Annotated in this window: 29 protein-coding genes; 13 read left to right on the top strand and 16 right to left on the bottom strand. The window is 44.2% G+C overall.

Translation table 11 applies throughout. From position 1 onward, the window contains the following. Positions 1 to 185: 185 nt before the first annotated feature. Positions 186 to 398 carry a hypothetical protein gene (locus FTO70_RS16155; RefSeq protein WP_255336798.1) on the bottom strand — a complete coding sequence of 71 codons (213 nt, stop codon included), beginning with the start codon at positions 396 to 398 and terminating at the stop codon, positions 186 to 188. A 325-nt stretch (positions 399 to 723) separates the two neighbouring features. Then, positions 724 to 1,161 carry a hypothetical protein gene (locus FTO70_RS16150; RefSeq protein ID WP_255336797.1) on the bottom strand — a complete coding sequence of 146 codons (438 nt, stop codon included), beginning with the start codon at positions 1,159 to 1,161 and terminating at the stop codon, positions 724 to 726. Between the two features lie 422 nt (positions 1,162 to 1,583). Between FTO70_RS16150 and FTO70_RS16145 the strand changes: the two genes are divergently transcribed. Further along, positions 1,584 to 3,566 carry a histidine kinase dimerization/phosphoacceptor domain -containing protein gene (locus FTO70_RS16145; protein WP_255336796.1) on the top strand — a complete coding sequence of 661 codons (1,983 nt, stop codon included), beginning with the start codon at positions 1,584 to 1,586 and terminating at the stop codon, positions 3,564 to 3,566. 212 nt (positions 3,567 to 3,778) lie between these two features. On the opposite strand, the gene FTO70_RS16140 is transcribed toward FTO70_RS16145, so the two are convergent. The 3 genes from FTO70_RS16140 to FTO70_RS16130 all read right to left on the bottom strand — a co-directional run bounded on the left by FTO70_RS16140 (position 3,779) and on the right by FTO70_RS16130 (position 8,723). Then, the gene (locus FTO70_RS16140; protein ID WP_255336795.1) at positions 3,779 to 4,129 is read right to left on the bottom strand and encodes a DUF2173 family protein; all 351 of its coding nucleotides are present in this window, start codon (positions 4,127 to 4,129) and stop codon (positions 3,779 to 3,781) included. A 1,417-nt stretch (positions 4,130 to 5,546) separates the two neighbouring features. Next, a complete protein-coding gene (locus tag FTO70_RS16135; protein ID WP_255336794.1) occupies positions 5,547 to 7,997 on the bottom strand; it encodes a carboxypeptidase-like regulatory domain-containing protein in 2,451 nt (816 codons plus the stop codon). 174 nt (positions 7,998 to 8,171) lie between these two features. Next, positions 8,172 to 8,723: a hypothetical protein gene (locus tag FTO70_RS16130; RefSeq protein WP_255336793.1), complete on the bottom strand. Its 552-nt coding sequence runs from the start codon at positions 8,721 to 8,723 to the stop codon at positions 8,172 to 8,174. A 373-nt stretch (positions 8,724 to 9,096) separates the two neighbouring features. Here FTO70_RS16130 and FTO70_RS16125 point away from each other — a divergent pair, with 373 nt between their 5' ends. The 4 genes from FTO70_RS16125 (at position 9,097) to FTO70_RS16110 (ending at position 13,293) form a co-directional block, all read left to right on the top strand. Beyond that, entirely contained in the window at positions 9,097 to 9,780 is a 684-nt protein-coding gene (locus FTO70_RS16125) for a M23 family metallopeptidase (protein WP_255336792.1), read from the top strand. A gap of 755 nt (positions 9,781 to 10,535) precedes the next feature. Then, positions 10,536 to 10,991 (top strand): DUF3795 domain-containing protein, encoded by a 456-nt coding sequence (locus FTO70_RS16120; RefSeq protein ID WP_255336791.1) that lies wholly within the window; start codon positions 10,536 to 10,538, stop codon positions 10,989 to 10,991. 235 nt (positions 10,992 to 11,226) lie between these two features. Beyond that, positions 11,227 to 11,904 carry a DUF72 domain-containing protein gene (locus FTO70_RS16115; RefSeq protein ID WP_255336790.1) on the top strand — a complete coding sequence of 226 codons (678 nt, stop codon included), beginning with the start codon at positions 11,227 to 11,229 and terminating at the stop codon, positions 11,902 to 11,904. A gap of 306 nt (positions 11,905 to 12,210) precedes the next feature. Further along, positions 12,211 to 13,293: a hypothetical protein gene (locus FTO70_RS16110; protein ID WP_255336789.1), complete on the top strand. Its 1,083-nt coding sequence runs from the start codon at positions 12,211 to 12,213 to the stop codon at positions 13,291 to 13,293. 155 nt (positions 13,294 to 13,448) lie between these two features. On the opposite strand, the gene FTO70_RS16105 is transcribed toward FTO70_RS16110, so the two are convergent. From FTO70_RS16105 to FTO70_RS16075, 7 genes are all read right to left on the bottom strand, one after another. Then, a complete protein-coding gene (locus FTO70_RS16105) occupies positions 13,449 to 15,803 on the bottom strand; it encodes a hypothetical protein (RefSeq protein WP_255336788.1) in 2,355 nt (784 codons plus the stop codon). Between the two features lie 267 nt (positions 15,804 to 16,070). Beyond that, the gene (locus FTO70_RS16100) at positions 16,071 to 18,827 is read right to left on the bottom strand and encodes a response regulator (protein WP_255336787.1); all 2,757 of its coding nucleotides are present in this window, start codon (positions 18,825 to 18,827) and stop codon (positions 16,071 to 16,073) included. Positions 18,828 to 18,884: 57 nt separating this feature from the next. Next, positions 18,885 to 19,247, bottom strand: coding sequence for a response regulator (locus FTO70_RS16095; RefSeq protein ID WP_255336786.1), 363 nt, complete (start codon positions 19,245 to 19,247; stop codon positions 18,885 to 18,887). A 431-nt stretch (positions 19,248 to 19,678) separates the two neighbouring features. Then, positions 19,679 to 20,773 carry an endonuclease/exonuclease/phosphatase family protein gene (locus tag FTO70_RS16090; protein WP_255336785.1) on the bottom strand — a complete coding sequence of 365 codons (1,095 nt, stop codon included), beginning with the start codon at positions 20,771 to 20,773 and terminating at the stop codon, positions 19,679 to 19,681. 324 nt (positions 20,774 to 21,097) lie between these two features. Then, a complete protein-coding gene (locus FTO70_RS16085) occupies positions 21,098 to 21,946 on the bottom strand; it encodes a hypothetical protein (RefSeq protein ID WP_255336784.1) in 849 nt (282 codons plus the stop codon). A gap of 322 nt (positions 21,947 to 22,268) precedes the next feature. Continuing rightward, complete coding sequence (locus FTO70_RS16080) at positions 22,269 to 22,604, bottom strand: tRNA-binding protein (RefSeq protein ID WP_255336783.1); 336 nt, start codon at positions 22,602 to 22,604, stop codon at positions 22,269 to 22,271. A gap of 256 nt (positions 22,605 to 22,860) precedes the next feature. Continuing rightward, positions 22,861 to 23,388 carry a YbaY family lipoprotein gene (locus FTO70_RS16075; protein WP_255336801.1) on the bottom strand — a complete coding sequence of 176 codons (528 nt, stop codon included), beginning with the start codon at positions 23,386 to 23,388 and terminating at the stop codon, positions 22,861 to 22,863. A gap of 585 nt (positions 23,389 to 23,973) precedes the next feature. On the opposite strand from FTO70_RS16075, the gene FTO70_RS16070 reads away from it, so the two are divergent. From FTO70_RS16070 to FTO70_RS16055, 4 genes are all read left to right on the top strand, one after another. Next, positions 23,974 to 25,587 carry a tetratricopeptide repeat protein gene (locus tag FTO70_RS16070; protein WP_255336782.1) on the top strand — a complete coding sequence of 538 codons (1,614 nt, stop codon included), beginning with the start codon at positions 23,974 to 23,976 and terminating at the stop codon, positions 25,585 to 25,587. A 224-nt stretch (positions 25,588 to 25,811) separates the two neighbouring features. Next, entirely contained in the window at positions 25,812 to 30,875 is a 5,064-nt protein-coding gene (locus tag FTO70_RS16065; protein ID WP_255336781.1) for a tetratricopeptide repeat protein, read from the top strand. Between the two features lie 41 nt (positions 30,876 to 30,916). Beyond that, on the top strand, positions 30,917 to 32,665 hold the full coding sequence (locus tag FTO70_RS16060; RefSeq protein ID WP_255336780.1) for a hypothetical protein: 1,749 nt from the start codon (positions 30,917 to 30,919) through the stop codon (positions 32,663 to 32,665). Positions 32,666 to 32,687: 22 nt separating this feature from the next. Further along, entirely contained in the window at positions 32,688 to 34,370 is a 1,683-nt protein-coding gene (locus FTO70_RS16055) for a tetratricopeptide repeat protein (RefSeq protein ID WP_255336779.1), read from the top strand. An 82-nt stretch (positions 34,371 to 34,452) separates the two neighbouring features. Here FTO70_RS16055 and FTO70_RS16050 read toward each other — a convergent pair whose 3' ends face one another. From FTO70_RS16050 to FTO70_RS16040, 3 genes are all read right to left on the bottom strand, one after another. Beyond that, positions 34,453 to 34,890 (bottom strand): CoA-binding protein, encoded by a 438-nt coding sequence (locus FTO70_RS16050; RefSeq protein ID WP_255336778.1) that lies wholly within the window; start codon positions 34,888 to 34,890, stop codon positions 34,453 to 34,455. 137 nt (positions 34,891 to 35,027) lie between these two features. Further along, positions 35,028 to 36,002: a DUF1638 domain-containing protein gene (locus tag FTO70_RS16045; protein WP_369694399.1), complete on the bottom strand. Its 975-nt coding sequence runs from the start codon at positions 36,000 to 36,002 to the stop codon at positions 35,028 to 35,030. Positions 36,003 to 36,138: 136 nt separating this feature from the next. After that, complete coding sequence (locus tag FTO70_RS16040; protein WP_255336777.1) at positions 36,139 to 36,339, bottom strand: hypothetical protein; 201 nt, start codon at positions 36,337 to 36,339, stop codon at positions 36,139 to 36,141. 173 nt (positions 36,340 to 36,512) lie between these two features. Here FTO70_RS16040 and FTO70_RS16035 point away from each other — a divergent pair, with 173 nt between their 5' ends. Beyond that, complete coding sequence (locus tag FTO70_RS16035) at positions 36,513 to 37,277, top strand: winged helix-turn-helix domain-containing protein (protein WP_255336799.1); 765 nt, start codon at positions 36,513 to 36,515, stop codon at positions 37,275 to 37,277. A 206-nt stretch (positions 37,278 to 37,483) separates the two neighbouring features. On the opposite strand, the gene FTO70_RS16030 is transcribed toward FTO70_RS16035, so the two are convergent. Continuing rightward, the gene (locus FTO70_RS16030; protein ID WP_255336776.1) at positions 37,484 to 37,714 is read right to left on the bottom strand and encodes a ferredoxin; all 231 of its coding nucleotides are present in this window, start codon (positions 37,712 to 37,714) and stop codon (positions 37,484 to 37,486) included. A 480-nt stretch (positions 37,715 to 38,194) separates the two neighbouring features. Here FTO70_RS16030 and FTO70_RS16025 point away from each other — a divergent pair, with 480 nt between their 5' ends. The 3 genes from FTO70_RS16025 (at position 38,195) to FTO70_RS16015 (ending at position 40,965) form a co-directional block, all read left to right on the top strand. Then, complete coding sequence (locus tag FTO70_RS16025; protein WP_255336775.1) at positions 38,195 to 40,192, top strand: PAS domain S-box protein; 1,998 nt, start codon at positions 38,195 to 38,197, stop codon at positions 40,190 to 40,192. A 391-nt stretch (positions 40,193 to 40,583) separates the two neighbouring features. Then, positions 40,584 to 40,778 carry a hypothetical protein gene (locus tag FTO70_RS16020; protein WP_255336774.1) on the top strand — a complete coding sequence of 65 codons (195 nt, stop codon included), beginning with the start codon at positions 40,584 to 40,586 and terminating at the stop codon, positions 40,776 to 40,778. Then, positions 40,753 to 40,965 (top strand): hypothetical protein, encoded by a 213-nt coding sequence (locus tag FTO70_RS16015; protein ID WP_255336773.1) that lies wholly within the window; start codon positions 40,753 to 40,755, stop codon positions 40,963 to 40,965. Before FTO70_RS16020 ends, FTO70_RS16015 begins: the two co-directional genes overlap by 26 nt. Positions 40,966 to 41,113 lie beyond the last annotated feature (148 nt).

Here is a 41,113-nt window from a genome sequence, read left to right as displayed (position 1 = left end):
AACGTTATTCAATTCAAACGTTATTCAATTCAAACGTTATTCAATTCAAACGTTATTCAATTCAAACGTTATTCAATTCAAACGTTATTCAATTCAAACGTTATTCAATTCAAACGTTATTCAATTCGGAGCAATCCGAAAATTCTGTTTTAAGAAATTCCTTTACATGACTTTCGAGTAATTTTTTACGGAAGCTTTATCCTGTAACAATCGGAAAGTTCCGGTTCAAGGACCCCTTCATGGACCAGTTTTTCGATCTCGTTTTCTACCTGGCAGTAAGTGAAGGGATGGTCGTGTGATATTGCGGAAATTACATCCGGGCTGGGGCAAAACCTGTTCGGAAATGCTTCGTTGAATATTGATACGTTTTCTACAATCAAGCTTCTAAGTTTTTCCATGTTGTTCTTATACCTCTTTTTGTGTTTTTATTGTATTTTTATTGTATTTTTATTGTATTTTTATGGTGTTTTTAGCAGTATGTTGTTTTCTGCTAATTAATAGTAGTAAATACCTTAATTATATAGATTTCCTCCATAGTGTATATAGGTATTCATTTAATATATAGCCCAAATTAGTAGCTCCTGAATACGGAATTCAACCTCCTGTCAGACTCGGTAGAATATGAGGAGGATATACATGTGAGTGTACAACCGATTCTGTGAACTACCCCTCCCTAAAACCTTTGCCTTGCGGCTCAGGTTTTGAGGAAGGGGTCTTTTCGCCTTAAGAGATAAAGAGAGGGTATTCCGAAGCCTGCACGAGCTCAAGGACAGCCAGCAGGTGCTCCTTTCCTATCGTGGGCTCGCTTCCGGAGATCCGGAGCTTGTTTACCTGTGGGATGCTTTTTCTTAGGCGTTTGTACCGGACAAGGCCTTCTTCGGCAGCCCTGAAAAGCCGGCTTGCAGCCTCTCCGGGAGAATAAAATTCTCCCTGCTTCTCCGGAAAGTCCCCGGACCAGTTCGACCAGCAATAGAAACAGCGCAGACAGCAGCCTGCGGCAAAGCCAGTGGCTACACCTCCGTAAGCCAGGACCGAATAAAAGCCGGTGTACTTTCGCTCCTGGCCTTCCGGCCCCTCCCTGGTCACGATTTTTTCGGTTACCATGGCCAGTTCCAGGAGATCATAAGGTTTGAAATCCGGGGAAAGAAACCGCTGATACATCTCTTTACCCTCCGCTGAATCTGTCCTGAATCCCCTATGGGATTTTAGCGCCTGTACTTACACATCTTTCTCCTGCTAACGCTCTGCTGGCTGTCGGTGAACCCCCGGCAAAGAGGAAACAGGATCTCCAATTTTCAGAATCACCTATTTCCTAAAGTAGAGGTGGGAAAAGGTGTTCAGGCCCCTTATGTGAAAAATTATAATTGTGAAAATATATATAAAAGGAATAGGGATAAGAAGGAAGCCGACAGATTTAAGAAAATAATTTATTCATACTGATTATTAAATTCATACTGATTATTAAGGCAGGGGCGGGTTTGAGGAAAGTTCTTGATTTAAGAATATGGGATTCTGGCCTGCAACCGTTACCCTTAGGGATGTGAGCGGCATTGAAGCGGAAGCAACTTGATGGGGGAGCAAAAATGGAACAGTTTCCGGCAAAGAACCCAAATCCCGTGCTCCGGGCGGAAAAAGACGGAAGGGTAATTTACGCAAACCTGGCAGGTGAACCCCTGCTTCAGACGTGGGGCGCGGATGTAGGGGAAAAACTGCCGGTAGTTATAGGGAACCTTGTGCAGAGAGTTATTTCCCAAAACGTCCCAGAGAAAATGGAACTTAAAGTGGGAAGGAGAGCATATCTGGTCACGTTTCACCCCCTTCCGGAAGAAGGGTACGTAAACATTTACGGATTCGATATAAGCGGGCAAAAAGAGCTGGAAGAAAAGCTCCGCATCAAGGAAAGACAAAATGACGTTTTATACCAGCTGGGAAGAATGGCCCTCGTCTGTGAGGACCTCCAGGTCTTCATGGACGAAACCGTAAAGCTGGTCGCACGGACCCTGAAAATCGAATACTGCAAAATCCTTGAGCTCCTGCCCGATGGAAATTTTCTGCTCAGGGCCGGGGTCGGCTGGAAACCCGGACTTGTGGGAAAAGCCTCTGTGGAGGGAAAAAAGGAATCCCAGGCCGGGTATACCCTGCTTTCAAAGGTCCCCGTAATCGTTGAGGACCTTGAAAAGGAAACACGGTTCAAAGCCCCCGAACTTTTGGAAGAACACGACGTGACAAGCGGGATGAGTGTCCTTATAGGCAGCCTGGAAAAACCCTTCGGGGTACTGGGAGCCCACAGCATAAAGAAAAGGAAGTTTACCGGGGATGATGCCTACTTTCTTAATTCCGTGGCATTTTTACTTGCAGAAAAAATAGAGCGTATACGTGCAGAAGAAGAGTTGAAGCAGCACCGCGAGCACCTTGAAGAGCTTGTCAGGGAAAGGACCTCCGAACTTACGAAAACAAACGAAAGGCTCTCCAGGGAAATTTCCGGGCGCAAGCAGGTTGAGAGGGCTCTTCAAAACAACGTAAATTTCCTGGAAGCATTTCTCGATGCAATCCCTGCTCCCGTATTTTACAGGAACCTGGAATACATCTATCAGGGCTGCAATGAGAAGTTTGCCGGCCACGTCCTCGGCCTTCCGAAAAATAAAGTAATAGGACATTCAATGTACGATTTCAGGGAAGAGTTTTCTGAGGAAATGGTGAAGGCCTCGGAGCATTTTGATAGGATTCTCATAAAAGAAGGAAAAAGCCTGCCCCATGAAGTAAAGATAAGGTGTGCCGAAGACGGCAAAGTCAGGGATTTTCTTATCCACAAGGCCACATATACCAATGTTGCCGGGGACATAATAGGAATAGTAGGCGTACTGCTCGATATCACCGAACGAAAAAAAGCAGAAAAAGCCCTCCTGAAAACCGAGAAAATCCGCAAAAAAGAAATCCACCACAGGATCAAGAACAACCTGCAGGTGATTTCCTCCCTGCTCAGCCTTCAGGCCGAACATTTCAGTGACGAAAAGGTAAAAGAGGCTTTCCAGGACAGCCAGAACCGCGTCATTTCAATGTCCCTGATCCACGAGGAACTGTACAAAAATGAGGGAATTGAAGACGTGGAAGCCCTTGACTTTACAGCCTACCTCCGAAAACTGGCAACGGAACTTCTCCACTCCTATAAAATAGGGCCTGATGACATCCGCTTAAGCCTGGACCTTGAGAAAGTGTTCCTTGGAATGGACACCGCAATCCCCCTCGGGATCATCATCAACGAACTTATTTCCAACTCCTTAAAACACGCCTTTCCACGTGGCAGAAACGGGGAAATCCGGGTCAAACTCCACCGGAAAGAGAAGGGCACCCCTGAGGACAAGACCCCCCGGTACCTGCTGGTTATTTCGGATGACGGCGTGGGCCTTCCGGAAGATATCGATTTCAGGAACACCTCCTCCCTCGGGCTCCAGCTCGTAAACACCCTTGTTGAGCAGATCGAGGGCAGTATCGAACTCAAAAGAGGGGCAGCAGGAACGGAGTTCAGGATAAGTTTCAGGGAAGCCGCTGGAAAGGATACGGTGTGAGTTTCATTAATCCCGGAGTTGAATTTCCATTGTTTCTGCAGAAACCCTTTTCCCGTTGTAAAAACTGTTCCTTTCTTAAGGGAAGGTCTACCTGAAAATGATTGGCTACCCGGGAATGGATAGCCAGCTTCAGGTGTTTATATCACAGGTGTTGCTATTACAGGTTTTGCTATTGCAGGTGCTGGCTATTGCAGGTGCTGCTATTGCGGGTATTAACACATTCCCAGGGCCTTAAGGAGTTTCTCTATATCTGCCTTTGAGCTCTCGACAAAGATCCCCCTTGTACCTGAGATCATAACGGTCCAATCCCCGCCGCTGTACATCCAGTTATGCTGAGGTACCCAATTCATCTTGTAAAGCAGCGTGTAAGCACTGGCCAGGGTATCGAACACCATGTTCACGGTTCCGCAAAACTTGGCGGTCATTTCAGCCATCTCTTTAGGCATTTCAGTCTTTGATTTGTACTCCACAAGTTTTCCTTCCTGGCTGAAAATCCCGGCTGCTGCTACACCGTCAAATTTCAGAAGCTCATCTAACGATAGGTTGCACTCTTTTCTGTTCATATATTTCCCCCCAACTAAATTCGGTATATACCGGTAACTGCCTGCGAACTAAAGTTCACGGCTTACTAATTCATTCTTTGAACTGCTGTTCACATGTCCACAGGCTCATTTTCCTATTCCACAGGTGCAAAAAATAGTTCCGTGAAATAACAGTTCCTGTGAACCTGATTTCCGTATAAAGCAATTAAAAGGATTTGCACAATATTATATAAATATATCAAATTAAAAAAAGGAAATTGAAAACTTGAAAATCGGAAATTACAGGCAAGATGCGACCAGCGGCTGCATGCAACCTTTGAAAGCGGAGAAAAAAGATGAGAGTAAAGCAGAAGGGAGTTGAAAACCGAAAATAAACCGCTAGCTCCGGCGGGATAAAACTGACAGGAAAAACAGGTAATCTGAAGAAATATACATTGAAGAAATTATATCCAAAACCAAATATTTAACCAAGAATCAATGCACTGAAAACCCATTAAGGGTGATCCATAGGGCCTGGTCCAAATTTAATGTAGTTTTGAATGTAGTCATTTCTTTTACTCAGTTAATTTACTTACTTCACTAATTTACTTACTTCACTAATTTACTTACTTCACTAATTTACTTACTTCACTAATTTACTTACTTCACTAATTTACTTACTTCACTTACTTAAGGTCCAATTTAATGTAGTTTAGTTCTGTACTCAGTTAGTTAATACTTACTTAAGTCATTACTCAGTTAAGTTACTACTTACTTAAGTTACTCCTTATTTAAGTTACATACCTTCTTTGTACGTCTTCTTCATACATCCGGGACTGACCCTATGGACCAATTATATATATGTAAGTAATGGTATAAAAAAACAGCGATAGAAAACTTATTTTTTAGCAGTACTGTGGTTTGAACAGTAACCCTTTGCAGTCCACTGAACGGATATACGAACTCATTTTTGAAAATCGACCACTTAACCAGCCCAGCTTTTCCCTGTTTTTGTATAAAGGAAATACTGGGGTTTTTGAATCCGATTATCTCAGAACCCGGCGTACTCACGACCGCGAGCGTAGCGAAGCGGGCGGCCTTTCCTTGATTGAAATCTAAAAGAAGAGGAATCAAAGACAAAAAGGGGTTTAGAGCTAGCGATAGCCGATAAAAAAGACTTAGAAAGGGCCGAAATAAGGTGCAGAAATTTGTTTTCACCAATGCCTATAAGCGAGTAATCTGGTATTTTGTCATCATGTTTTCTCTTTCATCTGTTTTTAATTTATTTTTGAAAAGGCCGGACGCCTTCGGCGTCCGGTGAGAGCGCGGGGACCAGATAGAAGCAAATTAAAAAATGAGGGCTTGTATCATCCCGTTTCTGTAAGATTACCCGGTATTCCGGAAAGGAAAAAGTTAAAGGAAAAAGTTTGAAGGGAAAAATTTGAGGAGAAGGGAATTTTCACTTCCCCTTTTTCTCCTTCACATCTTCAATCTTCTTAACCATATCTTCCTGTGCCTTTTTCAGGTGCGGTTTTGCTTTTTCGATGCCTTCTCCGGTCTTCTGAATGAGAGTATCTGCGCCTTTGGCGGTTAACTCTGCAGCCATTTTACCGGCTTCCTTCAGGACGGGGACGCCTTTTTCCTTGAGGTCGCGGGCTTCTTTGCGGGCAAAGGTATCGGCTCCCATGGAGGCTGCCTTAAAGGAATTTTTAGCGGAGCCAATTTTGTTGCCGTTACTGCTGCCGGAATTGCTGACGGAACCGGCTCCTCCGGATTTGCCGGAACCCCCGGGACCTTTTGCAGTGGACTTTCCGTTTATTTTCTTTTTAAGGACTAGGAAGGCTCCGCCGCCCAGGACCGGGAGCATGAGCAGCCAGAGGAAGGGAGACTTGTCGCTGCTGCTTTTGCTTTCAAGATCGAGCTCTTCACTGTCACCGGTGTTTATGTCAACTTCCGTTCCCAGGTCACCTTCATAGGCGTAGGTGGGCTCGACGCCCTTGTAGGTGACGTAGGGGGTGTCTCCGGTCACTCCTGTCTTTTTCAGGTCGAACTCGTGAGCTGCAAAGTATTCCTCGGGCTCTTCCAGCTTCGTATTGAGTTCTTCGCTGGTGATGGTGTAGGGGGACTCTGCGCCGTACTCAACCGAGTAGGGCACGACTGTGAGCTCGGCAGGGGTGCCGTAGGGAAGGGGCTGGACGTAGAGGAGGCCATCCCGCACGTCGACAACGTACTCGTAGTCCGTGCCTGCACCGGGTTCGGTGTAGTGGATCCTGACCAGGTACTGGGGGACTTCGTCGTCCTTGACCTTGAGGTAGGCTCCGTCGATCCTGCCTGCGGAGGTCCGGTTTGTCCGCTCGTAGTTTGCGGCTTTTCCTACGGTCATTCCGGGTTTGTACTTGAGCTCGTTTGTGCCGTTCAGGCAGCCAAGGTCGAAGTAGAACTCTCCCCGGTCGTAGCGCCGGTTGTTGTTTGCGTCCCTGAAGCCTTCGAAAAGGTCACGCTGTTTGTTGCCTTCCGTGGTGTCGGCATAGAAGCCGTGTTCGATGAAGAGTTTGTCAATATCGGAAGCTTTTCTCGAGTTTGCCTGCCTGAAAGCCAGGTAATACTCGTAGAAATCGGAGCGCTGGACCTTGAGGACCGCCCAGATGTCGTCTATGGACATGGTAAGGGAGTCGCCGTTGTCGTTGTCGCTGTCGTACATGTCCCAGAGCAGGGATGCGACGGCGAATTCCTCGGCATAGCCTCTGGAGTCCCAGGGGTGATAGTTGTTTTCAAGGCTCCCGAAAGAGGCGTAGATGTCGGTTTTTGTCCCTCTGCCGTCGGCAGGGTTGGTGTCTCCGTACCTGTCGGACATCGCAAGGGCCATGAACTCGGCAAACCCTTCCTCATAGGAGTCACCCGTATTCGGATTCAGGAAACCGTCGTGGTTAACCGTACCTGCCGCGCTGCTCCCCTTAGACCAGCCCCCGTAAGTGGCGTACATTATGTGGTGAGCAAACTCATGGTACTCCCGGTTCTTCGGGCGGTTGGAGTTTGAATAACCGGCGTCGTTTTCCGAAATAAGGATATGGGAGCTGCCAGGGGAGTAAAGAGTGTCATCGTTGGTGTTCCCCACATAGACATCCACAGGCAGCTTGTAGTCGGGGTCGGTCTCAAGAACTGTAAGGGCAAAGTCCACAGCCTCGTGCATGTGGGAATATATGACCGAGAGGCTCTTTATGTCAGCCAGCTGCCCCGTGCTGCTCGCATGCTTCGGGTTCTGGGAGCCGTCAAGCACAAGGTGCACTTCCACGTTCTGCTTATCAAGCAGCCTCAGTTCGCTGTAAAACCAGACCATTTTGTAGTCATTTCCATTCATCCCATTTCCGCTCGCCCTGTCATGTACCCTGAAATAGTTCTTCCCGTTCCTTTCGTAGGAGAAAATGACCCAGAAATCGACCTTGACGTCGTTTTCGTCCTCTTTCAGTTCTAGGGTTACTGGAATCCGGAAGTCCCCGTTCTCATCGGTCCTGCCCTTGAGCTCCTCCCCTTTGATATTTGCCTGCAGCTCGACAAAGGGCATGGGGTTTCCGTCGGCATCGGCAACCGTTCCCCAGATGTAGATAGTCTGCTGGTCAGAAGCAGGCAGCTGGGGTTCATAGACCGAGGGGTAAGAGCCGCTTCCCATGGAGATGGGAGTGTACTTCTGGCTCAGCACGATTTTGTGGAATTCCTCCACGGTATCTTCTATCCGGGAATCGAGCTCTGACTCCTTGACCCGCATGGTCTTGAAGATCGTTCCGGCATAATACTGGAAATCGTTTACAAGGACCTCGTAACTGTAGGAAACCGTAAGGTCGTAGATATTGATTTTCTCCCCGGTCTCTGAGTCCGATTCCTGCCAGGCAATCCCCTTTGTCGTTGTGAGCATGTAATACCCCTCGGAACTGCCCTCTGCCCCGAAGGTGCCGTAGCCGTGCTTATGGACTTCCGTGCCTTCAGGAGGGTTGTCAAGGTAATCTTTCGGGATAGACCTGGCTATAAGGGCGTTCGGCTCAGGGACATAACATATGCTCCTTCCTATGTCGCCCCGATAGCCCTTGAGCTAGGCATAATAGTCGCTGCTCATATCGATATACCTGAAGACCGGAACGAAAGTCACCTTGTCCCAGTGCTCGAACTCAAACTTCCCTTCCGGAGTTTCCGGAAGCTCAACCGAGAAACTCACGGGAGATGCCCTTATTTTTTTGGAGACCCTCCCGAGGTCGGAAGTATAGGTGTTCAGCCCCGGGTACTTTTCCATCATCTTATCTACATCTCCCAGGAACTGGAAGCTGAGCGTGCACTCCTCGTCCCCGTCAAACATGCCTGAAAACATGACGGCATCAAAGGTGATCCGTTCTTCTCCCGAATAAGGGATCTCGAAAGGCTCGTACTCATCCCCGGGCCTCCTGAGGGTAATGTCCCCTCTCCCTTCGGTCCGGACCACAACCGTATTTGCAAGCTCCCTCATCTGGGGGTCATCAATCACAAGCACAACCTTGAAAGCCTCTCCCGAAGCTACATTGTCAGGCATCTCGATCCTGACCCTGTCCTCGGCTGCTGCAGGAGATGAAAGTAAAATAAATAACAAAAGTGAAACAAGGAACTTTTTCATTTTTCTCCACCATTTTTCAAATAATTTTTTTAATTATTTTTAATAACTTAGATGGATATGTCACAAATAAGGATATAAACTTTGCAAGTATACTCACAAAAAATTTTGACTAAAAGGGATTGATCGCCTCATTTTAGAAATACTAAGTTTTGTTCGACGATGTAATCTTCTTTTTACCCTTCGAAACCCGAACGGATCAATTTTCAGAAAATACTCTTTTTAAATACATAAATAAATTTTTTAATTTTTCCCGGGAAATGTCGACAAAAAAATACTGCAGTATAATGTCCAACTTATGGATATATTGGAAAAATATTTGAAATTCCCGGCGTGCAAAGAAAGCTTTTTTAACTCCCCCGCAGACTGAAACCTGATGAAAAAATGGCCTTTGAATATTTCTGATACGGCATACAGGGAGAAAGTTCCGGGAAAAGGCGAACCCGGTTCCTTCTGGGAAGAGAGGGACGATAGAAGGCACTGCGGAGTCGACCTTTATGCCCCGGAAAACACCGGGGTCGTTTCAATTGAAGCAGGAACAGTCATGGAAACCGGCCTCATGACCTCCCCGGAAATCCTGCCCTACTGGAACCAAACATACTATGTGATCATTGAAAACCTTTCCGGGCTCTTCTGCAAATATGGGGAACTTGGAAAATATGCAGTTCAGCAGGGGGATCGAATCGAGGCCGGACAGCTTATCGGGTACGTGGGAACGGTCCTCAACTGCAGGAAAATAGACGAGTCCTGTCCCCCCTACATCCGGAAATTGAAAAACAAAAACCCGTGCATGCTCCATTTTGAATTATGGAGAGAAAAGCCCATCACCTCATACGAAAAATACCTGGGAGGCAACTGGTTTTCCGAAGAAAAGCCCGAAAACCTGCTGGACCCGACAGAATATCTGGAGTACATTACGGAGTACGGTACAGAATCTACCACAGAATCGACTACAGAATCGATTACGGTGTCCAGTACACAGACGGAATCCGGTACACAGAAGGCGGGAAAAAAGGTTAAGAAAGGAACGGACAGCGGCGGTCCGGAGAGCAAATCTTAAGAAAGCAAGGGTCCTTTTCCCGATTTATTGTTTTCCCGATTTATTGTTTTCCCGATTTATTGTTTTCCTGATTTATTGTTTTTCCGATTTAATCCATTTAACTGATTTTTGGTCATTTTGCGGAAAGCTGCAGGAAAAATCCGGGATTTTCATATGCAAATTCCCAGGACACTTATCATTTATTCACAAATGGAAGGAAAAGTCCGGAAAAACGCAGGACCTATAAAATATTTCAAAAAGTATTCTAAAATTTTACATAAATTTGATAAATATATTTTGACAGTTTCTGCTATGTGTTTTTAATGGTTTTTGTGTCAAATAGTGTACCATCTACGAAGAAGGAAACATTAAATAAATGTATTCAAATTATTAAATAATATGATTTCAAATGTGTATATTATACAACACAAACCCTGAAAATTTCACAGATCAGGATTGATTTTTTTGACATACATGAATATTAGTTATCAGAATGCCCTTTTTAAACATGAAAATACATTTTTTCGTTCACGAAAATAACTTTTTTAGTCATATCAATATACTTTATGGAAAATAAAATCGAAAAAAGGTTTTTTTGGATGAATGAAAGGATTACAGCTGCATTCTATGGTTAAACCCATCCATAAGGATTGAAATGCCATAAGGATTGAAATCCATAAGGATTGAAATGCCATAAGGATTGAAATTTCAATATGCTTTGCTGTATAAATCCGGAATCAATGAACTATTTATAAAAAGAAATCAAATTTTTTCCCATGCAGGAAAAGGAACTCACAGCTTACTGCGGACTCTACTGCGCCGATTGCATCCATTTCCGGAACAGGCACAGCAAGCTTGCGGGACAGTTGAAAGAGGAACTTGAAAAGGCGGATTTTCAGAGCTACACAAGCGTAAAAAGCCCTTTTGGCTCTGAGTTTCAGCACTATGATGCATTTATGGAAGTACTGGAAGCCCTTATCCGGCATTCCTGCTCTGAAGGCTGCAGAACTGGAGGGGGATGCAGTGCAGAGCCCTGCCGGGTTATCGTATGCTGCAAGGAGAAAGGGTACGAGGGCTGCTGGGAATGTGGCGATTTTAAAAACTGTGAGAAATTCGAGTTCCTGAAACCCCGCTGTGGAGACGCAGTGATGCACAACCTGAAGGAAATAAGGGAACGTGGACTGGAAGGATGGAGCAGGAGACGCAGTCCTTTCTATAACTGGCAAGAATAATACTGGTAACTGCCACAAAAGACTGCCTGAAATATTATCTGCAGTAGGTGCGGAAATTGAAAAACTTGAAGCCTTTCACGTAATCAAAAATTGTTACTATTTACGGAGAGGCAGGAATGGGACTAACAATGGGTAGATGAAGACAATGGTGAGGAGGGGACAACAATAAAGCGGTTTGAGGCAATAACAGGGTAGAAAGGGACAATAAGGGACAATAATATGTGGGGACAATTCAATGGAAGTTTTTGTCGGTACATGCGGCTGGTACTACGAGTGGAACGAGGAGAAAAACCTGGACTGGTTCACAAGGAATTCCGGACTGAATACCGTTGAACTTAATGCAAGCTTTTACCGTTTTCCCTTCCCAGACCAGGTAAAGAGCTGGGCAGTAAAAGGAGCCGGGCTGCGGTGGAGTGTCAAGGTCCACAGGGCAATAACCCACAGGCACAGATTTAATGAAAGGGCCTTTGAGATCTGGAAAAATTTCAGGGAACGTTTCGAACCCCTGGACCCACTCATCGATTTCTACCTCTTCCAGGCGCCGCCCGGATTTGATGATGTAGAAAAGGTACTGCAGTTTGCGGAAGCTGCGGGCCTCGGGGAGAGGTTTGCGTTTGAAATAAGGAACAGGGAGATGCTTGGAAACGACGGGCTGTGCTCCGGACTTGCTGAAAAAGTAACACTCGTATCCGTGGACTCCCCCGATTACCGGGACCGGGTCTTTCCCGGAAAAATTGTATACCTGAGGATGCATGGGAGAAAAGACTGGTACCGCTACAACTATTCAAGGGATGAACTGGAAGCAACAGCCGGAAAAATACTTGATTCCAGGCCTGAAAAGACCTATGTCTATTTCAATAACGACCACAACATGCTTGAAAATGCAAGACTGATGCTCGAGGTCCTGGGCTGAATTGTCAACTTGAGTGTGGGCTTTTTCCAGACTTAAAAATCCGCTTCAGGGATTTTTTATATCCAGGATGCATGGCAGCTTGCTCAGGTTTTTATCAAACAACTTAAAGGGTATTCTGCAAGTGTAAACCCCTAACCATAAAAAGATTATTATATTAAGAATATCAATTCACAATTGACATGGGGACTTTACAGGTCAAAATTCAACTTGCAAGAGCCTGAACTGGAATTTTTTCAAAATTAAGTTCATGGCGGAGAGTCCACAAAAAATAACTTATAATATATATAAATCAAGAGTGGGAAAAACATGTTCTGGAGCAAGGACGACATTGTAGAAAGGCTCGCCAAAATCCCGCGCACACTGGAGGACATCTCAGTAGAGATCTTCAAAGGCGTACCATCAACAAACGATTTTTTGCACCGGGTGAACCTTTCAAGGGACAGCAACTCTGAAGCAACCTATGTCTGCAGGAAGCTGTATAGAAACGTGAACATCGAGCATGAATTGATGTACCCTTATATGGACGGAGCCCTTTCCAACGAATTCGCCATCCGCCCCACTCAATACCGCTTCATGCTGCCTTATGATATCCCTGGCACCGGCATCCGAAAAGAGTACCGGATTATCCAGCCCGGGGACCTGGAAGCAAGGTTTCCGCTGGCTTACAAAAGGCTTCTGGAAATAAAAACCAGGCACCAGTCCGGGGATGAAGAGCTCGATTCAGCTGATTGTTACCGCCTGGAAGAAGAAAAGTTCCTGGAGTACATCAACACGCCTAAAATCGTCGTTACTGACCACTACCGCCTGCAGGCTTCATACGATGCAGCCGGAAACCATGTGTTTGCGGAAGGCGTAGGAGTCGTCCTCGGGGACCCGGCAATGTACCATTATGTCACTGCCGTCCTCAACTCCTCCGTTTCAAGGGTTTTTCCCGAGATCTGGACCCGGGAAAAAATGAGGAACAACGGAGGGCTTTACCCTAAAATGCTCAAAAGGTTCCCGATCACCTTCCCGGCAGACGCGACCACGGAAACCCTGATAAGCACAATCTCCCGCTACCTCATTTACCTGAACGGTCAGAAGCAAACGACAAGTGTCTGTTCCCTGCCCTGCTACCAGAACCTGATCGACTTCTACAAACGAATAGCAGACCTCCTTATCCTCGATATCTACCTCACAAAAGACCTTGACCCGAAGTTCCTGGAAATTCTTGTAGAGAACATCACCCTGCCCGAAGATGAATTCGAATACAGCAACGACATGAGCCTCATGATCGCCCTGCAGGCAATACAGAAAAACATCCTGGATGCCCCTGATTTCAGGAAATGCAAGTTCAACAACGAGTTCACGAATATCCTGGCTACCCTGAAAAACAACGGGGCCTGGTAAACAAAGAAAAAAACACATCATTCGATATTGCCTTCTTACTGGAAAAAAGACCGAATTCCTAAGAATTACGTTTCAAAAAAGAGAGAGGAGGGGAAAAATTTCCCCTCTTTACCATGGTTCTTTTTCAGTCAAAATCCTGTTTTTAAGAGAGCTTGTCACCGGATATTAAAGGTCGCAATTTTCTCTGAATTATACTCGTATCCGTCCATAACCACATCGGTCACATCAACGGTGTACTCACCTGCCCCCTGTTTATTTGAAGTTTTCCACGTAATAACAACCTGCCCGTTTTCATCAGTAAGCCCCTGGAGCGAAGCTACTTCTTTGCCTTCAGGGTCAAGGATGCTCAGGAAAACGGCGGAACCTGAAATTGGCGAGCCTGTAGAATCCTCTATCTCAACTCTTATGCCCACAGTATCCTTTAGAGCAAAAGTATCGCTTTGCTCGGCAGGATTGCCCTTCCTGTCAACGGATAACGTCACCAGCTCACTGACCACGAGCCCGGAAACCGGAGGTAATGGCGAAGCGGTCCACGTTGCATTTGCCATCTCATAGGGCTCTGCCATACCGTTATTCAACCAGGCATCCAGTAGCTTCTTTCCTTCACCGCCCAGGAAATTATTTGATCCGTCATTGGCAAGATAAAGGAACTGGACATACTCCCAGCTGGTGGGCTGGTAAAGGAGTTGTATATCCGCTCTTACAGCATCAGCCGGAGGGTTCAGGGTTATCTCGTCCCAGTAATTGTACTCCCCTCCAGGTCCGGGGTTTCCATACTGATCTTCCGGGACCGGAAGCGCATTTCTGAGTTTTGTCTCATTGTAGCTCATCCCGTAGGGTGGGATGCGGTTATCCATCTCCATTGCATTGTTCAGGACAAAGTGGAATGTCTTGTAGGTGGTTCCATCAGATTCGTTAGCAAGCCATCCTAGTGTCTTATACGGAGCACCCGTAAGACGGTCGTAGCTCAATGGCAGAGTTCCTGGATAACCAAGAGCTATGAGTTGTACAGCCCATTCCTTTGTCATGGCGGGGTGACTCTCGTATATTTTGGTGTTTTCACCCTTGAGGTTCAGGATGGTATCAACTTTGTCCATCTCGTTGATTTCCCCGTCGCCATTAATGTCCATCTCGAGCTGGACAGGACCGTATTCTCCGTCTTCCCCCACAATTTTATCGTCCGCATCATACCACTTGATATTCACCCACATCCGGCGCCCTTCGGGATAACCGGTGATGAGTTTGTGCCCTGCAGTGTTTATGACTTTCAGGGTATCGTCGGTCACTTCCAGGACGGCTGCCTTTTTGAGCTGTTCCTCAGCCCTGATCTTCCCGGCATTTATTGCTTCGTTCTGGGTACTTGTAAGCCCTCCACCGAGCCTGAGCTGTCCCTGGCCATCCAGATACTGGATCACATCCGGTACCCAGTAATTGCCACCTGTCATGTCATGAAGCGGCAGGTCTGACCTGAGAGGAGTTCTGGCTTTATTGGCGCCGTAACCGGTTACTGGAGGCTCGTGGCAGCTCTGACAGCTGAAGTATCTTACAGTGCCATCCGAATAGTTTCCATCGGTACCTGCCACAAGAGCGCTTTCATAGGCAGCCTTGATCGCACCACCTGCCTGGAGGTCATCAGGAAGGGTTTCGTAATCCGAAACCGCTGTCCTGGACAGAAGCCCTGATTTATACTCACTCTGGGTCCTCTCCACAATCCCGTACTCATACGGGAAGTTGTTGAAAGCTGCCTTACTTTCGACCTCTGAGCCAGGAGTCCCGTTAAAAGTACCATCCGCAAGAGGTAAAGGCACCCCGTTATTATGGGCAAGGTCCCCCACAGCCGGGTTGGAGACGTCGTGGCATGTGCCGCAGAAATCAACGGAACGGTGGAATTCGGACTGAATAAACCGATGCTTTGCCATGGCATCGCTATAGGGTCCCAGTTTGTCAGGATTGTTCCACATGACATACATTCCGGTTCCGTAATATCCGGTAATATTTCCAGGATCCGAACCCGGGTCTCCGAAGTCATTTGCCAAAAACGGGTCATTCTGCACGCCAATAAGTACAGGGTCGGAGTTGTCCGGATTTGTTACCTTATGGCAAAAATCACACTCCACACCATCGGAATCCGCTGCTGTCAGTCCTGACCCGTCTGTGGGAACGGAATGCCCTGCAAGCCACCCGCCGGGGCTGTGGCAGCGTATGCAGAGGCCCCCCGCTCCATCAAAGTCCTGTTCCGCAACTGCAAGGGTGGCCCAAAAAATCGGGTCACGGCCCGCGTTTGCCATCATGGTGCCACGCCAGTTGAAAGCAGGTTCAACGGCTTTGTCATATCCCCCATGGCAGTTATCACATTTGTCAGGAGATTCCAGAAAATTCACTTCATTTGGCTGCGTACCCGGCTGCATAATATCAGTAGGTACAACATCGGCTGCAAGAGCAGCATAGCAAAATAAAAATACAATTGCGATTGAAATCGCAAGCGGTTTATTGATTGTAGATCCCTCCAACATTTCCCCTTTTTACTCGTATAAGACCTATTATACTTATTCTATAAAAAAACATGCTTAAAAAAAGTCAAATTTTATAATTAATATTAAAATATAGATATTTATAAATGAATATTAATTTAAAAAATATAAATAAAATATTATTAGCATAATAGGAATATTAAAAATTTAATTTATTGATGAATAAGTTGGATTTAAAATAGAATGAACATGAAGAATTTTTTTAGCTTCAGACAGCCTGCACTTCCGCCGTAGCTTCAAGCTTCTTTATTCCTGAGGGGCTGGCAGAAAGCTGGAAACGGACTCCCCCGAGGGAATGAAACCTAAAGTATCAGCAGAACATTTTGTTTTAAGATGACTCTTTGCTTCAACATGACTTTTTCCGCGGTTTCCAATGTTATTTAAAATTCTTATAAGGTTTTCCCGGCTCAAATCGCCTTTTTTCATCACGAAGGAAACATTGCGGTTGAGAAGCTCCTTTTCTTCAAGACTGAGGCTCTTTGAGGTGCATACGATAATAGGAATGTCTACAGTCTTCGGGTTTCTTTTCAGGACCCTTATCACATCAAAGCCGGAAAAGCCCGGCATCATCAGGTCAAGGATTAGGGCATCAGGAAGCTCTTTCAGCGCCTTTTCAATTGCTTCTTGCCCGCCGTATGCACAGCTGACTTTGTACCCGTTGTTCTCAATCATGGAAGCCATAAGTTCAACTACGGGAGCCTGGTCATCTACAATCAGGATCCTGGGTTCATCTTTTTTCGTCTTTGCTTTTATACGGTCCAGCAGTGCAACAAACGTGTGTTTTTCGATCGGTTTTACGATATGGTCAAAAGCGCCCCAGAGGATGCTGCATTCCCTGTCATCATCTATGGAAATAATAAGCACCGGAATCTCGGCAGTTTCGGAATCTTTTTTAAGGTTTTTCAGGACGTCCCAGCCGTTCATCCCGGGCAGCATGAGGTCCAGGGTGATTACAAAAGGTTTGAGCCGGTGGGCAAACAAAAGGGCCTGTTTCCCGCTGGAAGCCTGGGCAACCCTGAACCCTGCTTCGGTCAGGGTGAGGATTAGAAGTTCCCTGGAGAGCTCGTCATCTTCCACTACCAGGACCAGGGGTTCGGAACCGTCAGACCCCACAGGTTCGATAATCTCCGGGAGCTCGAAGGAATCGGGGTCACACCCCGAATCCCGGCCCTCAGGCGAAAATCCCCCCGCCTCACGGACTGCACATCCTGCTCCCCCTTTCAGGGTTTGGACTGTTCCGGTTTCCTTTTCCCGAGCGCCTTCCTGTCCCCCTCTCATATCCCCTTCATACCCGGCGAGTACGGGCATTTCAAAAATGAATGTAGAGCCAGTTCCAAGTTCACTTTCGACCCAGACCCTGCCTCCCTGCATTTCCACAAACTTCTTGACCAGGGCAAGGCCGAGGCCTGTGCCTTCGTACTGGCGGTTGAGGGCAGAGTCAATCTGCTTGAAAGGTTTGAAAAGCTGTTCCTGATCCTTTTTCGAGATCCCTATGCCTGTGTCCGAAACCGTAACTCTTATCCCTTCTCCTGACCTGGATGCCGAAATTTTCACGGAACCTCCGGAAGGCGTGAATTTGATAGCATTGCTGACCAGGTTGTAGAGGATCTGCTTGAAGCGCGTCCTGTCGGCACTGACTAAGAGATTTCTATCTACCTCGAAAATGGTGGTAATATTTTTCTTAAAGGAGAGGGGAGTAGTCACGTTCTTTGTGTCGGCAAATACCTCGGAAAGGGCAAAAATTTCCATTTCCAGGTGCATTTCCTCGGCTTCGATTTTCGAGAGGTCCAGAATGTTGTTTATGAGCGAAAGGAGGTGCTTGCCGCTGCTGGATATATTGGTGAGGAACTTACGGCTCTGGATACTGAATTCCCCTGCCATGTCTTCAATCAGGAGGTCAGAAAACCCGATGATTGCCGTGAGCGGGGTCCTCAATTCATGGCTCATGGTGGTAAGGAATTCACTCATGGACCTGTTTGCGCCTTCAGCTGCTATTTTCGCCTTGAACAGTTCCTCTTCAACCTTTTTACGTTCGGACAGGTCAATAAAACTTTCAACAAAGTAAGCATTCCCTCCGATTGACACGGGCACTACACTCTTGATGATGGGAATCTTTTCTCCGCCGGCTATGAGGAGTACGCTCTCGGACACATCCCCAGGCAGTCCCATTTCAAAAGAGATGCATTTTTCCTCTTCAGGCGGACAGATGAACTGCTGGCAGACCTTTCCAAGGAGCTCTTTTTCGGAAATCCCTATGGTTTTTAAAGCAACAGGATTTGCATCCATTATCTTTCTGGTAGAAGCTTCAATCAGCAGGATCCCGCAGAGAGCGTTGTCTATAAGGGTTTTTAACCTCTCCCTGCTCTCCTGCTCCAGCCTTTCAGCTTTTTTACGTGAAGTTATGTCCTGGGCAACAACCTGAATTATTCTCCTATCTATATCGACAACGGACGAACTGACTTCAAAATAGATGGTTTCCAGGTCTTCTTTCCGGAGATTCATCTCAAAACAAGCGTGACCTTTCTCAAAAGTTTCTTTCAGGGCCTGCTGTGCCTCAGGGAGATATTCGGGGGGGATGAGGGAAAGGAGTGAAAGCTTTCCCGGACAAAACTCTCTGCACCCGAGAATTTCACGGCCTTTTTTATTGATGTCCAGGACCTTTTTTTCGTTCGAAATGATGACCATATCATTGGACTGCTCAAAAAGAACCCTGTATTTTTCTTCATTTTCCCTCAGGTTTGCTTCCGCGATTTTTTGAAGAGCCAGGGCTTTCTCCGTCTCAATCCAGCGGCTCAGGGAGAAAAATCCGAGCCCGAAGGAGAGGTATATTGAAAGAGTGAGCAGCATCCCGAGTTTCCATCTGTCGTAGCGTTCGACAAACAGTAATACTGCTTCAAAAAGGTCATAATTGGAGGCTACAAGGGTAAGTATGAAACCCAGAGCTAAGATAACCATTAACTCGCTGGATACTTTTGTGAACCTGAATTTTGAAACATTTTCCATTTCCCATCCCCCCGGACAGAAAAACATTTTCCCCCTGAAATTTTGTACCTTTCTGCATCAGCTATTAAACTGCTCCAGCAGCGATTTGAATTTCCTGATGTCTATAGGCTTGGAAACATAGCCGCTGAACCCCGCCTGCAAACATCTTTCTTCATATCCCTCCATTGCATGGGCTGTCAGGGCAATAACAGGAATTTCCCTGGTTTCCGGATCTTTTTTGAGCTCCTTAAGGACCTCAAGCCCGTCAATCCCGGGAAGCTGAATATCCATGAGTATGAGTCCGAAATCATCTTCCTGGACCTTTTTTAAGGCTTCGGACCCGTCCACAGCCTCTGCGGCATTATATCCGAAAGACAGCAGCATAGTTATTATGAGCTCAAGGATAACTGGGTGATCCTCAACCACAAGTATGGTTTTCATTTTACCGACTCTTGTTGCACACTGTATTATTTATGCACCTGTAAACCCCAGAAACCCGAAAAGAACCAAAGCCCGAAAAGAATCGGAGCCGAAAAGAATCGGAACCTGAGAACAGACCGCACCCCACAAATCTTGCCATTAGTTCTCAAATTTTCAGGGCAAGCCCCAAAAACACTGACAAACTAATAAAAAAATTCCAATAGATGCCTTAACGTTATATACAACAGTACATCACCGGTTCAGTACGTCACCACCCATTCCCCAAATATCATAAAATTTATTAAGTTACTACTAAATGTGCACTCAACACATATAAAAATTTTGATTCTTGTTTCGAATATAACCCGGTTTGAAAGGAAGCCTGGAAAAATAACCTGAAAAGGAAAAAATGGAAGGGAACCCAAAAAGGGGACCTTTCATAAAACCAAACCTCAAACTCCGTCTCCACTTGCCAGAAACTCAGCATATACGGGGTAGTGGTCCGAAACGGCTTCTGTTTTTTCAGAGCTCAGGTTGTACACCAGGTCGTACCTGAAAACTCCGGCATCGCCGGTGAAATGGGATTCCGCATCACCGGTGGCGATTATCCTGTCATAGGTACAGTCGGTGCTTCCGGTTGTGGTATCCAGGCTGTTGTTTATCAGCCAGGAATATTCCTCGCCGCTCAGGGAATTTGCCGAATCTTCATCGAAATACGAGCCGTCTGCGTTAAGGTCTCCCATTAAAATGAAGTCGTCTTCTTCAGGGTACCTTTCCCGGGCATAGGCGATAACGTCATCGAGGGAGTTAATTTCTTCCGTTGCCTCATCAGGGTCGGTGTGGACCGTGACAAGGGCAAAACTGAAGTCTTCAGCCGGGAGCTCGAACAGCGCAATGTAAGGCTCACGGTGGAACGGGTCAGTGCCCTCAGGTTCGGGATAGGTGCCGGGCTCCTCCGCAAGCCTGACCCTCGTGCTGTCGTACACGTAGGCATACTGTTCCTTGCTTGTTGTCCTGCCAAGCCTTTCGCTTACCGCAAAAGAATACTGTGCCCCTTCGCTGTTTACGGCATCGACAAGCTGCGGAAGGGCCGTCTGGGACTTATCCCTGATCTCCTGGACCGCAACGACGTCGTACGTGCGGATGATTTCCGCAAGGACCTCCATGACCTCAGGGTCCGAAGCCTTGCTGACCCCAAAGACCTGGATGTTAAAAGCCCCGACCCTCAGGGTTTCTGCCGGCTGCCCGGCATCGGAAGCAGGGGAAGACTCCCCACGCACCTCACGCAGATCGGTTCCTTCTCCTTCATCCGCGTCCCTGCTGCTTTCTAAGTCCCCACCCTCTGCGCCCCCGGTTTCATCAAGCGGCTGCTGTGAGGCTGCTTCCCCGTCAGAAACCTCCGGAGAAGGCAGGTCCGCATCGGAGATTCCTTCATTAACGGTCTCATCCACGGTTTCACCCTGGCCCGGAGAATCGATACATCCGGAAAAAAGCACAAGTAGGACTGCAAGAGGGATAATTCCCTTCCAAAAAGTTTTTAAATCCATGATCGACCTCTATCTCAAATCCCGGACACCGGCAGAATTTCCGGCATCAGGAAGTATTAAGGAATATTGATACACTTGACAAAGTATTTTCTAAAAATCGGCCTTTTTTCCGATAAAAAGTGTTTCACTATAATTATTGAGTGTATAAAAATGTGAAAAATCAATATATTAAGTTTGTTAAACCTACTTGAGGAAGATAAAAAGAAAAAATGAAAGTTATGAGGAAAGCTATGAAAAAAGTTTATGAGGAAAGCTAAGGAAAGGCATAAGAAAAATTAAACCTGCGGCATTTTTCAGCTTATTGAACCATGCCGCTTGTTCGGATCACACCGGGCTTACCGTTACGTCCAGCCGGACTTCTTCCTGGCCTGCGGGCACATCGTTGTGCCAGGTTGTCACGTAATCCCCTTTTGAGACTCTGCCGTTGCCGTCGGCGTCTATGTGAACATAGAGAGAATACGTCCTGTTATCAACGAGTTCCTGGAAAACGAGGGTGAAAGGTATCGAATCCTTTCCTTCAGGTCCTACGGACACGCCCTCAATTGAGGTTTCGGCAATCACGGTTGAAGGAGCGTCAGCAAGGCTGACGTCATCAAGCCGGATATAGACAGTTGCATCCTCAACAGGTGTTTCCAGACTTTCAAAGAGGATATTTCCCTGAATAATCCCGCAGGTTTTGGAGGAGGCGGCGTAATCTCCCAGCACGAAGCTTGCGTTTACCCCGTTGACCGAAACCGTGTACTCTCCTGGCTCAAGCCCTTCTATGTCAATAGGCACGTATTCTTCAAAGGGGACCAGGTTAAGGGTACAGGGCACTCCAGACTGGATCAGGGTAGGGATGTCCACGAGGATCAACTTACCCTCCCTTTTCACGCTTATGTTCTCCCTGTCAAGTTTTTCACAGCTCCCGCCGAGCATCCCGAAGGCTACAGCCCTGACCTGCGGCGGAATTGAGCGAGTCATAATTATAGTTACGTTTTCTACAGCAGCTTTTCCGGCAATATATTCTTCGGAAACCTGCTCATTTATAAGCCCCTCTCCGGAAAGGCTCTCATTCCCGGAACCGCCGGGTTCCGCTACGTCCTCTTTGCTGCTGTCAACACAACCGCTTAACGGCAGCAGCAGCAGGATAAGAGCTAAACTCAGTACTTTATTCAGGAATTTTGGGTTCATGAGATCACTTCTACACTCCCCCAGTAGCCTACATTAAATATATTTTTTACTTTAACTTTAATCTGATTCGTAGTTATCAAGTTCTATTCAGCCCGGGTGGAATGGTAACCTTCTTTCTGCCGGTTATATGCAATTTTACCTCGAAAATAGGAAAAATCGTAGCCTTTTACAGGCTACCTGAATCGTTACGAAAAAAATATTGAAGCTATAAGAAGCTATGAATAAATTTATGAAAAAAGTATGAGAAAGCTGTGAAAAAAGGCATGGAAAAAGCTATGAAAAAAGTTAAAAACCCGGATTTGAAAATCCATTAAAAATTCTCTTAAGCCAGTTTGACCCCGTTTTTCACAGCCCTTTCAGGCACTGCCAGCACAACTTCCCCGTCTTCTCCCACAAAACCTGTGGTGAGGACTTCGGACATGAACTTCCCTATCTGCCTCGGCGGGAAATTTACAACGCAGATGACCTGCTTTCCTACAAGTTCCTCTTTTGAGTAAAGTCTGGTGATCTGGGCACTGGACTTTTTGAGGCCCAGGCCCCCAAGGTCGATTTTCAGTCTGTAGGCAGGTTTTCGGGCTTCAGGGAAGTCTTCAACTTCAACTATAGTCCCGACCCTCAGTTCAACTTTTTCAAAATCGTCCCAGCTTATTTCCTGCATGGGAACTGTCTTTGTTTTTGTGGTAAATCTGCCTTTCGGTAGGTAGGGAACACGTGGTGAGGAACAATGTTAGGTATGACACGAGCATGGAAAGACATACAGGGGCATGGGAAGGACACTTTTCCATCTACATTCGCCCCTAAAGCTGCTGTTTTTCTTTCCAGCCACCCAGCACCTGCCGTCCAGCACCTGCCATCCAGCCTTGCTATTGGAAAGTTTCAGGCATTTCAACTTATTGAGAACACTCCTTTAAAGATCACACCTGACTTACTGTTACGTCCAGCAGGACCTCTTCCTGGCCCGCAGGCACATCGTTGTGCCAGGTTGTCACATAGTCTCCCTTTGAGACGCTGCCGTCGCCGTCAACGTCTACGTGCACATAGAGCGAATAACTCCTGTTATCAACGAGTTCCGGGAAACCCAGGGTGTAAGGTATCGAACCTTCCCCCTCGAGCCCCACGGAAACGCCCTCAATTGAGGTTTCGGCAATCACGGTCGAAGGGGCATCCGCAAGGCTTACGTCGTTAAGCCTGATGTAGACAGTTGCACTCTCTACAGGTGTTTCCAAACTCTCGAAAAGGATATTTCCCTGAATAGTCCCGTAAGTCCCGGCCTCTTCGGAATTTCCGGCACCTGACTCTGAAGAAGATTCGGCCATGCCTTCATCTACGGAATAGCCGGAATCGGTTTCATTTCCCTCGTCGCTGCTAACGCATCCGCTTAACGGAAGCAGCATCAGGATGAGGAATAAGACAAGTAATCTTTTTAAGAATTTTGTGTTCATAAGATCCACTTTTCACTCCCCCGTGGCTGTATAATAAAGCTTTATGTACTGGCGTATATGGTTCATTTGATGCAGATTCTGCTCACGGAAACCTGTACCGGGTACTGTACAAAGTCCTGTATTCCATACAGATTCTGTATTTTCATAAAAATAAAAATTGAACGTGTGCGCTGTACAGTGTGCCCTCTCCTTTTTCCCCACAAAAATTGAGGGACACTTAAATAATTTATGATAAATAAAAATGGCAATATCATGTATATTAAGTTTGTCGAGGCCGAACAGGCAGAGGTCCAGGAATAAGAAAGTCAGGAGGTAAAAATCCTGTGCGTCTATTTCGACCGACTCAACTTTGTAGACACGATTGCAACAGACATGGCAAGCAAAACCATGGCCAGGAAGGTAATCGAAAAGTCGCTTAAAGAAATTATGTAAAAATATTAATTTCAAGTTCTTTTTACGGAAAAAGGGGCTCTCTGCCTTCCTTTTCCCTGAATTCATTTTCTGAGTATGATACTATAATATAGGGGCACCCTGAAATATTTACAATAGGAAATTTTATTGTCCCGTTTTTTCGTTCAGGAGGGTTTGAATACGGTCAATTTAATTAAAAGCTTATATAAAGAGGAGCTTTCTCCGGGAAGCGAGTCTGCCGGGAATAAATCTGCTGAGAATAAATCCGCCGGCAATGGACCCGAAGGGAATGGAACTGCCGAAAATAAAACTGCCAGGAATGAAACTGCCAGGAATGAAGCTGCCAGGAATGAAGCTGCCAGGAATGAACCCACAGGGAATGGACCTGCCGGAAACGAGACTGCAGGAAGGGGTGAAAAACTGAAGGCTTCCGAAAAACACATGGCCCTGTTTGAAAGCTACAGCAGGCGGCTGAAAGACCTGGACCCCGAACTGCTCACCACTGACGATGAGACTGCCCTGAAAGAGGCTTTCGGGCATGCAAAAGAAGTGCTCGGACCCGAAGAGCTGGTCGGCTGGTTTTCCTCAAGAGCCGAGCCCTTTTACAGGTCAGCATCCTGGGAGCTGCTTTTTCCCATATACGGGGAACTGCTTGAGCTCGCAGAAAAGGACCTGGGCCCGGACCACCCGGCAACTGCGGCTGCCGCAAACGGGCTTGCCGGAATACACAGGTACCTGGGCAGGTACGACGAAGCCTTAAGCCTGTTTTCCCGGGCGCTTGCAATCCGGGAAAAGACCCTCGGCCCGGACAGCCCGGAAGTAGGAGACACCTTAAGCGAACTCGGAGCCCTCTATTACTTCACGGAAGAGCCCGAAGAAGCCCTGGAATGCTACACCAGGGCCCTGGAAATCCAGGAAAAGTTCCTCTCCCCCGAAAACCTGGGCTCTGTCCGGACCCTGAACAGGACGGCCTTTTTCTACCAGGGAATGGAAGAGCCTGAAAAAGCAGTCGAACTCTTCACCCGGGCCCTCGACCTCCTCGACAACCTCCGGAAGAAAAGGCCCGAAAACCCGAAACTCCAGGCCTACACCGCAGGCACCCTCAACAACCTGGGTGTCCTCCTCTCGGAAATGGGCAGGACAGAAGAAGCCGCAGAAGCCTACGGAAAAGCCCTCAAGCTCCAGGAAAAAGCCTACGGCCCGACCCACCCCCAGCTAGCCCAGACCTTAAACAACCTCGGCCTCCTCTACTTCGATACCGGAAGCCCCGAAAAAGCCCTCGCCCTCTACACCCGCGCCCTCGAAATCTTCGAAAACCTGGGAAAAACCGACCACTCCGGCTATGCAAACACCCTCAACAACCTTGCCGGCGTCTACGTCCAGAAGCGCAGGTGCAGAGAAGCCCTAAAACTCTACGAAAAAGCCCTCGCCATCCGGGAAAAGACCCTGGGCGAATCCCACCCCGACGTTGCCAAGACCCTCAACAACCTTGCCGAACTCTACCGCTCCATGGGCGAACACAAAAAAGCCCTCCCCCTCTACGAACGCGCCCTCAAGATCTACGAAACCACCCTCGGCCCGACCCACCCCGACGTCGGCACCACCCTCAACAACCTCGCCGGCCTCCACGAAAGCATGGGCGAATACGAAACCGCAATCGACCTCTACGAAAAAGCCCTCGACATCATCGAAGCCGCCTTCGGCATCGACCACCCCTACTTCAAAATCACGCGGAACAATTTGCTGGCACTGTATGAGAAGATCGAGAGAAGCTGGCGGGAAGCGTGAAAAAGGGTGAGTATTTAAATATAGGAAAAGTTACAAATTCGAAAAAGTTTGATAAAAAATTCTGAATGTACAACCAATGACATATGAAAATTATAATTAAATTTGAATATATATATTAATATTTGGTCAATTTTAGATACTTTTATATAGAGTAATTTTCAAACCTGACGCACCATACTTAAAATATTTTAACATAAGATAGGTTTGACAGGTAGAGGAATTTCATGGTAATATCTCCCACTAGTTCTCTTATTTATAGAGGAGAGCGCCTATTTGTTAATAGAACAGAATTTATTGAAGTTTTTGAAAATTCATTGAATATTATTGGCAAAAAAAACTATAATGTTTTAGTATATCATGGGATTGCGGGTATAGGAAAAACAAGCTTGCTAAAAGAACTTGCGAAGCGGATTGATATACACAACCAATTATACCAGAATCCTATTACACTATGGGCATTTGTGGATCTCAGAATAGAATCTCATAGACGGGTTGATAAATTCTTAGAATTTCTAAGGAATCAACTGCAGGAAAAATATGATATTAAATTCAATTCTTTTGACATTGCAAACGCTGTCTATTGGAAGAAAATAAATCCCAATATCCCTCTACAAAAAGAAAGTTACTCCAAAAATAGCATCGTTGAAAAGTTAATTGATGTCTTCGGCGGTTTTGTCCAGATAAATTCCAGGAGTATCAAAAAAACAATTGAAGAATATCCAGATTGTTCAGATGAATGGTTTTTAAGAAGAAACAAAGAAATTTTAAAGTTATTTGATATGAACATTGCTCAATTAGAAAAACTACTTCCAATTTATTGGGCTTTTGACTTAATCGATTATTTGCAGAAAAACTCGAAATCTGCAGTTTTCTTCATAGATACATATGAAAATCTTTGGGAAAATCAACGAAGTCTCGTAAACATCCATTCTAAAGACGAGTGGATAAGAGAATTAATAACAAATCTGCCAGAAAATTGCTTATGGGTGATCTTCGGAAGAAGGCCTCTTTTTTGGGAAGAAGTTGATCCAGACTGGGAAAAATATCTTGAGCAGTATCCCCTTGAAAAACTACCAGATAAAGATGTGATTAATTTTCTAAATTCATGTGGAGTTAGAGAAAAAGAGATACAACAGACTTTACTTACAAAAAGCGAAGGGGTTCCCCATTATCTAGCTTTAACTGTTGATTCTTACTCTAAAATTAAAAAAAAAAGGCAACCAAACCCATCTGATTTTGCGCAAATGCCAGAAGAAATTAATAATAGTTTTTTAAAATATCTTACTCATATAGAGATCAAAACCTTTAAAGTATTATCAACTCCTCGCTTCTGGGATTACGATATATTCAAATTGTTAGTCACGAATTTTAGTACAGGCTACCCTATACATGAATACTTAGAATTACACCGGTTTTCATTTCTTCATGATACTGAAGGCAGAATGTACATGCATCAGTTAATGAGAAATAGTCTTCAGGAATATCAAGAAGAAAAATTAAAGAAAGAAGTTCATCTTTTCATGCTTGAGTATTACAGTAATCAATTAAAAGATATTGATATTAAAGAAATTACCACTAAACATGAGACTTCTTTGATTGAAGGTTTTTATCATGCAAAAACCGCCCTTGATGTAGATAGATTTTTCAAATGGTTTATCGATTTTTCAGATCCTTTTTTTAGAGCAGCATTCTGGACTTTGATTATATCACTATATCAAGAAATGTTGGAATATTTAGAAGAAAAGAATGAATGTAAAAAGCCCGAGTATGGAAAAACTTTGGATGCACTTGCAACTCTTTATGCGAATGTGGGCAAGTATGAAGAATCCCTAAAAATGTATGAGAAAAAACTCACAAATAATGAGGAAGAACTTGGACTTGAACATCCTGAAGTTGCAACAACACTAAACAATCTAGCAAGATTGCATGAAAGCATGGGAGAATACGAAAAAGCGCTGAAACATTATAAGCAAGCGACTAAAATTAGAGAAAAAGTACTGGGGCCAGAGCACCCTGATGTTGCAACAACACTGAACAATCTGGCAGGACTCTATGAAAGTATGGGAGAGTACGAGAAAGCACTGCAACTTTATCAAGAAGCACAAAAAATAGTTGAAAAAGTACTGGGGCCAGAACACCCTGATGTTGCAATAACACTGAACAATCTAGCAGGACTCTATGAAAGCATGGGAGAGTACGAGAAAGCACTGCAACTTTATCAAGAAGCACAAAAAATAGTTGAAAAAGTGCTAGGACCAGAACACCCTGATGTTGCAAAAATACTGAACAATCTAGCAGGACTCTATGAAAGCATGGGAGAGTATGAAAAAGCACTTCCATCTTGTCTGCAAGCGCTTAAAATTAGAGAAAAAGTGCTAGGACCAGAACACCCTGATGTTGCAAAAATACTGAACAATCTAGCAGGACTCTATAATCAGATGGGAGAGTACGAAAAAGCACTTTCATGTTGTCAGCAAGCACTTAAAATAGTTGAAAAAGTGCTGGGGCCAGAACACCCAGATGTTGCAACAACAATAAACAATCTAGCAAGATTGTGCGAAAGCATGGGGGAATACGAAAAAGCACTGCAACTTTATAAACAAGCGCTTAAAATTAGAGAAAAAGTGCTAGGACCAGAACACCCTGATGTTGCAACAACACTAAGCAATCTTGCAGGACTCTATGGGCACATGGGAGAATATGAAAAAGCACTGCAATCTTATAATCAAGCGGTGAAAATTAAAGAAAAAGTGCTAGGACCAGAACATCCTGATGTTGCAACAACACTAAACAATCTTGCAGGACTTTATCGGCAGTTAAAGGACTACGAAAAAGCATTACCACTTTACCAAGAAGCACTTAAAATAGTTGAAAATGCACTTGGACCGAAGCACCCAATCGTTGCAAAAACACTAAACAATCTTGCAGGGCTCTATCGGCAGTTAAAGGACTACGAAAAAGCACTACCACTTTACCAGCGGGATCTAGAAATAACTGAAGATGTTTTAGGACCGGAACATCCTGATGTTGCAACAACTCTCAACAATCTTGCAGGACTTTATGAAAATATGGGGGAGCATGAAAGAGCGTTACCACTTTACCAAAAAACACTTAAAATAGTTGAAAAAACTCTGGGTCCGGAACACCCTGATGTTGCAACAACGATAAGCAATTTAGCAGGGCTACATGAAAGTATAGGAGAATACGAAAAAGCACTTCAGCTGTATAACCAAGCATACAAAATAGTTGAAAAAGTACTGGGACCAGAACACCCAGATGTTGCAGCAACACTAAATAATCTTGCAGGACTCTATCGGCAGTTAAAGGACTATGAAAAAGCACTACCACTTTATCAAAGAGCACTTCAAATTAGTGAAAATACCTTTGGAGAAAAAAATCCTAAGGTAGCTAAAATATTGCTAAATTTGGCAAGTGTATATAAAGAAATGGGGAGCTCAAATGAAAATTTAAAGCATTTAGAAATAAAAGAAGAAAAAATAGTTAACATCAAGAAAATCAAATTGAAAAAATATCGAAATTACCCTATAAAGAGGGAATTTGATCTCGGAAGAGTTAATCTATTCTATGGTCAAAATGGAAGTGGAAAAACATCTCTTCTGGAAGCAATTGAACTATTTATGTGTGGCAATAATTATAGAAGTCGAAATCAAATAGTTGACTATGAAATTGAAATTCTTTATGAAGGAAGAAATGAGTTCAACAGCTTAGATCTTAAAAATAACAAGAGATACAACTTAAGAGATTCTTATTGGTATAATAATCCTTATGAACAAAACGAATACAGTAACAATTTATGTATAAGCTTCAATAAATTTAATTTTTACAATACAGATGCTGCATTTAGACTATTAAACGAAAACTCTTCTGGCCAAATAAGAAAAGCTTTTGAAGACATATCTCTAGGTGAAAACGTAAATTATGTAGAAAAAAGGCTCAAAGATTTTTTATCGGAATTTAGAGCAGAATTAAAAAGATGTGAAGACTACATTGCTGAATATGAGGAAGATATAAACATTGAAAAAGATATAATGAAAGAGATTACTGTTAATAAAAACATTATAGGAAGTTCAATCCCCCAATTTATTGAAGAAGCAGATAAAATAATGTGGAAAGGTATACTTCCTCAAAGTTTGGAAGATTCTTATATCGAGTTTGAAAATGATTACAATAAAGCAAAAATGTGCTTAGACTACATTTTGAAAAACACTAATTGGATTCCAAATTTAACGTTAAGTTCATTAAAGACAGAAAAAAATAGACTGAAAAAAATTAAAAGTCAAATCGATTTGATAGATTTAGATATAGAAAATTCACTGGAAGAATTAGAAAAAATTTATAGCTTGCTTAACGACGATTGCGAAAAAACTAAGCAAAGAATTTTAGAGAAAAAAACTTTACAAATTGAAAATAAAATAAATAAAACTTATAAAATGAAGGATATTTTTATAGGAAGTTACTCAAAAGAACTAAACAGCGATGAAGTAATTTCCACAAATTCGAAGCAAAATACGTTTCAAATTTTAATTCAAAACAGAATGGAAAAAATAAACAATTCTATAAAATTAGTAGAAGAGCTATCGGAGATAATATTCGTCTCGGATAATGATCCGCTAAGAGATATAGAATTTAGACTTGATCGTATTAACAATTTCTTTGAAAATTTAAAGGCGGAAAAAAATATAGTGAACAAAAATGATATAATCGAATGTAGTTACAAAACAAAAATTAAGAGAATTGAAGGTAAAATAAAAGAAGTTACTGAAAGGAAAGAAATTGTCAACAAAGGCCATTTTTCAATTAAAAACATTTTAACTAGTGAAAGTAAAGAAAATTACTTGCATAATTTCATTCAGAAAAATAAGGAAGAAATCTTTAAAATATTTAATGCAATACATTCACCGAAAGAATTCGAAAATATTGATTTTGATCTCGATTCTAATATTATATTGAAAAGAATCAAGTCCTCAGAATATGCAGAATTATCCACAATGAGTACTGGTCAAAGATCTGCACTTGCATTGGCCATTTTTCTTAGTTTAAACAAAAAGTTACAAAATGGTCCCCCTTACTTAATTTTTGATGATCCAATATCCTTTATAGATGATCTAAATGTATTGGAATTTATTGATTATTTGAGAGAAATAGTAATTAATACAGATAGGCAAGTATTTTTTGCCACTGCAAACGAAAATTTGGCATTCTTAATATCTCAGAAGTTTAAATTTTTAGGGGAACTAGAATTTAAGAGATATAACCTATCAAGGTGAAAAGAAAGAATCTCACAACTATTTTATATATGGTGGTAAAAGTGTCTGGGAATCCTCAAAATTTTGAGTTTATTGATAACTATCTATCAAACAAAGAATTGAAAAATCCAGACTTAGAATTATTAAAACCTGGATCTCAATTGTATAAAACCTTACTTTTTCAGCCATGTGGAGAAATTGAATTCGGCGATTATTTTGTAAGAAACCTAGACACAAATATATCAAAGAAAAAGTTTGAATCTTTTTTTGAATTAGCGATTCGAAATAATGTAAATCTTGCCATAACTCCTGAATATTCTTGTCCATGGAAAGTTATTGAAAGTTTAGTTGAAAATAATATTTTTCCACAAGAGCACAATTTATGGATAATTGGTTGTGAATCCATAAAGCAAAAAGAATTGAAAGAACTGATGAGAAGATATAAGGATATTGTCTGGATTTTTGAAGAAGATATCTTGCAAACAGAAGAAGAAGATATGTTTTTGGACCCTGTGTGCTATTTTTTTAAAACAAGGAACATAAGGACAAGCTTATTGGCAAATGTTGTGCTTGTTCAATTTAAAACTCATCCGATGAGCGGTTCTTTTGAAAGAGATCGATTAATATTAGGAAAAAAAATATACATATTAAGGAACGATCAAGATTCGATTTATCTGATTACTCTTATTTGCTCAGATACACTAATTTTCAAAATGGATACTCTTCCATGCGAATTGAACATGACCTACTTAGTGATGCACATACAACTAAATAAAAAACCATTTCATGATTTATTTTCAGGACATCGAATTAGATATTATCAACTAGGGAGTAAAAAAAGAGAATTTCTCTGTTTGAATTGGGCTAGAAACTCAATTATGAACAGAGAGTTGTTCAGCTTATATGGAGGAAGTGCGCTATACACAAAATCAGATGAAATAGACCTACAAGATGAAAGGATATGCAAAAACCATAATTTAGGTTTATATTACTCACATTGGCCACCTGCTCATGCACACATTTTTTTCTTTAATTATGACGAATACGTTTTTGAATATAAAAACACAAAAGCTCTTCAAGAAGGAGACACAATTCAAAACCAAGGAAATAGTGGCCCACAAATGAAGAGAGCTTATAAATGGAATGATACAAATGGCAATGGATGGGAAGAAGTAAATCATTTGATGGATGAAAACTGTGTATTATTATGTGAACATTGTGTTAACTACTGCCCGCTGAAAAATACAAATTTGACACCAATTAATAAAGAAAGATTAATCGCACTGTCAACCGGAAAAGCAATTTCTCCCAACTGGATAAAGCCCAAGAATATTACATTTTTTAAAACAGTCAGGAATAATCGAAGTAATGAAGTCAACAGAAGACTAACTTTCTTACAAGATCCAGATGAAGAAGTAAAAAGTTTAAAGCGTCAAACAATGAGAGATTTTCTTAAATTATACAATATAATCGACAGCAAGAGCAGTTTTCCAGAGATTCTTTGCGATTTATCAAAAGATTGCCTTGTAAAATACGAACCAAATGCCAGTTTTGAAAGTTATATGTACAACTTATATTCAAAAAATAGTAGAGCAAAAGCTTCTGTCTCTTACATAGGGGATGAAACAGAAGCACTTGCAAATTCAGTCTTCGTTGAAATGTCTAAGTTGTTTATAGACCAACAGCCAAGAGTTGTTGTGTGGTATGGGGAGGCAAACCGAGCAAAAAATATTTCAGGAGACATCCCCACTTATAAAAGAAATACAAACCGCCCATTAAATTCTATTTTTAAAGGTGGTGAGTTAAATTAATCCAAATAATTTACGCGAAATATTGCAGAAATATTTTGACAAGATTGATGATGTCCCAGACTTTAATGATGTTTTAAGATGTGAAAAACAATACAGAAGCATTCCTTACCAAATATTTTACTTTGACTTTTCTAATAAATGGTTGAGCAAAAATTTTGATATAAGGGAATACTTAATGTCTTTATTCACTGAGGATTATTATTCAAATCAAGGATATTTACAATGGAACTATTATTTAGTATTCTTATATTATATGAATGACACAGTTGAAGGTAAAAAAGTAAGTAAGATAATTGAAGATAAAAATATAATAGATCTCGAAAAAAATGAAGAGTTTGCCAGAAAATACTTTATCGGGTATGAAAATTTAGATAGTTGGTTGATCGAAAAATATCCTGTTACCACTTTAAATACAACCGAAATTAGTCAAGATTTAAGCATTTCTTGGATCAATATGCTTAAAAATAGCAATCTAGATTGTGTTTATTCACGAAATATAAGTGTTAGAGACGGCGTGAAAAATTTTATAACCGGTCGCTATACAAAAGAACCGTATGAAGAATTTGTAACACTCTCCCAGTGTGCCTTGGATATATTGGTACACAATTCAAACTCAAGTTATTCAGAAATTTTGGAAATTGTAGAAAATTTAACGGAGTATTTATACAGTGCAGGAGAATATGAAAAAGTGCTGTGTCTTTATTATCAAGTACTTAAAATCAAGGGAAAAGACGTAGGTAAAGAATACGCTTCTGTTTCAAAAGCACTGAACAATCTAGCAGGGTTATATCGTCAGATGGGTGAATATAAAAAAGCACTTTCATTTTATCAGTGGGCACTTGATACTCAGGAAAGGGAATTAGGACAGGAACATCCACATGTTGCAACAACACTTAGCAATCTAGCAGGACTCTATCGTCAGATCGGAGAATATGAAAAATCACTACAACTTTATCAGCGAGCACTAAATACTCAGGAAAGGGAATTAGGACTAGAACACATTGATGTTGCAACAACACTTAGCAATCTAGCAGGACTCTATAGTCAGATGGGAGAATACGAAGAAGCTCTACAACTTTATCACCGAGCACTCATTACTCAGGAAAAAGTTTGGGGGCCAGAACACATTGGTGTTGCAACAACACTTAGCAATCTAGCAGGACTCTATACTCAGATGGGAGAATACGAAAAAGCTCTACAACTTTATCAGCGAGCACTTATTACTCAGGAAAAAGTTTGGGGGCCAGAACACATTGGTGTTGTAACAACAATAAGCAATCTAGCAGGACTCTATAGTCAGATGGGAGAATACGAAAAAGCTTTACAACTTTATCAGCGAGCACTTAATACTCAGGAAAAAAAACTAGGGCAGAAAAACCCAAATGCTGCAACAACATTTAGCAATCTAGCAGGACTCTATCGTCAGATGAGAGAATACGAAAAAGCTTTACAACTTTATCAGCGAGCGCTCAATACTCAAGAAAAAGCTTTGGGGCCAGAACACGTTGATGTTGCAATAACCTTGAATAATGTAGCAGGGCTCTATAGTGAAATGGGGAAATATGATGAAGCTCTCCAACTATTTGAAAGAGCCATTGAAATAATCGAAAGAAAACTAGGTCCTAATCATCCTTACTGTGGAAAAACCATGAATAACCTCATAGCTCTTTATGAGAAAATGGAAAGAGATAAACACATATTCTGATCTGATTAATTTCTGCCAGCTTTAGACTCAATTAATACAGACTCAATTAATACAGACTCAATTATAGAATCCACCCTCTCCTTCAATACTTCCCCGTCATCTTCGCAATCGCCCTGTGGACCCCGTGTATGCTGATGTCGCCTCCGAGATACATCATGGGGCAGTGTTCTGTCATGCAGTCGAGGCCCTGGGTCTTGCAGGCGGCGAGGGCTTTTTCGGTTTCGGTTTTCCAGTGGAACCAGATTTTTTTTACGCCTTTGCCTTTCAGGGCAGGGATGAGGTCTGCAGGTTCGGTTTTTGTTATGCCGATCACGACGTGGTCGATGCCCACGGGCAGGTCTGATGCGCTTTTTAAGGAGCCGGGTTCCGGGGAGTCGGACAGGTCCACGACGTAGACGTTTTTGCCCCGGTTTTTGAGTTCGGATATGGCCCATTTCATTGCGGGCTTTGTTTTGTCGGTGATGAATGCAAAAGTTTTGGCGTCCCAGTAGCTTTCTCGTTCGGATTTTTGTGGTTCCATCTTGAATTCCCCCTATTGATTCCTGGATAAACATTCGTCTTGTTTGTATAAAAACGATGATGTGCCGCTCTGAGCGGCAAAAGAATGAATTTTTGGAAAGGATTCTGGAAAGAGTTCTGGAAAGGGTTCCGGAAAAATCATACCGGATTATGCTGTAGGTTATGCTGTATAACACCTTTTTTGGCAGCCCTGTAGGACTTCTCTGCAAGTTCCGCACTTCCCTTTATTTCCACAATTTCCATGTTGAAGGTGCGGGCAAAATCCTGGACGTTTTTATGGAAATCAGGGTCGTATGAGAGGCCGGTATTGAGTTTTACAACTTGTGAGTATCTCGGGTCCTTCAGGTAACTCTCGTCGAAATTCCGGGATTTCTTCCTTTTTTCTCCCATTTCTTTCCAGCTCGAAGCCCACATGGGCGTGAAGTAGAGGGCGCCAGTTCCCCTGCAGGCGTACATGATTTCGTCGTAGGCGGCGTTTCCCCCGAGGGCGGCGCTTATGCAGTCGGCAACGACTTCCCCGTTCCCGTCTTTCAGGCAGTAAAGGGGGCACTCAAATCCCGAAAAGTCCTCTTCCAGATTCTCAAAGGCTTCTCCGCAGCTGCAGTAAAAGATGAGGATTCCGTCCGAGAACGCTGCCATCTCCCTGATCTGCCCGTAGACTTCGGACTTGAGGAGATCGAGATCGTCATGAAGCCCCAGCCTGAGCGGGTTTACGACCACCGTTACCCTGTGAGCCGCTTTGAGCTTCAGCTTCTCGTGAATTTCCCTGAAAAAAGGAAGCTTGAGCAGAGGTTTTGCAAGCGCCGTGAAGCCGGAGCCGGAGCCGGAGCCAGAGCCGTGTCCTTTTCCCAGGAGAAAAGGGACTCTGTCCAGGGGCGCTGTTCGGGGCAGGCAGTTTTCGGACCTGAGTTTCCGGAGCAGCCCGAAACTATCCCTGCCTTCAACCACAATCAACTGCTCCAGTTCCCTATCCCCCGAAAGGATATGTGCAAGTTCATCCTCAAACATCCTGCAGGCGATAATACTCAGTACGGGCATGTGAAAACCTTTTTCCGGCTGTTTTACGCTTCCGATTTTCAGTTTTATACTCTCGTAAATGAATGGTCCATTCAATAAACTCGATAATTTATGTTTTTGGTTTATTTCAGAAAATCGAATGTAAATTTTTAATGGGTTATCGAAAAAGGACCCAAAATTTCAGAGCATAAAAAATAAAAAATGAAGGGGCAGTGCCGGAGGGGAGTTCCGGTTACTGGCCCTGGAGCCTCTGCCCGGCAGCCTGGAGTGCCCCGCCAAGGGCTTTTGCGATCTCACAGTTCTGGTTGCATTTAGAGGCACATGTGCAGTACTTGGGGACGTTTTCCATCATCCACTGGCCAAGGAAGCCGAAGGCTTTGAGCTGTTCTTCATTTGCGTTCTGTACGAAGTTGTTGATATCTCCTAATTCCATGAATTATCACCGGTATCAGGAAGGCTGTATATATTTATATACTTGAGCGTCATAATTGTGTACAAATTTCAGATTGTACAGAAAAATAACCTTAAATAAAATTAGTTCCAGTTTATGAGCTGATTTTGAGCTTTCCAGGTTTAGAGGTTTCGAGGCGGATAAAATTGGAGACGATGCAAGGAAATACTGAGATTTATTACAAAGATGAACTTCATTCCATAAAGGAAGAGGTAACTTCTCTCCGGAACGAATTCTCCCGGTTTTTGCAGCGGGCAAACCAGCAGCACATTGACGGGATGCTGGCAGAGATGAGGAAGAACTTCATGAAGCCCATGGTGGACTACCTCTGTGAGGACGCAAACGAGCGGATGCACAACAACATGGACAGGGAATGCGGGATGCGGGAGTTTTGCGAGACGGCCTTCCGGGACTTACTGCAGGAAACTGCCGGGCTCGTCGGCAGGGGAAAGGTCGGGGCTGAGACCGTTAAGCAGTACAGGAGCAAACTCGAAGAGCTCCGGAAAGAAGCAAAAACCCCCCAGTGCAGCAGGTGCTTCTCCGAAGCAACCGGCCTTTTTGAAAAACAGGTCAAGCTCATGAGCTCCCTCCGGATCTACGAGGACAAAGGAGAAGGAAGCGAAAAGGGCGACATCAGTGAAATCGAGCCTGATAAAATAGTCCCCGAGGTCTGCGAGCCTGTGGCAAACAAGCAGCGCCTCCTGATGCTTAAAGCGCTTTCCGGGGAGAGCAAGACCTTTTCCGAGCTTTCGAAACTGACTGGCCTCAGGGGCGGAAACCTGCTCTTCCACCTCCAGAAGCTGCTCGACACCGGAATGGTCCTCCAGAGAAGCGAGCGCGGAGACTACATAATCACGCCGAAAGGATACTCGACCCTGCAGGGGCTTTCCAGGATCTACTCGGAAATCGGGGAAGTGTGAAAAAGGACAAAAAAGAAAAAAAAGAAAAATTTGATAGCTAATTGTGGAAAATCACCTAAAAATTTACCAAAAGGTGGCCAAAAGGTGGCCAAAAGTTGACCAAGCCTGGGTTTGACCTAAAGTCAACCGAAAGTCAACCGGGAAGTCAATCAGAAAGTCAACCGGAAAGCCTCCTCCCTGTCCGCCATAGGCGGCTGGAGGACATTTCACCCGTCGTTTCCTATTGCTTCAACCGGGCAATCTGCTAATGCTTCCTCACAGGCTTCCTTTTCTTTATCGTTTTCCGGCTGCTTATGGACATAAGCATTAGAACCGTCGTGAGTCATTTTAAAATTTTCAGGCGCAGTATCCGCGCACAGGTTGCATGCAATACATTCCTCATCAACGTAGTAAACCCCGGGAACATTGTCACAAACTTTTTTTGTCTTATCTGCCATATTTCACTCCCCTTTTCAGCTTATTATAAGCTAGATTGAATTATAAAGCATTTCATATAAAATCTGGCGCCTGAAACAGGCTAATTCGGCTTTCAACCAGGAAGTGAGTTTGTCGTGGGCAGGGAACTTTTATTGTAACAAAAAAGAATGTTTTTATTAAATAAACTTCTTTTTTATAATTAACAAATTGAAGATATAAGTAATAAGTACTCAAGAATAGAAATATCGGATATTGGAAATCGGTTAGAAATTACCAGCCAGTGGTTATCATTTAGCGGTTATCATTTAGCGGTTATCAGTAAGTGGTTATCAGTAAGTGGTTATCAGTAAGTGGTTATCAGTAAGTGGTTATCAGTAAGTGGTTATCAGTTAGCGGTTATTAATCAGTATAAACTTTAACAGGGGATCAGCATTACTGACAGAAGTACTGGAAGAGATTATCAGGACAGGTTTCCCGGAAAAGGGCGTTCAGGGAAAGATTTGCCTGATTTTTTTGAAACTGATGAGGAGCTGAAGGCGTTCCTGGACAGAATTCCGTCGGTCATCTTCGTGCGGAAAGCCGAGGCCGGGTTCCCGGTGGAATTTGCAACGGCAAATGTTTCCGTTTTTGGGTACGAGGCAGCAGATTTCAGGGATGGGAAAATCCTGTATGCGGACATCGTCCACCCTGAGGACCTGGAAGCGTTCAACTTTGCGGTCATAAGCAATTCAGAAAGGGGAATCAGGGACTATACCCTGGAGTACCGGGTCCTGACTAAGGGCGGGGAACTGCGCTGGGTCGCGGACCGGACGCTTATCAGGTACGGGAAAAACGGGAGGATAAGCCGGTACCTTGGGATCGTTTCGGACGTTACGAAGCGCCGGGAACTGGAACAGAGGCTGGACCAGGAGAAAAAGAAGTTCAGGTACCTGCTTGATTCAGGGGTAGACGCCGTCATAATCCACGACAGGGACGGGAATATTCTGGAAGCAAACGAGGAAAGCTGCAGGCTTTTCGGGTACAGCCGGGAGGAAATCCTGAAGCTCAGCGCCTCAGACGTGGACAGAAGGTACGGAAACTATGTCCCGAAGCTGATGAAGAAGATCTACCAGGAAGGAAAAGCCGTATTTTCAGCCGTCCACACGCGAAGAGACGGCTCTGCAGTCTCGATTGAAGTAAACGCCTGCATCATGGAATATGAGGGAAAAACTGCAGTCCTTGCGGTGGTAAAGGACATCAGTGAAAAGAAACAGGCTCTGGAGGACCTGCTCCATGCCCTGAGGGTCAAAAAAGTCCTGGAAACCGTGGTGAACAACAGCCCTGTCATCGTCTTTTTGAGCGGGCCTTCAGAGCAGAGGCCTATGGAGTTCATTTCCGAGAACATAAGCCAGTTTGGGTACCCTGCGGAGGACTTCAGCTCCGGAAAGCTGGCGTATGCGGATATCGTCCACCCCCTTGACCTTGAGAAGGTCAGGGACACCTTTTTCAGGAGCTATAAAGAGGGGCGCACGGATTTCACCGAGGAGTACAGGGTCCTGACGGGGGCAGGAGACGTGCGCTGGGTCGAGGAGAGGACTTTCATAGAGCTCGATGAGGACGGGGACATCGAATACCTCTACGGGTTCATCATGGACGTTACGGACAGGAGGCAGAACGCAGACTTCCTGCGCCTCCGCTTCGATTTCGGAAGCGCCCTTGCCTCCGGGGACGAGCTCAACGAGACCTTACGGCAGCTCCTGGACATGGCCCTTGAAATCGAGCCCCTGGACTCGGGCTGCCTCTACATCCTGGACTGGGACAGCGGGGAGATGAAGCTGAAACTCTACAAAGGGCTTTCTCCGGGCTTTGCAAAAGCGGCATCGGGCTTTGAGAAAAACTCGGGAATGGCCCGCCTGCTCCAGATAGGCAAACCCGTCTACAGGCATTTTTCCGAACTGAGCACCATGGCCGGTTTGAAGGCCCCACCTGGAGAAAAGCTCCGGGCAGCGGCTTTCATCCCCCTCACATACAGGAACCGGGTCCAGGGGGTCCTGCAGCTGACCTCCCATCTGGCGGATGAACTCCCGGAAACGGCCAGGAACCAGCTTGAGACCATCGCCTTCGAGCTGGGAACCGCAATCGGCAGGATCGGGGAAAAGACCGAGCTCCGGCAGACCAGTAGCGACCTCCAGGGGCTCTTCAACAGCTTAAAAGACTTCATCCTCATAGTGGACCAGGAAGGCTGCATAGTCCACTCCAACCCTGCTTTCAGGAAGCGCCTGGGCTACCCCGAAAAAGAACTCAGGGGGAAAAACATCCTCTCCCTCCACCCCCACCGGAAAGTCCTCGAAGCTGCAAAAAACTTTTCGGAAATCCTGGACGGAAAAACCTCCCTTTACTCCATGCCCTTCGTGGACAAAGAGGGGCTTGAAGTCCCGGCCGAAACCTGGTTCAGCAGGGGTTCCTGGAGGGGACAGGAAGTCCTGATCGCCCTGGCACGCCCTGAGCCTGTAGTGTAAAGCAGAGATGGTCCGGAAAAACGGCCCTGCAGGAAGTTTTTCATCCGGACCAACAGAAATATTTAAATATCAAAATTAAACAGCCTTCAAAAATCCCCGGGCCCAGAAAGAAAAAGAAGAGAGTGATTTTCCTGCAGATTTGGGCAACACTCTGAAAACAAATTTCATTTCAAAAAATCTTATATATATATTTATCTATACTCATTTTTTGGTCCATCACCAAAAAACAGGATAGACATAGCGATTTGAGCCGAAAGGCCCGGAAACACAAAATATGGATGAAAATTGTTTTTCATCCGGAATCTGGGGATTCCATTTTCCTAATATATAAGTATTCCGAAATTATCCTGTTTAGTGGGAGTTAAAACCGCCAGATACCTACATTTGTTTGATGAGGCGTAGCATCCAGGCACCCTCACACCAGTACTTCGGTTCCAAAAAACCCCATAAATCCGAAAACGCCTTTAAACTGATAACCCCTAAAAAGTTCGAAGACTTTGAGGCAGTCTTCGAAGTCAGCAAAAGTAAACTCAGTAACGCCCTGAGTAAGAGTGCATTTAGTGCAACTGCACCACTTTTCCTGTAAAGGGGAAGGCCATGCCAGGGGGGCCGTAAAACAAACACCAGATGCGAACAGAAACAGCAAACGCCTGGAACCGAAAACTGCATACAGGACCGGGCACATAACGCCCAAACACCACCGATCCACCATCTACCACATCCACCAACCCGGTCCTGTAGAGCAGTTCCAGAACTTTTTTGTTGCTTTCTGAATTTACTGATTTCTGAATTTGCTGATTTCTGAATTTACTGATTTCTGAATTTACTGATTTCTGAATTTACTGATTTCTGAATTTACTGATTTCTGAATTTACTGATTTCTGAATTTACTGATTTCTGAATTTACTGATTTCTGAATTT

The organism is Methanosarcina sp. KYL-1 (genome assembly GCF_024372725.1).
Classification (GTDB): Archaea; Halobacteriota; Methanosarcinia; order Methanosarcinales; family Methanosarcinaceae; genus Methanosarcina.
The sequence above is the reverse complement of the archived record's forward strand: the minus strand, read 5'-3'. Positions and strand labels throughout refer to the sequence as shown.

Bases quoted from the DNA above. Each gene is read 5' to 3' on its own strand.
- FTO70_RS16155 (WP_255336798.1), bottom strand. From the start codon at position 398: ATGGAAAAACTTAGAAGCTTGATTGTAGAAAACGTATCAATATTCAAC.
- FTO70_RS16150 (WP_255336797.1), bottom strand. From the start codon at position 1,161: ATGTATCAGCGGTTTCTTTCCCCGGATTTCAAACCTTATGATCTCCTG.
- FTO70_RS16145 (WP_255336796.1), top strand. From the start codon at position 1,584: ATGGAACAGTTTCCGGCAAAGAACCCAAATCCCGTGCTCCGGGCGGAA.
- FTO70_RS16140 (WP_255336795.1), bottom strand. From the start codon at position 4,129: ATGAACAGAAAAGAGTGCAACCTATCGTTAGATGAGCTTCTGAAATTT.
- FTO70_RS16135 (WP_255336794.1), bottom strand. From the start codon at position 7,997: ATGCTCACAACGACAAAGGGGATTGCCTGGCAGGAATCGGACTCAGAG.
- FTO70_RS16130 (WP_255336793.1), bottom strand. From the start codon at position 8,723: ATGAAAAAGTTCCTTGTTTCACTTTTGTTATTTATTTTACTTTCATCT.
- FTO70_RS16125 (WP_255336792.1), top strand. From the start codon at position 9,097: ATGAAAAAATGGCCTTTGAATATTTCTGATACGGCATACAGGGAGAAA.
- FTO70_RS16120 (WP_255336791.1), top strand. From the start codon at position 10,536: ATGCAGGAAAAGGAACTCACAGCTTACTGCGGACTCTACTGCGCCGAT.
- FTO70_RS16115 (WP_255336790.1), top strand. From the start codon at position 11,227: ATGGAAGTTTTTGTCGGTACATGCGGCTGGTACTACGAGTGGAACGAG.
- FTO70_RS16110 (WP_255336789.1), top strand. From the start codon at position 12,211: ATGTTCTGGAGCAAGGACGACATTGTAGAAAGGCTCGCCAAAATCCCG.
- FTO70_RS16100 (WP_255336787.1), bottom strand. From the start codon at position 18,827: ATGGAAAATGTTTCAAAATTCAGGTTCACAAAAGTATCCAGCGAGTTA.
- FTO70_RS16095 (WP_255336786.1), bottom strand. From the start codon at position 19,247: ATGAAAACCATACTTGTGGTTGAGGATCACCCAGTTATCCTTGAGCTC.
- FTO70_RS16090 (WP_255336785.1), bottom strand. From the start codon at position 20,773: ATGGATTTAAAAACTTTTTGGAAGGGAATTATCCCTCTTGCAGTCCTA.
- FTO70_RS16085 (WP_255336784.1), bottom strand. From the start codon at position 21,946: ATGAACCCAAAATTCCTGAATAAAGTACTGAGTTTAGCTCTTATCCTG.
- FTO70_RS16080 (WP_255336783.1), bottom strand. From the start codon at position 22,604: ATGCAGGAAATAAGCTGGGACGATTTTGAAAAAGTTGAACTGAGGGTC.
- FTO70_RS16075 (WP_255336801.1), bottom strand. From the start codon at position 23,388: ATGAACACAAAATTCTTAAAAAGATTACTTGTCTTATTCCTCATCCTG.
- FTO70_RS16065 (WP_255336781.1), top strand. From the start codon at position 25,812: ATGGTAATATCTCCCACTAGTTCTCTTATTTATAGAGGAGAGCGCCTA.
- FTO70_RS16050 (WP_255336778.1), bottom strand. From the start codon at position 34,890: ATGGAACCACAAAAATCCGAACGAGAAAGCTACTGGGACGCCAAAACT.
- FTO70_RS16040 (WP_255336777.1), bottom strand. From the start codon at position 36,339: ATGGAATTAGGAGATATCAACAACTTCGTACAGAACGCAAATGAAGAA.
- FTO70_RS16035 (WP_255336799.1), top strand. From the start codon at position 36,513: ATGCAAGGAAATACTGAGATTTATTACAAAGATGAACTTCATTCCATA.
- FTO70_RS16030 (WP_255336776.1), bottom strand. From the start codon at position 37,714: ATGGCAGATAAGACAAAAAAAGTTTGTGACAATGTTCCCGGGGTTTAC.
- FTO70_RS16020 (WP_255336774.1), top strand. From the start codon at position 40,584: ATGAGGCGTAGCATCCAGGCACCCTCACACCAGTACTTCGGTTCCAAA.